At 63.9% G+C, this 57,671-nt stretch carries 43 protein-coding genes and 3 tRNA genes; 20 read left to right on the top strand and 26 right to left on the bottom strand.

What is annotated here, in order from left to right:
* The first annotated feature begins 83 nt into the window (after positions 1-83).
* Positions 84-168: transfer RNA gene (locus tag ACP7B7_RS06780), tRNA-Leu, on the top strand.
* Positions 169-235: 67 nt separating this feature from the next.
* Here the strand turns inward: ACP7B7_RS06780 and ACP7B7_RS06775 are convergent.
* On the bottom strand, positions 236-1,087 hold the full coding sequence (locus tag ACP7B7_RS06775) for an SDR family oxidoreductase (RefSeq protein WP_426076135.1): 852 nt from the start codon (positions 1,085-1,087) through the stop codon (positions 236-238).
* A 112-nt stretch (positions 1,088-1,199) separates the two neighbouring features.
* Between ACP7B7_RS06775 and ACP7B7_RS06770 the strand changes: the two genes are divergently transcribed.
* The 4 genes from ACP7B7_RS06770 (at position 1,200) to phaP (ending at position 4,869) form a co-directional block, all read left to right on the top strand.
* On the top strand, positions 1,200-1,613 hold the full coding sequence (locus tag ACP7B7_RS06770) for a winged helix-turn-helix transcriptional regulator (RefSeq protein ID WP_426076134.1): 414 nt from the start codon (positions 1,200-1,202) through the stop codon (positions 1,611-1,613).
* A gap of 113 nt (positions 1,614-1,726) precedes the next feature.
* On the top strand, positions 1,727-3,988 hold the full coding sequence (locus ACP7B7_RS06765) for an ATP-binding protein (protein ID WP_426076133.1): 2,262 nt from the start codon (positions 1,727-1,729) through the stop codon (positions 3,986-3,988).
* Entirely contained in the window at positions 3,966-4,160 is a 195-nt protein-coding gene (locus ACP7B7_RS06760; RefSeq protein ID WP_308922070.1) for a hypothetical protein, read from the top strand. Before ACP7B7_RS06765 ends, ACP7B7_RS06760 begins: the two co-directional genes overlap by 23 nt.
* A 106-nt stretch (positions 4,161-4,266) precedes the next feature.
* Entirely contained in the window at positions 4,267-4,869 is a 603-nt protein-coding gene (gene phaP / locus ACP7B7_RS06755) for a TIGR01841 family phasin (RefSeq protein ID WP_426076132.1), read from the top strand.
* Positions 4,870-4,950: 81 nt separating this feature from the next.
* On the opposite strand, the gene ACP7B7_RS06750 is transcribed toward phaP, so the two are convergent.
* Together ACP7B7_RS06750 and ACP7B7_RS06745 are read right to left on the bottom strand one after the other, a co-directional pair.
* The gene (locus ACP7B7_RS06750; RefSeq protein WP_426076131.1) at positions 4,951-5,601 is read right to left on the bottom strand and encodes a helix-turn-helix transcriptional regulator; all 651 of its coding nucleotides are present in this window, start codon (positions 5,599-5,601) and stop codon (positions 4,951-4,953) included.
* Positions 5,598-6,821, bottom strand: coding sequence for an MFS transporter (locus ACP7B7_RS06745; protein WP_426076130.1), 1,224 nt, complete (start codon positions 6,819-6,821; stop codon positions 5,598-5,600). The genes ACP7B7_RS06750 and ACP7B7_RS06745 overlap by 4 nt, the downstream gene beginning before the upstream one ends.
* Positions 6,822-7,002: 181 nt before the next feature.
* Here ACP7B7_RS06745 and ACP7B7_RS06740 point away from each other — a divergent pair, with 181 nt between their 5' ends.
* Together ACP7B7_RS06740 and ACP7B7_RS06735 are read left to right on the top strand one after the other, a co-directional pair.
* Positions 7,003-8,670 carry a VRR-NUC domain-containing protein gene (locus ACP7B7_RS06740; RefSeq protein ID WP_308922074.1) on the top strand — a complete coding sequence of 556 codons (1,668 nt, stop codon included), beginning with the start codon at positions 7,003-7,005 and terminating at the stop codon, positions 8,668-8,670.
* Positions 8,646-10,943, top strand: a complete 2,298-nt coding sequence (locus ACP7B7_RS06735) for a helicase C-terminal domain-containing protein (RefSeq protein WP_426076129.1) — start codon at positions 8,646-8,648, stop codon at positions 10,941-10,943. Before ACP7B7_RS06740 ends, ACP7B7_RS06735 begins: the two co-directional genes overlap by 25 nt.
* Here the strand turns inward: ACP7B7_RS06735 and ACP7B7_RS06730 are convergent.
* Genes ACP7B7_RS06730 through ACP7B7_RS06715 form a run of 4 tightly spaced genes read right to left on the bottom strand, consistent with a single transcriptional unit; the run spans position 10,924 to position 13,925 of the window.
* The gene (locus ACP7B7_RS06730) at positions 10,924-11,652 is read right to left on the bottom strand and encodes a LytR/AlgR family response regulator transcription factor (RefSeq protein ID WP_426076216.1); all 729 of its coding nucleotides are present in this window, start codon (positions 11,650-11,652) and stop codon (positions 10,924-10,926) included. The genes ACP7B7_RS06735 and ACP7B7_RS06730 overlap by 20 nt on opposite strands.
* A 12-nt stretch (positions 11,653-11,664) precedes the next feature.
* A complete protein-coding gene (locus ACP7B7_RS06725; protein WP_426076128.1) occupies positions 11,665-12,741 on the bottom strand; it encodes a sensor histidine kinase in 1,077 nt (358 codons plus the stop codon).
* A gap of 13 nt (positions 12,742-12,754) precedes the next feature.
* A complete protein-coding gene (locus ACP7B7_RS06720; RefSeq protein ID WP_308922077.1) occupies positions 12,755-13,552 on the bottom strand; it encodes a LiaI-LiaF-like domain-containing protein in 798 nt (265 codons plus the stop codon).
* Positions 13,542-13,925: a LiaI-LiaF-like domain-containing protein gene (locus ACP7B7_RS06715; protein ID WP_426076127.1), complete on the bottom strand. Its 384-nt coding sequence runs from the start codon at positions 13,923-13,925 to the stop codon at positions 13,542-13,544. The genes ACP7B7_RS06720 and ACP7B7_RS06715 overlap by 11 nt, the downstream gene beginning before the upstream one ends.
* Before the next feature lie 699 nt (positions 13,926-14,624).
* On the opposite strand from ACP7B7_RS06715, the gene ACP7B7_RS06710 reads away from it, so the two are divergent.
* Positions 14,625-15,917 carry a hypothetical protein gene (locus ACP7B7_RS06710; protein ID WP_426076126.1) on the top strand — a complete coding sequence of 431 codons (1,293 nt, stop codon included), beginning with the start codon at positions 14,625-14,627 and terminating at the stop codon, positions 15,915-15,917.
* A 243-nt stretch (positions 15,918-16,160) separates the two neighbouring features.
* On the opposite strand, the gene ACP7B7_RS06705 is transcribed toward ACP7B7_RS06710, so the two are convergent.
* The 10 genes from ACP7B7_RS06705 to pstS all read right to left on the bottom strand — a co-directional run bounded on the left by ACP7B7_RS06705 (position 16,161) and on the right by pstS (position 27,414).
* Positions 16,161-17,060: an NAD-dependent epimerase/dehydratase family protein gene (locus ACP7B7_RS06705; RefSeq protein WP_426076125.1), complete on the bottom strand. Its 900-nt coding sequence runs from the start codon at positions 17,058-17,060 to the stop codon at positions 16,161-16,163.
* Between the two features lie 109 nt (positions 17,061-17,169).
* Positions 17,170-19,104 carry a UvrD-helicase domain-containing protein gene (locus ACP7B7_RS06700; RefSeq protein WP_426076124.1) on the bottom strand — a complete coding sequence of 645 codons (1,935 nt, stop codon included), beginning with the start codon at positions 19,102-19,104 and terminating at the stop codon, positions 17,170-17,172.
* A gap of 47 nt (positions 19,105-19,151) precedes the next feature.
* A complete protein-coding gene (senA, locus tag ACP7B7_RS06695) occupies positions 19,152-20,348 on the bottom strand; it encodes a selenoneine synthase SenA (protein ID WP_426076123.1) in 1,197 nt (398 codons plus the stop codon).
* A 32-nt stretch (positions 20,349-20,380) separates the two neighbouring features.
* Positions 20,381-21,694 carry a phosphate regulon sensor histidine kinase PhoR gene (phoR, locus tag ACP7B7_RS06690; RefSeq protein WP_426076122.1) on the bottom strand — a complete coding sequence of 438 codons (1,314 nt, stop codon included), beginning with the start codon at positions 21,692-21,694 and terminating at the stop codon, positions 20,381-20,383.
* A 296-nt stretch (positions 21,695-21,990) separates the two neighbouring features.
* Positions 21,991-22,680, bottom strand: coding sequence for a response regulator (locus ACP7B7_RS06685; protein ID WP_034755074.1), 690 nt, complete (start codon positions 22,678-22,680; stop codon positions 21,991-21,993).
* A gap of 5 nt (positions 22,681-22,685) precedes the next feature.
* Positions 22,686-23,396 carry a phosphate signaling complex protein PhoU gene (gene phoU, locus ACP7B7_RS06680; RefSeq protein WP_308922085.1) on the bottom strand — a complete coding sequence of 237 codons (711 nt, stop codon included), beginning with the start codon at positions 23,394-23,396 and terminating at the stop codon, positions 22,686-22,688.
* Between the two features lie 55 nt (positions 23,397-23,451).
* Positions 23,452-24,234, bottom strand: a complete 783-nt coding sequence (pstB, locus tag ACP7B7_RS06675) for a phosphate ABC transporter ATP-binding protein PstB (RefSeq protein WP_374694202.1) — start codon at positions 24,232-24,234, stop codon at positions 23,452-23,454.
* A gap of 60 nt (positions 24,235-24,294) precedes the next feature.
* Positions 24,295-25,182, bottom strand: coding sequence for a phosphate ABC transporter permease PstA (pstA, locus tag ACP7B7_RS06670; RefSeq protein ID WP_426076121.1), 888 nt, complete (start codon positions 25,180-25,182; stop codon positions 24,295-24,297).
* Entirely contained in the window at positions 25,179-26,150 is a 972-nt protein-coding gene (pstC, locus tag ACP7B7_RS06665) for a phosphate ABC transporter permease subunit PstC (protein WP_426076120.1), read from the bottom strand. The genes pstA and pstC overlap by 4 nt, the downstream gene beginning before the upstream one ends.
* Before the next feature lie 214 nt (positions 26,151-26,364).
* Entirely contained in the window at positions 26,365-27,414 is a 1,050-nt protein-coding gene (pstS, locus tag ACP7B7_RS06660; RefSeq protein WP_426076119.1) for a phosphate ABC transporter substrate-binding protein PstS, read from the bottom strand.
* Between the two features lie 290 nt (positions 27,415-27,704).
* On the opposite strand from pstS, the gene ppk1 reads away from it, so the two are divergent.
* The 3 genes from ppk1 to ACP7B7_RS06645 all read left to right on the top strand — a co-directional run bounded on the left by ppk1 (position 27,705) and on the right by ACP7B7_RS06645 (position 30,578).
* Positions 27,705-29,795: a polyphosphate kinase 1 gene (gene ppk1 / locus ACP7B7_RS06655; protein WP_426076118.1), complete on the top strand. Its 2,091-nt coding sequence runs from the start codon at positions 27,705-27,707 to the stop codon at positions 29,793-29,795.
* Positions 29,796-29,835: 40 nt separating this feature from the next.
* A complete protein-coding gene (gene sixA, locus ACP7B7_RS06650) occupies positions 29,836-30,294 on the top strand; it encodes a phosphohistidine phosphatase SixA (protein ID WP_308922091.1) in 459 nt (152 codons plus the stop codon).
* 158 nt (positions 30,295-30,452) lie between these two features.
* A complete protein-coding gene (locus tag ACP7B7_RS06645) occupies positions 30,453-30,578 on the top strand; it encodes a hypothetical protein (protein WP_308922092.1) in 126 nt (41 codons plus the stop codon).
* 65 nt (positions 30,579-30,643) lie between these two features.
* Here the strand turns inward: ACP7B7_RS06645 and ACP7B7_RS06640 are convergent, their stop codons facing one another.
* The 7 genes from ACP7B7_RS06640 to ACP7B7_RS06610 form a co-directional block, all read right to left on the bottom strand.
* Positions 30,644-31,717 (bottom strand): polyamine ABC transporter substrate-binding protein, encoded by a 1,074-nt coding sequence (locus ACP7B7_RS06640; protein WP_426076117.1) that lies wholly within the window; start codon positions 31,715-31,717, stop codon positions 30,644-30,646.
* Positions 31,718-31,860: 143 nt separating this feature from the next.
* Positions 31,861-34,467 carry an ATP-dependent chaperone ClpB gene (clpB, locus tag ACP7B7_RS06635; RefSeq protein WP_426076116.1) on the bottom strand — a complete coding sequence of 869 codons (2,607 nt, stop codon included), beginning with the start codon at positions 34,465-34,467 and terminating at the stop codon, positions 31,861-31,863.
* A gap of 107 nt (positions 34,468-34,574) precedes the next feature.
* Positions 34,575-35,042 (bottom strand): molybdenum cofactor biosynthesis protein MoaE, encoded by a 468-nt coding sequence (locus ACP7B7_RS06630; RefSeq protein WP_426076115.1) that lies wholly within the window; start codon positions 35,040-35,042, stop codon positions 34,575-34,577.
* A complete protein-coding gene (locus ACP7B7_RS06625; RefSeq protein ID WP_426076114.1) occupies positions 35,039-37,621 on the bottom strand; it encodes a DUF349 domain-containing protein in 2,583 nt (860 codons plus the stop codon). Before ACP7B7_RS06625 ends, ACP7B7_RS06630 begins: the two co-directional genes overlap by 4 nt.
* Positions 37,622-37,748: 127 nt before the next feature.
* On the bottom strand, positions 37,749-38,408 hold the full coding sequence (locus ACP7B7_RS06620) for a hypothetical protein (RefSeq protein ID WP_426076113.1): 660 nt from the start codon (positions 38,406-38,408) through the stop codon (positions 37,749-37,751).
* A gap of 128 nt (positions 38,409-38,536) precedes the next feature.
* Positions 38,537-41,206 carry a bifunctional acetate--CoA ligase family protein/GNAT family N-acetyltransferase gene (locus tag ACP7B7_RS06615; protein ID WP_426076112.1) on the bottom strand — a complete coding sequence of 890 codons (2,670 nt, stop codon included), beginning with the start codon at positions 41,204-41,206 and terminating at the stop codon, positions 38,537-38,539.
* Positions 41,207-41,335: 129 nt separating this feature from the next.
* Entirely contained in the window at positions 41,336-42,331 is a 996-nt protein-coding gene (locus ACP7B7_RS06610) for a DUF2804 domain-containing protein (protein ID WP_426076111.1), read from the bottom strand.
* 308 nt (positions 42,332-42,639) lie between these two features.
* Between ACP7B7_RS06610 and ACP7B7_RS06605 the strand changes: the two genes are divergently transcribed.
* The gene (locus tag ACP7B7_RS06605; RefSeq protein ID WP_426076110.1) at positions 42,640-45,819 is read left to right on the top strand and encodes a di-heme oxidoredictase family protein; all 3,180 of its coding nucleotides are present in this window, start codon (positions 42,640-42,642) and stop codon (positions 45,817-45,819) included.
* A 40-nt stretch (positions 45,820-45,859) separates the two neighbouring features.
* Here the strand turns inward: ACP7B7_RS06605 and ACP7B7_RS06600 are convergent, their stop codons facing one another.
* A complete protein-coding gene (locus ACP7B7_RS06600; protein ID WP_426076109.1) occupies positions 45,860-46,231 on the bottom strand; it encodes a YajD family HNH nuclease in 372 nt (123 codons plus the stop codon).
* 191 nt (positions 46,232-46,422) lie between these two features.
* Between ACP7B7_RS06600 and ACP7B7_RS06595 the strand changes: the two genes are divergently transcribed.
* From ACP7B7_RS06595 to ACP7B7_RS06585, 3 genes are read left to right on the top strand one after another with little or no spacing between them, the layout of a single operon-like run.
* A complete protein-coding gene (locus tag ACP7B7_RS06595) occupies positions 46,423-49,434 on the top strand; it encodes a PAS domain-containing protein (RefSeq protein WP_426076108.1) in 3,012 nt (1,003 codons plus the stop codon).
* A 43-nt stretch (positions 49,435-49,477) separates the two neighbouring features.
* On the top strand, positions 49,478-50,704 hold the full coding sequence (locus ACP7B7_RS06590) for an exonuclease SbcCD subunit D C-terminal domain-containing protein (protein ID WP_426076107.1): 1,227 nt from the start codon (positions 49,478-49,480) through the stop codon (positions 50,702-50,704).
* Positions 50,705-50,710: 6 nt separating this feature from the next.
* The gene (locus ACP7B7_RS06585; protein ID WP_426076106.1) at positions 50,711-54,466 is read left to right on the top strand and encodes an AAA family ATPase; all 3,756 of its coding nucleotides are present in this window, start codon (positions 50,711-50,713) and stop codon (positions 54,464-54,466) included.
* 15 nt (positions 54,467-54,481) lie between these two features.
* Here ACP7B7_RS06585 and ACP7B7_RS06580 read toward each other — a convergent pair whose 3' ends face one another.
* Positions 54,482-54,634, bottom strand: coding sequence for a hypothetical protein (locus ACP7B7_RS06580; RefSeq protein WP_308922105.1), 153 nt, complete (start codon positions 54,632-54,634; stop codon positions 54,482-54,484).
* A 177-nt stretch (positions 54,635-54,811) separates the two neighbouring features.
* Here ACP7B7_RS06580 and ACP7B7_RS06575 point away from each other — a divergent pair, with 177 nt between their 5' ends.
* From ACP7B7_RS06575 to ACP7B7_RS06555, 5 genes are all read left to right on the top strand, one after another.
* Positions 54,812-55,021, top strand: coding sequence for a hypothetical protein (locus ACP7B7_RS06575; RefSeq protein WP_065308902.1), 210 nt, complete (start codon positions 54,812-54,814; stop codon positions 55,019-55,021).
* A gap of 89 nt (positions 55,022-55,110) precedes the next feature.
* Complete coding sequence (locus tag ACP7B7_RS06570; protein WP_426076105.1) at positions 55,111-56,007, top strand: hypothetical protein; 897 nt, start codon at positions 55,111-55,113, stop codon at positions 56,005-56,007.
* A 75-nt stretch (positions 56,008-56,082) separates the two neighbouring features.
* On the top strand, positions 56,083-57,261 hold the full coding sequence (locus ACP7B7_RS06565; RefSeq protein WP_426076104.1) for a methyltransferase: 1,179 nt from the start codon (positions 56,083-56,085) through the stop codon (positions 57,259-57,261).
* A gap of 46 nt (positions 57,262-57,307) precedes the next feature.
* A tRNA-Met gene (locus ACP7B7_RS06560) sits at positions 57,308-57,384 on the top strand.
* Positions 57,385-57,592: 208 nt separating this feature from the next.
* Positions 57,593-57,669: transfer RNA gene (locus ACP7B7_RS06555), tRNA-Met, on the top strand.
* Positions 57,670-57,671: the final 2 nt, after the last annotated feature.

The following is a 57,671-nucleotide window of genomic DNA, read 5'->3' as shown; positions in this document are numbered from 1 at the left end:
GCAACGAGTGGTTGTCGTTGTTATCCGCAGTAAAGTAGCAAGGCAAGAGCAGTCAAGTAATAAAGTAATACAGCAGCATCAGTGCCCACGTGGCGGAATTGGTAGACGCGCATGGTTCAGGTCCATGTGCCTTCGGGTGTAGGGGTTCGAGTCCCTTCGTGGGCACCATTACCTAATTCGCAAAAAAGCCGCAGACTTTCATGAGTCTGCGGCTTTTTTCATTCTGCCGCCCCTTTTATTTCGCCAGCGCCGCCTTCACGGCATCGGCCAGGCTGGTGGTCGGACGCTGGATCAGGGTGCTCAGCTGCTTGCCATGCTCTTCCAGGCCGCCCTTGGCCGCGCCCGCGTCGGAATCGGCCAGCAGTTCGGCAAAGCCTTCCGGCACGCCCACGCTCACCAGCGCCGCCTTGAAATCCGCTTGCGGCAAGTCCTTGTACACGATGCTCTTGCCCGACTGGCGCGCCACTTCGGCCGCATAGTCGCTCAAGCTAAAACTGTCGTCGCCGGCCAGCTCGTAGATGGCTTGCGGCGCGGCGGCCGTCAGCACGGCGGCGGCCGCTTCAGCGTAATCACGGCGCGCGGCCGACGAGAAGCGGCCGTCCTGCGCCGCGCCCAGCACCACGCCGTGCTCCAGCACCGGGGCCAGGTGTTCCGTGTGATTTTCCAGGTACCAGCCATTGCGCAAAAAGCTGAACGGCAGGCCCGAGGCACGGATCGCCGCTTCGGTGATCACGTGTTCGGCCGCCAGGCCCAGCGGCGTGGTGTCGGCGCGCAAAACGCTGGTGTAGGCCAGCAATGCCACGCCGGCGCGCCTGGCCGCATCGATCACGTTCTGGTGCTGCTGGGCGCGCTGCCCCACTTCGCTCGACGAGATCAGCAGGATTTTGCGCGCGCCCTGGAACGCCGCGTCGAGGCTGGCGCCGTCGTTGTAGTCGGCCTGGCGTACCTGCACGCCTTGCGCGGCCAGGCCGGCGGCCTTGGCCGGATTGCGCACGGCGGCGATGATGGTGTTGGCGGGAACGGTTTTCAGCAGTGAGGCGATAACGTGCTGGCCCAGTTTGCCGGTGGCGCCGGTGATGACGATCATGATGAGTCCTTTGTTGTTGGGTGAGAACAATCTATAATAGCGCCACCACTTACGAAATGTAAGTACGTACCTTTTGGTAAGTATGAACATTTATTCTTTCAAGGTCACTACCATGTCCACAGACACTCCCGGCGCCAGCATGCGCGCCGCGCTCGCCAAACAGAACCAGGGCGCCCACCTGATGGCGGCCGCCTGCCCTTCGCGGGCCGTGCTCAGCCACCTGACCAGCCGCTGGGCGGTGCTGGTGCTGGTGCTGCTGCTGAGCGGCACCAGGCGCTTCAGCGAACTGCGCCGCGAAGTGGGCGGTGTCAGCGAAAAAATGCTGGCGCAAACCCTCGACGCCCTGTGCAGCGACGGCTTCGTGCTGCGCCAGGCCTATCTGGTGATACCGCCCAAGGTGGAATACAGCTTGACGCCGCTGGGACGCGAGGCGGCCGAACGGCTGGCCGTGCTGGTCGACTGGATCGAAGACAACTACCCGCGCATCGAACAGGCGCAGGCCGCGCCGGCGGACCTGGCCGCCTGACCTGCCGGATACCACTGCCGGATACTATTGCTTTTTGTTACCAGTCGAACATTTACAGTGAAGGGCCTTGATGTAATACTAGGCCCACGAACAGGCGTCATGATTGCGACACCATGAATCAGTTGATTTCCCCCACCGCCGACCGCGCCAGGGTCTTGCTGGTCAGCAGCGCCACCAGCGATATGCGCGAACTGCTGTATGTGCTGGACCGGCATAACCTGGGCACCGGCGTGGCCGGCGATATCGATGCCGGCGTGGAGCTGGCCGCCGGTGGCACCGACCTGATCCTGCTTGACGCGGCGCTGGCCGGCGCCAATATCGACGCCACCTGCCTGCGCCTGCGCAATGCCACCGAACGCCATGGCGTACCGCTGCTGCTGATGTCGTCCTCGCCCAGCGCCGAAGAACAGGGCCGCAGCGTGGGCGCCGGCGCCAGCGACTATATCAAGATGCCGTTCAATGCGCGCGACGTGGCCGAAAAAATCCTGATGGAACTGGCGCTGCACAAGACACATCAAAGTGACCCTGCCGCCGCGCCGCCGCGCCCCGTCCATCCGCAAACGCTGGAAGTCAATTACCACTCGATCCTGGCCGGCTCGCCCGATGCGGTGCTGCTGTTCGACATCGACAATGCCCTGCTGATCGACGCCAATCACCTGGCCGAAAAGCTGTTCGGCATGCCCCAAGCGACCCTGCTGCAAGGCGGCATCGAGCGCGTCTTTCCCGGCCGGCAGGCGGACGGCCGGGCCTCGACCCAGCTGCTGCAGGAAAAAATGCACGATACGCTGCAAGGCAAGATCGTGGTCTTCCGCGCCGAGTGCTGCCACCGCGACGGCCACGCCATCGCCTGCGAAATCCGGCTCATGCGCTTGTCGGTACCGGGCCGCCAGCTGGTGCACGCGCGCATCATCGACCTGACCGAGCGCAACCTGGCCGAAGCGCTGCGCGCCGGCCAGAACGCGCTGCTGGAAATGATCGCCAAGGGCGCGCCGCTGGTGCCCACCCTGGAGCGCCTGCTGCTGCTGATCGAAGGCCAGTCGCGCGGCGTGTATTGTTCCGTCATGCTGCTCGACGAAGATGGGCAGCACATGCACAGCGTGGCCGCCCCCAGCCTGCCGCGCGAGTACATGGACCTGCTCGAAGGCGTGCGGATCGGCGCCGGCGTCGGCTCCTGCGGCACCGCCATGTTCCTCGGCGAGGCGGTGGTCGTCAGCGATATCGAACACGATCCGCTGTGGGCGCCCTACCGCGGCATGGCCGCCGCGTTCGGCCTGCGCGCCTGCTGGTCGCAGCCGATCTTCGGCCAGGACGACACGGTACTCGGTTCGTTCGCCATGTATTACCGCGAAGTGCGCAGCCCGGTGCCGCAGGAACTGGTGCTGATCGACGTGGCGGCCGACCTGGCCGGCATCGCGATCGCCCGCATGCGCCACGAGCAGGAACTGCAGCGCCACCGCGCCCACCTGGAAGACCTGGTGGCCAAGCGCACGGCGGCGCTGACCCTGGCCAAGGAACAGTCGGAACAGGCCAACCGCGAACTGGCGGCGGCCCTCGAACACTTGTCGATTACCCGGGATGAACTGGTGCGGCGCGACAAGCTGGCGGCCCTCGGTGCGCTGGTGGCCGGCATCGCCCATGAACTCAATACGCCGATCGGCAACGGCCTGGTGGTGGCCACCACCATGGCCGAACGCACGCAGGCCCTGCAAGCCGGCCTGCAGGACGGCTTGCGCCGCTCGGAACTGGAAACCTATCTGGCGCAGGCCGGCGAAGCGGACGCCATCGTGCTGCGCAACCTGCAGCGCGCGGCCGACCTGGTGTCGAGCTTCAAGCAGATCGCCGTCGACCGCGCCAGCTCGCAGCGCCGCCACTTCCTGCTGCGCCAGTTCATCGCCGAACTGATGCTGCCGCTGTCGGCCACGTTGAAGGGCGCCGGCCATGTCCTGAGCCAGGACGTGGCGCCGGAGCTGGCGATGGACAGCTACCCCGGCCCGCTGGGCCAGGTGCTGAGCAACCTGGTGGAAAACTGCGTGCGCCACGCTTTCGAAGGGCGCAGCGGCGGCGCGATCGGCATCACGGCGCGCGCCAGCGCCGACGAGAAAACCATCAGCATCGCGATTGCCGACAATGGCGCGGGGATTGCCGCCGGCGACCTGGCGCGCATCTACGACCCTTTCTTTACCACCCGGCTCGGCTCGGGCGGCTCGGGCCTGGGCCTGCACGTGGCGCACAATATCGTCACCGGCGTGCTCGGTGGCCATATCGAGGCGGCCAGCAGCGAGGCCGGCACCACGTTTACCTTGCACCTGCCGGTCGTCGCGCCGCAGGCCGGCGCCTTCACTGGAGAACAAGATGAAGCAGCTGATCGCCGCTAGCCTGCTGGCCGCCTGCACCGCCGCATGGGCCGCACCGGCGCCCTGGTACAAATGGCGCAGCAAGGTCGATGGCACCCTGTCGTGCGCGCAATCGACCCTGGGCTTCGGCTGGGAACTGGCCTCGGGACCGTACAAAGATAGCCGTTGCGAAAAACCGGCGCTTGTTAAATAATGGGGCACAACAACACGGGGCAACCGGCTTGACAGCAAGCGATGGCAATGCAGTGCCGAAGAGTATTGGAAGATAAAAACGTATCTATTCAAACCGAGGAGACCACATGTTTACCAATCCCGAACAATTCGCATCGGCCACCAAGGCCCTGTTCGAATTCCAGCTGATGACCTTCAACACCCTCACCACCAAGGCGGTGCAGGGTGTGGAGCAAGTACTGGCCTTGAACATGGCCACCGCCAAATCCGGCATGGAAGACAGCATCGCGGCCGGCAAGGAAATCAGCCAGGCCAGGGATCCGAAAGCGGCCATGGCCGCCGCCGCCGCCCAGCTGCAGCCCGGCGTGGCCGGCGCCAAGGCCTACAAGCAGCAGCTCGATGAAATCATCAAGGACATCCACACCGAGTTCACCACCGCCGCCGAAGCCCATGTGGCCGAAGCCAAAAGCAACTTGAGCGCCCTGATCTACGACGTGACGAAAAACGTGCCGCCCGGTTCGGAAAACGCCGTCGCCATCGTCAAGGCCGCCATCGACAACGCCTTCCTCGGCTACGAGCAAGTGACCAAGGCCACCAGACAGGCCGTGAAAACCGTGGAAGAGCAGATCGCCAAGGCCTCGGCGCAGGTCGCGCAGGCGTCGGACAAGGCGACGGCGGGCGTGCAGGAAGCGGTGGACAAGGCGGCGCCCAAAGCCGCCAGGAAAAAGTAGGTCGGATCAGGCCGCAGGCCGTAATCCGACACCACCCCAGTCCTTGCCAACAATGTTGTCGGATTACGCGGCGTTCCGCCGCTAATCCGACCTCCCCACAATTACCGGCACGATCCGGTACACACACCGTCTCCCCCCTTCCAGCAGATACTCGCTGCGCTCCACCATACAATCGTCGCCCAGCACGCGCTGGAAGATCGCCAGTTCCGAACGGCAGAATTTCTGGCACGCCGTTGCCGCCGCGCAGATCGGGCAATGGTTTTCCACCAGCAGCACGCTGCCGTCCGGCTGTGCCTTGCTGTCGGCCATATAGCCTTCGCCATCGCGCGCCATGGCCAGGCTGGCCACGCGGTCCGACAGCTGCGCGCCGTCATCGATCAGCGCGCGGTAGGCCGCTACGCTGCCCGCCTCGCGCGCGGCGATCAGTTTATCCAGTCCCTCGTCGCCGAACAGCTGGCGCACCTGGCTGATCAGTTCCAGGGTCAGGTCGGCGTGGCGGTCGGGAAAGCGCGCATGGCCGGCGTCCGTCAGCGACCAGCGCCGTGACGGCCGCCCCACCTTGTCGGCCACGTCCTCGAAAGTCACCAGGCCTTTGCCACGCGCCGCTTCGAGCTGGCGCCGCGCGCCCATCGAGGTCACATCGAGCAAGACCGCCAGTTGCTGCGCCGTTTGCGAGCCGCGCATTTTCAGCAGGAACAGCGTCTGTTCCGAGGTGGCCACAGTGGCGCTCATGCCGCCGCCTTCAGCTCCGGCGCATCGGTGGCGTTCAAATGCCGGCGCCAGCCATGCATGCGCCAGGCCGACCAGGCCGCGCACAAGGCGCCCACCACCAGCACCAGCCGCGTGTCAATCAGGATCAGCAGCGAGCCACCCAGTGCGACGATGATATTGGCGATGCAAAAGGTGGTCGACAGCAAGCCCATCACGGCGCCCTGGCCGTGCGCGCTGAAACGCTCGGCGCACCAGCCTTGCAGCACCGTGTTGTACAGCGCGTTGGGAATGCCGAACAGCACGATGGCGGCAATGCCGACCCAGATATTGCCCATCGCCAGGATGGCGATCGCCAGCGCCACGGCGCAGGCATACCAGCCGGCGCGCAGCAGCGGCGCATGGCGGCTGGGGCCGCCCGCCAGCAAGGAGGTGATGGTCATGGTGCCGCACAGGCCCACGTTCACCCAGGCGATCGCCTGCGCATCGTAGTGGGCCGTTTCAACCAGCCACAGCGGATAAAACTCATAAAAACTGGCCACGCCGCAGGTCAGTGCCAGTTGCACGATGAACAGGGTGCGCAGCTCTTCGTGGCGCAGCAGATTGAGCGAATGGCGGTCGCGCGCCACCTGCCACCACGAAGTCGTGAGCAAGGATGGCGTTTCGCGCGGCAAGCCGACCGCCACCAGCACGGCCACCAGCATCAGCGCGCCGGCGGCGATCCAGAACGGCACCGTCACGCCCCACGCCAGGGTAGCGCCGGCCAGGATCGGCCCCACCAGCCAGCCCAGGTAAAAAGCGCCGTTCAGCCACGACATGGCGCGCAGGCGCAGCGGCCCCTGCAACTGGTCGGCCAGCATGGCGCGCGCCACGGCGCCATTGCCTTCGAGCAGGCCGGTGATAAAGCGCGCGACAATAAACAGCGGGTAGGACTGGATCACCAGGGCCCAGGCCGTGATCGCATGGCCGATGGCGGCGCCGACGGCGGTGCGCATCAGCAAAGGACGGCGGCCATAGCGGTCCGACAGCGGCCCCAGCAAGGCCGAGCCGATCAGCAGGCCCAGCGGATTGATGGTCAGCGCCAGGCCGAACAGCAACTTGGACGGCAGCCCCATGAAGTTATTGAAGGCATTCGGCGCCTCGGCCGCGAACAGCGGTGGCAAGATCGGATACGGCAAGGAGGCGCCGATGGTGGACAGCAGGGCCAGCAGGCAGGCGGCGGTGATCAGGATGACATTTTTCATATGCAGAATATACCGGGCGACTTGCAATAAGTAAACAAATTTGATTATTTATCAGTTCCCGCGCAACGCCTGGCGCACCCGCAGGGGAAATCGCTGGGCAAGCGGGCCGACACGGTTTAAACTGTATATAAACACAGTAAAACCATATCCAAGTAACATCAAAGAGCCTGCCTGCCCCATCATGTTGAGAGTCCTGGACAATCCCTTGTACTATCTGGAGAACTTCCAGGGCGTGCTGAACTGGATCAGCGAGCGCTATGCCGATCTGCTGAGCGTTGAAGAAACGCAGTTCATCGCGCAGTTCGCGCAACTGCCGCAAGCGTCGCGCGCGCTGTTCGTGCGCCTGGTGATGCGCAAGGGTTGTCTGTTTCGCGCCAGCAAACTCAACTACGCTGAAATCGGCGACACGCGCAGCGCCGCCCTGCCCCTGCTGGCCACCGGCTGGGTGGTGGCGGACCCGGCCATCGATATCGCCACCCTGTTCGAGCTGCTGCTGAAACCCGAACTGCAGCAGGTATTCCTGCTCGCCGGCCCCTTGAAAGCGGCGCGCAAGACGGAACAGCTGGACGCATTGCGCGAGCAACATCCGGGCGAACAGCCGTTTTCCGCCTGGTATCCGGCCTCGAACGACGTGCTGTACAGCATATGCAACCAGCCCCTGTGCGACCGGCTGCGCCTGATTTATTTCGGCAACTACCACCAGGACTGGTCGGAATTCGTGTTGTCCGACCTGGGCGTGTATCAATATGAAAAAGTGGAGTTTTCGCTGGCCTCGCGCGGCTTTCGCACGCGCCAGGATATCGCCCACTACGAAGTGCTGCATCAGTGCCGCGAGCGCTTCAACGACGAGGCCGCGCCCGCCGCCCCCGACGAGGTGCTGCGGGAACTGGCGGCGCTGGCGCCCGTGAGCGACAACGCCTGGCTGGCCAGCCGCCGCGACAAATTGCAATTCCAGATCGCCCAGCAGCTGGAAAAATCGCAGGACTGGCCCGCCGCCTACCGCGCCTACGCCGACTGCCGCTATCCGGGCGCGCGCGGCCGCGCCATTCGCGTACTGGAAAAGGATGAACAGCCGGGCGCCGCCTACGAGCGATTGTCGATCGCCCTGCAGGCGCCCGAAAGCGAGGCCGAGCGCCAGTTGCTGCTGCGCATGGCGCCCCGCTTGCGGCGCAAACTGGGCCACGCGAAACAGGCCGCCACGCCAGCCGCGCCGGTCGAGCGCCTCGATCTGCTGCTGCCCTTCCCGCAAGAAAGCTGCCACGTGGAAGGCGTGGTGCTGCAGCACTTGACGCAGCAGGACGCACCCGTCTATTACGTGGAAAACACCCTGATCAATTCCCTGTTTGGCCTGTTGTGCTGGCACACGATTTTCAAGGCGATCCCGGGCGCCTTTTTCCACCCGTTCCACCGCGGCCCGGCCGACCTGCACAGCGCCGACTTCCATGCGCGCCGCCTGGACGACTTTGCGGCCTGCCTGGCGCAGCTCGACAATGGCGACTACCGCGCCAGCATGCGCGCCACCCATGCCGCCAAGGCCGGCATCGTGTCGCCGTTTGTCAGCTGGCAGGTGCTCGACAGCGAATTGCTGGAGCTGGCCCTGGCCTGCATCCCGGCCACCCATCTGAAAAAGGCGTTTGAACGCATCTTGCTCGACATAAAAAGCAACCGCACGGGATTTCCCGACCTGATCCAGTTCTGGCCGGCCGAACAGCGTTATCGCATGATCGAAGTGAAAGGCCCGGGCGACCGCCTGCAGGACAACCAGCAGCGCTGGATCGCGTATTGCGCCCAGCACGCGATGCCGGTGACCGTGTGCTACCTGCAATGGTCGCAGGCGGTGGCGGCGTGAAGCGATACACCATTGCCGTGCGCGCCCTGTGCGAATTTACCGCGAAAGTCGGCGACCTGGACCTGCGCTTCACGCCCTCGCCCACGGCGCAGGAGGGCATCGCCGGCCACGCCACCGTGACCGGCCGGCGCGACGATGATTACCAGCGCGAAATCAGCCTGGCCGGCGACTTCGGCCCGCTGCATGTGCGCGGCCGCGCCGACGGCTACGATCCGGCCCGCCGCCAGCTGGAAGAAATCAAGACCTATCGGGGCGACCTGTCCACCATGCCGGCCAACCACCGCCAGCTGCACTGGGCGCAGGCGCGCATCTATGGCTATTTGCTGTGCCAGCAACTGAACCTGCCCATGCTGCGCGTGGCGCTGGTGTATTTCGATATCGCCAGCCAGAAGGAAACCATCCTGCACGAGGAATGCACGGCGGAAGCGCTGCGCATCTTTTTCGAACAGCACTGCACCCTGTTTATCGACTGGGCCGAGCAGGAACTGACCCACCGCGACAGCCGCGACCGGCAACTGGCGGCGATGGCGTTTCCCCATGCCGACTTTCGCCCGGGCCAGCGCCAGCTGGCCGTAGCCATGTACAAGGCCAGCAACCGCGGCTGCTGCCTGCTGGCGCAAGCGCCCACCGGCATCGGCAAGACGGTGGGCAGCCTGTTTCCCATGCTCAAAGCCACGGCAGCGCATGGCCTCGACAAATTGTTTTTCCTGGCAGCCAAGGTACCGGGCCGGCAGATGGCGCTCGACGCCTGCGCCATCCTGAAAAACAGCGCGCCACTGCTGCCGCTGCGGGTGCTGGAACTGAGCGCGAAAAGCAGCGCCTGCGAGCACCCGGACAAAGCCTGCCATGGCGAATCGTGCCCGCTGGCGCGCGGCTTCTACGACCGCCTGCCGCTGGCGCGCGAAGTGGCGCTGGCAAGCGGCCTGATACTCGACAAGGAAGCCGTGCGCGCCATCGCCCTGCAGCAGGGCGTGTGTCCCTACTACCTGGGCATGGAACTGGCACGCTGGAGCGATGTCGTGATCGGCGACTACAATTATTATTTCGACCTCAGCGCCATGCTGTACGGCATGACCCTGGCGCATGACTGGAAGGTCAATGTGCTGGTCGACGAAGCGCACAATATGGTGTCGCGCGCGCGCGGCATGTACACGGCCGAGCTTGAACATATCCAGCTGAAGGGCTTGCGCAAGTTCGCGCCCGAACCGTTGAAAAAACCGCTGGACCGGCTCAACCGCCAGTGGAACGCGCTGCTCAAGGAACAAGGCGAAGACTACCTGGTGCATGCGGCCCTGCCCGACAAATTCTTCGGCGCCCTGCAGGGCGTGGCCACCGCCATCGGCGACTACATGGCGGAGCATGCGGCCTCACTCGATGAAGATTTGCAGCGTTTTTATTTCGACGTGCTGCTGATCAACCGCCTGGCGGAGAGTTTCGGCGACCATTCGCTGTTTGACGTCAGCAAGACGGCCAGCGGCTCGACCATCTGCATCCGCAATATCGTGCCGGCGCCGTTTTTGAAACCCCGCTTCGAGGCCAGCCACAGCACGGCCCTGTTCTCCGCCACCTTGAGCCCGTGGAATTACTACAACGACACACTCGGCATGCCGGCTGGTACGGCCTGGGTCGACGTCGACTCGCCTTTCCTGGCCGAGCAGCTGGCCGTGCGCGTGGCTGACAATATTTCCACGCGCTACCAGCACCGCGCCGCCTCCCTGCTGCCCATCGTCCAGCTGATGGCAAAACAGTATGCGGAAACGCCGGGCAACTACCTGGCGTTTTTCAGCAGCTTCGACTACATGGAAAAGACGGCCACCCTGTTTGCCCAGCATTTTCCGGACGTGCCCACCTGGCAGCAGCCGCGCCGCATGGACGATACGGCGCGCACGCAGTTCCTGGGGCGCTTCGGACTGGAAACGCGCGGCATTGGCTTTGCCGTGCTCGGTGGCGCCTTTGGCGAAGGCATCGACTTGCCGGGCGCGCGCCTGATCGGCGCCTTTATCGCCACCCTGGGCCTGCCGCAGATCAACCCGGTCAATGAACAGATACGCCAGCGCATGGGCGACATCTTTGGCGCCGGCTACGACTATACGTATCTGTACCCGGGCATGCAAAAAGTGGTGCAGGCGGCCGGCCGCGTGATCCGCACGCAGACCGACAAGGGCGTGGTCTACCTGATCGACGACCGCTTTGCGCGGCCCGAAGTACGCCAGTTGCTGCCCACCTGGTGGGAGGTGCGGATCGAGCCGCGAGCTAGCCTTCCAATATCTTGAGCTTTTGATAGCCTGACTTGCTGACCGGAATACGCGTGCCGTCGTTGAGGATGGCCACATGGCTGTCCCTGGTCGCCGGTTCGATGCGGCTGATGACCTCGATATTGAGCAGGTAGGACCGGTGCACGCGCAGGAACCTTGCGGGGTCGAGCTGGGCTTCCAGCTCGCTCAGGCGCTGGCTTTTCAGCCAGTGCTTGCCGTCGGCGCAGATGCTGACGTAGTCATCCTGCGCCTCGACATAGGCAATGCTGGCGGCCGGGATCACATGCACCGTGGCACCATCGCGCGTCAAGATGCGCGACAGGGGCGCGGCCCGTGTCGCGGCTTCGTGCACCACTGCTTGCAAGGCCGCCGCCGGCGCAAGGTGACTGCGCGCATGGGCCAGGGCCTGCTCGAAGCGCTGCTCGCTGTACGGTTTCAGCAAGTAATCGAGCGCATGGCATTCGAAGGCCTTGAGCGCATACTGGTCGTAGGCGGTGACAAAGATCAAACGGGTTTTCGCACCGATCAGCTCGGCGACTTCGAAACCGTCCAGGCGCGGCATCTGTATGTCGAGAAACACCAGCTCCGGCGCCAGCTCGGCGATGGCTTTCACCGCTTCAAATCCATTCGCGCATTCGGCCACGATCTCGATATCGTCATGGCGCGCCAGGTATTCGCGTAATACGGCACGCGCCAGCATTTCATCGTCGACGATGGCCACCCGCATCTTGCTTTGCATTTACGCTTCCTCCGTGGAACCGGTCTGTGCCGGCATTGATATATTTACTTCAAAACCGCCGTCCTGGCGCGCCCAGTGCACGCTGGCTTCATGGCCGTAGGCGCCCAGCAGGCGCTGGCGTACATTGTCCAGCCCGACGCCATTGCCGCGCGGCGACAGTTGCTCGTGGTCGACAGGGTTGCGCACCTGTATCCGCAGCAGGCTGCCCACGCGCCGCGCGTCAACCACGATCACGCCGCCCTCGGTCAGGCCGCAGATGCCATGCTTGACGGCATTTTCCACCAGCGGCTGTATCAGCATGGGCGGCAACAAACAGTCCAGCGCAGCGTCATCGATGGCCTCCTCCACTTGCAGGCGCTGGCCGAAGCGCACCTGCTCGATCGCCAGGAAATGACGGATCAGTACCAGTTCCTGCGCCACCGTGATGTGCTTGTGCGCTTCCAGGCTCAGGCTTTGCCGGAAGAAACTGGCCAGTTCCACCGTCATGGTGCGCGCGCCCGCCGGATTGATGGAGGTCAGCGCGCTGATCGAGTTCAGGCTGTTGAACAGAAAATGCGGATCGATCTGGGTGCGCAGCATGCGCAGCTGGGCTTGCTGCGCCATCAGCTGCGCTTCCAGCCCGCGCTGCTCGGCCGTCTTGGCGCGCACGAATTCGAGCAGCAGATAATGCACGGCGCCGGCCAGGCAATACAGCAATACGCCGAGACCAAAAAACAGCCACAGCAAAGCCGGGTTCAGGGACACGCCCAGCCACGGTACTTCCGGCAGCAGGCTGAGGCTGTTGATGAATTGCAGCAGGGTTGCCCACAACAAGCCGGCAAACAGGGCCGCCACCCCCATCACGCCCAGGATGGCGGCCGGATGGCGGCCATTGAGCGGATAGGCGCGGCACAGGTAAAAGGTGGAAAAGCCCGTGCCGATGGCGTACACCAGGGTGGCCGGCACCACCAGCAGCACGGCGTTGATCCAGCGCACCGGCGCCGCGCGCGACAGCACGAAGGCCAGCGCCAGGCCCAGCGCCAGGCATACCAGGAACGCCACCACGGCGGCGCGCCGTCTCGACAGGGCTGCGGTCATCCGGCGCCCTGGCCTAGTTGCGGATTTCCAGGCCGCCCATGATGGCGTAGCCGCTCACATACAGGCGCTTGTGCTGGTGTGGCGGCACGATGGTTTTTTCTTCGAAGCCGCCGAGGATGGGCGTGCCTTGCAGGATCACGCTCCAGTCGGGCGGCACCTTGATGGTGATGCCGCCACACAGGGCGAACACATTGAGCACGGCTTCGCCTTCGATCGAGGCCTGGCGCAGGTCGATCTCGCAGCCGGCCATGATCACATTGATGTCGCCGCCGCGGAAACGCTGCGACGACACGCGCCGCACGAAGCCGCCCAGGATGGCGGACACTTCGATGATGCTGTCGTCATCCGCTTGTCCGCTGGCATCGGGCGCCGCCTTGTCCAGCGATACGGCGCCATTGCGGGCCTGGCCGAACGAGTCAGGCTGTGCCGGGCTTTCCTGGCGTGCGGCAAATCGCCGGCGCTGCTGGCGCTGGCGTGTGCCGGGCAGCGACTTGGTCACCACGGCAATACCGATGCCGATGATCACGAGCGGCCACAGCATGTTCCAGCTGATATAGAACAGGCCCATGGCGCGGAAGGTCCAGGTCACGCCCAGCAAGACCATCACGCCGCCCAGCACATAGCCGGAGCGGGTACGGCTTTGCGAGATTTTCAGCAGGCCGAAGATGATCAGGATGGTGGGCCAGAAACGGAAGGTATAGCGCACGCTGATGAAGCCGAGGTTATCGAGCAGGAACACCAGGCCCAGGCCGATCACCAGCACGCCCAGGATGATCTGCGATGGCGAATCGAGTGGCGGTTTATTTTTCATGTTCGGACTCCCGGTAAGCCATGAAGTGTTTGTTCAGCAAGGGTTCGAGCACCATGCCCGCGCCCCAGGCGATCAGCAGGGCGGGCCAGCTGTTGTAGAAACTCAGGTTCCACAGTTCTTCGTACGACACATACCACCAGGCGGCGAAAAAAATCAGCCACAGGCCACTCAAGACCTGCTTGGCCGAGACCGGCGCCACCAGCTTGTTGATGCCGAAAAGCACCATGATCACCGGCCAATAGTGCCATAGCTGGCGATAGTCGCGCAGATAGATGATGTCGAGCCGGTCGAGCAGGAAGACGGCGCCGACCACGATCAGCAGCACGCCCCACAGCAGCTGGCTGCGGCGCCAATAAGCTTGTTCAGATTTCACGATGCCCCCTGGTTGTTGGTTGATCGTAAAGATACGCGGTGGCGCGAAAAAAGGAAACGCCTGTTCGGCGAATGGCGGACGGGGATCGGTGAATGGCGCAGAAGACAAAAAAAAGGCCGGCTGAGCCGGCCCTGAAGGGGTCATTCAAAACAGACGCCGGAGAAAGCGATATCAGGCGTGGCGTCTGATCACAACATCCACGCGCTGGAAACTGGTGCCGATCCTTGAGGCGACCGGCTGACCTGCTGGAAGATCGAACATGCCGCCAACCTCACGGCAGTGCGCCTCAACCAAAGCGTAGCCATCTTAACCGCCATCTCCGCCATTCACCGTTCGCCAGCGCACATAACGCACGCTTTCTGAGCTGTATCAATAAGATGGCTTGAGCCATATCGTTATACACATTTTTCCACCGATAAAATCAATGGCTTGACGCTTCCCTGCCTCTGCTTTCAAGGCGTGCGCTGATAACTGCACGGCAAACATTTCAAGTCAGGCCACCGGATTTTCGCCTAATTTTCAGGCAAAAACTGCGCAAAACTCCGATTCGCGGTAAATGAGCGGACATCAGAAAAAGATCTGTAAAACGCTCGGGTTCGAGCATGGCCGGAATCTCGCTCATCGCTACCGCCAACTCAGCATATTTTAGAGGCATCTCTGTTATTATCGCTCGTCATATTATTAGCTACCCGCGCGACCATGCCAAACTTCTCACATTATGTCAGCGAATTGATAAAATTCTGGAATGATCTGGGATGGCTTGCCAATTTTCTGGCATTCGCCGCGATCATGTTGCCAGCAAGAGGCAAAATCAAAGCAATGATGAGCCGGCGGCGCCAGAAGAGGAGGTATGCTGCCAATAATAAAATGAACAGTGCATCTTATCTGGAATGGATGCAACGCGCCATATCAAAAATCTATGCAGGCCGCGAGCTTGTTTCGCTGTATGGCAAAAAATATCCCGCAATTATTCTCAGGCCGAGTAAAAAATTTCTTTATCCATTCAGTGATCTGTGTCATTTAGCATCCACGGATATCAAGCCCTTGCGCTTGAGTCGATTACAAAAGGATTACCTGCGCTTCCTCGGCGATTCGGTCAAACGACCAAAGATGAAGGGATTCGCCACCAAGGAAATTTTGCTGGACGAACGCGGAAAGATCGTCGCCGTGCACGCACAGGCAACAAACTATCAGCAGAATCTTGTTACGGCGCACATTCTGGAATGGGAGCTTTTCAAGCGTTACAAAAAAAATGCAGAAATCACCGACGACATCCTGTCGGAATTGAAGTTACGTTCGGCATATCACGGAGGCCAACCACCACTTCAAGCCGTATTGAAGCCATGCGACGCTTTCCCGTTAATCAGCGTTCAAGCACTGGTGATCTACAAAGACTACAAGGATCCCAACAACGTAATGTGGAAGGCGATCGTTGCGCAACGCGGCGAGAATGTGGCGATCAAGCCGGAGCTGTGGCAAATCCAGCCAGCCGGCGGCTTCGAGGTCTATGGGCACGAGGATGATGATCTTGACATACAGCTCAGACAAGGCTTTGATGTCCGTGCCGCGCTATTCAGGGAGTATGCGGAGGAGCTATATAACGTCGAGGAACTCAGCTTTCGCAGTGACGGAAGAGATTCCGGCAGCATTCTGGCGGAACCCCATATCTCACAGCTCATCACACTTATAGGCGATAACAAAGCGAGCATGGATTTTCTAGGCATCATCACCGATTTGACCACATTGCGCCATGAGCTGTCGTTTTTGATTGTCATCGATGATCCAGATTACTGCCGTTATCCCATCATCGGCAGTTCCGAGGCAAAAAGAATGTTCAGTCTCAGCATGGCCGAGTTAAAAACGACATTTTCAAACCAGAATGTGAATTCAAGCAGTGCTGGCCTGCTGCAACTGGCGATCGAAAGCGACAGACTGAAATCGCTCGGCATTTCCTCGTTGCTCGAGACTGCCGACGCGGGGACGCCCGGATAAGGCCGCGTTGTTCTTCGATCCGGACGACATTGAAGCGGCCTATCTGCTGCGGGAAAAACAGCCTTCGCCAAAGGCAACGATCAAACAGGTGCTACGCCAAATCGCTTGCCTCGGAGCTACCTGACGCGCAAAGGCGAAGGCGAGCCTGGTGTAAAAACCATCCGGCTCGGGTTGAAGGATCTACGCGTGGCCGTCAAGATGATGCGCGCCATGCGAAGAGTGGGGCAAGGATAGCGTTGCGTATCACGTGGTGGGCTTGAGCATATCGTGGGCGATCCAATCGAGCACGGTCGGTCCCGCCGGCTTCCAGCCCAGTGCACGGGCCCGTTCGCCACGCACGCGGCTATTGGAACCGAGTCCATACGAGGCCATTTCATAACCCCATTCGGCAATCGCTTCCGGCAACGGCCAGTCCTGCGCCGGCCCCAGCTGCAGGGCCTCGGCGATGGCCGCCGTCATGTCGCGGAACGCGGCTTCGCCGGACTCGACAAAGTAAAAGGTGCCGGCCGGCGATTTTTCCAGCGCCAGAAGATACAAGGCCACGACGTCATCGATATGCACATTCGACCAGACATTGCGGCCCGGCCCCACATGGCGCACGATGCCGCTCTTGCGCGCCTGCTTGAGCAAGCGCGGCAATTGCACGCTGTCGCGCGGCAGGGCGCCGTGGCCGTAGATCAGGGTATTGCACAGCACGCTGGCGCGCACGCCTAGTGTGGCGCTGGCCAATACCAGGTCGTCGATGGCGACGCGGGCCGCCTTGTCGGCGGTCGGCTGCGGCAGTTTGTCTTCGTAGTAGAGTTGTTCGCTGTCCTCGCCACCCGACGCGTCGCCGACAATCGACGAGCCGCTGGTGTGCAGATAGGGTTTGTTGCTGCCGGCCAGCGCTTCGATGATCGCTTCCACGGCGCCGCGATGGTCGCTGCTGGCGGCATTGATGACGGCGTCGGCCGCCCTCGCCTGTTCGATGATCAACTCACGGTCGTTGAGGGTGCCGAGCACGCCCTGCACGCCGATGCCCGCCAGTTCGGCCAGTTGTTCCGGCTTGCGCACCAGGCCGGTCACACTATGGCCGGCGGCAACCAATCCCTTTGCGATGGAACTGCCGATAAAACCCGCCGCACCTGTCAGAAATACTTTCATGGCTTGCTCCTTGTTTGCTGTCTATCAGAGCAGGCAAGTATGCGCCGCATGCGCTGGCGCAAACAGCCTTGGCGCGGCAAATGATTTATGCATGCGCCGCAACAATGCCTCAGGTCTTGCCTTTCGCCAGCGGCAGCACGGCGATATAGCGGCTTTGATAGGTGGGGTCCTGCGGCGTCAAGATCGTCAGCCGGTCGCGCGCGCGGGTGGCGGCCACATAAAACCGGTTTTCTTCTTCCAGCGGATCGGTCTTGCTGCGCGGGAATTCGTCGACCGCCAGGTAGGGCAGGATCACGTGGTTGTATTCCAGGCCCTTGATCTGGTCGATGCAGGCGATCACCAGCCTGGCCTTGCCGGTCGATACCATCACGGCCTCTTCCATTTCCCCCAGCCAGCCGGCAAAACCGTCCAGCGCCACACCCGCTTCCGTACAGACGGCAATAAAACCGTGCAGCGAGCGCGCCACCACCCTTGCCTGGGCGGGATCGACATAGATGCGGCGCGCCGTCTGTTCCAGTTGCAGCATGGCAAACACATGCTGCAAGGCGGGGCCGGCAGGCGCATCGGCCGGCTGGGCGCGCAGGTACTCGACGGCGGCCAGGGTCAGGGCCGCCTTGTCCTGGTTGACCGACTTGGCCAGCTGGTTGGTCAGAAAGCCTTCCAGCAACTCCGGATAATTCGCCAAGTCGGCCTTGGCCTGCTGCAGTTCGGCGCGCGTAAACGGGATTTCCGCAAACGCCACCAGGGCTTCGAGGATCTCGCCGCGGCGCGGACCGCTCTTGATCGCATGCAAGTCAATGCGGGCGATGGCAACCATGCCGCGCAGCATCAGCACTTCCTGGTTCAACAGATAGCTGTTCATGTCGACCAGGCCATAGGCGATGCCGCTCTGGAACAGTGCCGTTTCCACGCGGATCGCCTGGTCGCGGTCGCGCAGCAAAATCGCCGTGGTGCCCGCATGCGCATGCTCGAGCGCGGCGATCAGCTGGGCGCTGCAGGCTTGCGGCTGGGTATGGTCATAGTGCAGCACCTCGACCGGCGTGCCGCGTGTCAGGGCCGACACGCTGGGCTTGTTCTTCAGCGCGCCGACGGCCTGCGCCAGCTGCGTGCCGTAGCGGTAGGACGCCGTCAGCGGCATGCGCTGCAAGGCGGGGAATTCCTGCTCGAAACGCTGGCGCAAGAAGCGGTGGTCGGCGCCCGACCAGGTATAGATCACCTGGTCCTTGTCGCCGGCGCCGCAGAAAAACGCGTTACCGCGCCGTATCAGCATGGTTAGCAGGCGGAACGACGCCTCGTTCAGGTCGTGCAGTTCATCGGCGACGATAATTTGATAGGCCGGCAACTGCTGGCGCAGCGGTTCGTCGCCGCCCAGCATGCGCACCAGGTCGTAGGTGGCGTCGAACGGCGCGCGGAACTGGATCTCGCCCGTATCGGCGCCGCGCAAGCCCTCGTATTCGCGCAGCCACAGATAATGCGTGCGCGACATGCCCAGCATCTCGAGATTGTCTTCCAGCGTATTGCTGTCGAAATCGGGCGCGTCAAAATCGAGCCGGGCCTTGGTGCGCAGCTGCAGCTTCAGGAACTCGGCGATCGCCGCATTGGTGGTGTTGATTTCGAGCGGATAGCGGTGGGCGTACTTTTCCGACACCACCTCCAGCGCTTCCCAGGCCATCGGCCGCAGTTCCTCGTTGCTGCGTATCGACGCCACCTGCATGCCTTCCATCTGCCGCAAGACGTTGGTTGCAAAGGTGTCGAAGGTATCGATCGTCAGGCGCTTGACCACGCCCAGCGGCACGCCGATCTCGAGCAGGCGCTGGCGCAGGGCCACCCGCGCCGCTTCCGTAAAGACCAGCGCCAGCATGCGCTCGGGCGGACGGCCGCGGTGCAGCGCTTCGGCCAGGCGCAGCGCCAGGGTGGTGGTTTTCGCGGCGCCGGCGTTGGCGTCGATCAGCACGACTTTTTTTTGCGCCGTCTGGATCGCCAGCTGTTCTGGCGTGGGCGTGATGCGCTTGGGAACAAATTGTGCGGCGTTATCTATACTCAAAAGAAATCCTGTGTGATGGTGTGCTGGCCGGCGTGAACGTGTGACCGTTACCAGGAACAGGTGCGCAGGCCGGTAAAACCCTCACCGCGTTCCGGCGCCTGGAAGGCGCGCATGCGCGGCGAGACAAGCCGGGGCGGCGTGGCAAACGAGGCGCCGCGCAGGACCTGGTGGTGCATGAAGTGTGGCGCCGAATATTCGCGCCAGGCAGCGGGCACGAAACCCGGATACGGTTCGAACGGCGTCGCCGTCCACTCCCACACCTGGCCCCACTGGAACAGCGGGTGGCCGGACGTCGCAGCATACTCCCATTCGGCCTCGGTCGCCAGGCGGCGCCCGATCCAGGCGCAATACGCCTGCGCCTCGTACAGATTGATGTGACGCACGGCTTCCTGCGGCGGCAAGATGGCCGGCTGGCCGAAACGCCGGGTACGCCACTGCAGCGCGTCGCGCTGCCAGTACAAGGGCGAGGACCGCTCCTGGCGCATCAGCCAGGCGCTGCCGGCCGCGCTCCAGAACTGGCGGTTCTGGTAGCCGCCATCCTGCACAAAGTCGGCAAACTGGGCGTTCGTGACGGGCGCGCTGTCGATGGCAAACGGCGGCACGTAACAGGCTTGCGGTGGAGATTCGTTGTCAAACGCAAAGCCGCCAGCGCGCTGCGACCCCAGCTCGATACTGGCGCCGGGAAAAGCGATCTGGCCGCCGCCGGTTGCCGCCGGACTGCTATCGAGCAGGCTGGCGGGCGCCTGCACGCCCAGCCACTGCAAGCCGGCCAGCATGGCTTCGCCGCACAGGTCTTCATGGGCCAGCGCCAGCCGGTATGGATACAGGGCGCTGTCGCGATTGGCCACGCGCGACAGCTTGTCGAGCACGCGGTCCAGCACCTCATGGGCATACATCCTGACCGCGCCGGTATTGGGCAGCTCCAGGTTCCAGCGCGCGCGGTGCGCCACCAGATTGGCGTCGAACAGGTCGTCGCCACGGCTCAAGAGGCCGTTGTAGACGGCATCAAACGGATGGCTGGTCGGCGCTTCGCGCAGGATGAACCATTCGGCAAACCAGGCGATATTGCCCAGTTGCCAGAGCGGTGGCAGCAGATGGGGTTCTTGCGGCAGGCGCGCGGCCACGTCGTAGCCCGCCTCCGCGTAGCGGTCGAACAGCGCCAGCGTATGCCGGCGCGCCGCGCTCAATGCCTGTGCAAGTTGCTGGGCGCTGGCGTGGCGAAAAGAAGCGTTGGGTAAAGTCATGGCTGATTGTAACGACTTTTGCCAGAACCTCCCTACTTGACCAGCAACTCGCCTTGCAAGGGACTGACCACCGATTTGGGCATGCTGACGATAAAGCTGCTGCCCTTGTCGGTGTCGGACTGGATCGCCAGGGTGCTGCCATGGCGGAGCAGCACGTGCTTGACGATGGCCAGGCCCAGGCCCGTGCCCTGGGTTTCGCGCGAGCGGCTCTTGTCGACGCGGTAGAAGCGCTCGGTCAGGCGCGAAATGTGCTCCTGGCTGATGCCGATGCCGGTATCTTGTGCGATGAACTGCGGACCGGCCGGGCCGTCCTGCCAGCGCAGGGTGATGGTGCCGCCGGCCGGCGTGTAGCGCACGGCGTTCGAGGCCAGGTTGCCGAAGGCGCTGTACAGCTCGTCGTAACTGCCCAGCACGTCCGGGCCCTTGTATTCCAGCTTGATGTCATGCTTGCCGCCTGACAAAGCTTTCGCATCGCGCGCCACCTGCTGCATCAGTTTCTTGACGTCCACCGGTTCGGGCCGCAGCGGGTAGTCGACCGACTCCAGGCGCGACAGGGTCAGCATGTCCTCGATCAGATGCTGCATGCGGTGGCCCTGCTCCGTCATCAGCTTGATGTGGGCCGCGCGCGTGGTGGCGTCCAGGTCGAGTTCGGTGGCAATTTCCAGGAAGCCCACGATCACCGTCAGCGGCGTGCGCAGCTCGTGCGAGGCGTTGGCGATAAAGTCGCGCCGCATGCGTTCCAGGCGCTCGGTTTCCGTCACGTCGTGGGTGACGAGGATCTGGCGGCGGTTTTCAAACGGGATGATCTGCACGATCAGCTTGCGGTTGCGGAAGGTGATCGTCAGCGGCTGGTCGTAGCGTCCCAGGATGATGTAATCCATGAACTCGGGGCTGCGGATCAGATTGGTCACGCGCATGCCCTTGTCGCGTTCATGCGTCAGGCCCAGGTGTTTCTCGGCGGCCGGGTTGCACCATTCGAGGAACAGCACGTCGTCCATGATGACCACGCCATCGGGCAACAGATGCATGGCCTGGCGGAAACGCGCCAGCCATTCGGTCAGTTCGGTCTGGTTTTTCTCGTCGTCGCGGCGCATGCGGTACAGGCGCGCGAAAATGCTGGTCCAGGCGCCCCAGCCGTCGGGCAGCTTGGCGCTTTCCGGATTGTCCAGCCAGTTACTGAGCTGGAACAGATACGACAGCTGTACGAATACCATCATCGCCATCAGCACAAAGGCGATGCCCAGCGCGTAAGTGGCGCCGAACAGATACCACACCACGGCCACGCCCACCAGCGCCAGCGCCATGCGCAGCGCGGCGGGTACCCAGAACAGCAATTTCGGATTCATATGAGACAGGCTTAAAAAAGGCTGTTAAAAGGCTAATGCCGTTTATTGAGTTAGCTTCCCGGCTGCGCCAGCACACCACAAAGCATGTTAAAACGCCAGTCCTCAGCACAGGCGTTCCGGGCCAAGCGAGCCTGAAAAACGTCGAGGGCAAGGCGCAGCGACGACGACAGTACGAATGTACGGCTAGGAGCTGCAACGCCGCCATCGGCGTTTTCTCAGGCTCGCGTCTGCGGCCCGCTGATATTATGTCTTGTTACGTGGAACAGCTTGATAACGGCATTACTATAAAAAACGCTTTATTTTTCAGACAACATGTAGCCAACGCTGCGCACGGTCTTGATCAGGCTTTCGGCCTCCTTCAAGGCTTTGCGCAAGCGCAATACGTGGACATCGACCGTGCGTTCCTCGATCACCACATGGTCGCCCCACACCTTGTCGAGCAGCTGGCTGCGCGAAAACACGCGCTCGGGGTGGGCCAGCAGGAATTTCAGCAGCTTGTATTCGGCATGGCCGATATCGATCTTCTGTTCATCCATCATGACGGTGCAGCTGACGGGGTCGAGCGCCACGTTGCCGGCGCGCATAGGCGCCTGCGCGTGTTCCGGACTCTTGCGGCGCAACAGCGCCTTGGCGCGCGCCAGCAGCTCGCGCGGCGAAAACGGCTTGGTGACGTAATCGTCGGCGCCGCTGTTGAGGCCAGCCAGCTTGTCTTCTTCCATGCTCTTGGCGGTGAGCATGATGACGGGAATGGCGGCGAAATTACGGTCGGCGCGGATGCGCGACAGCAAACGCAGCCCCGTCTGGTCCGGCAACATCCAGTCGAGCAGGATCAGGTGCGGGGTGCGGTGCTGGATGAATTCCCAAGCATCGGCGACATTTTGTACAGAACAGCAATTCCAGCCGGACTCGCGCAGCGAATAGGTCACCAGTTCAACGATGGCCGGCTCATCTTCTACAATCAATACCGTGGTTTTATCAGATGCCATAAATCTTACTCAGGGAGCTCCTCGGAAATGGCAGGGGCAGCCGATTTGGTGTGGCGGATGTCCTTGCCGTCCACCACGTAAATCACGTACTCGGCGATGTTTTTCGCATGGTCGCCGATCCGTTCGATGGCCTTGGCCACCCACAGGGTATCGAGCGCCGCCGAGATCGTGCGCGGGTCTTCCATCATAAACGTAATCAGGTTGCGCATGATAGAGCGAAATTCATGATCGATGATGGCGTCCTGTGCAATCAGGGCCAGCGCCTGCTGGCCATCGTTGCGCGCGAACGCGTCGAGCGCGTCATGCAACATGTCGGTGGCCGTATTGGCGACGCCGCGCACCATCTCGTAATGGTTGACGACGGCGTTGCCGCGCTTGTGCAAATTTTTTGCCACGCGGGCAATTTTGGTCGCTTCATCGCCCACGCGCTCGAGATCGGTAATGATCTTGATGGTGGCCATGATGGTGCGCAGGTCGTTGGCGGTCGGCTGACGGCGCACGATCAGGTGGCTGCAAGCGTCGTCGAGCGACACTTCGAGCTGGTTGACGACGTCGTCTTCGCGGATCACGCGGTCGGCGCGCTCCGGATTGCCGATGCGAAAGCAGGTCATCGCATCGAGGAACTGGGTTTCAACGATGCCGCCCATCAGGAGCACTTTCGAGCGGATCGCTTCGAGTTCGTTGTCGTATTGCTTGGATGAGTGTTCGCCTAACATGCTGTCTGTCTCCGTATTCAGTAATGGTATGCCGGTGTGCCGTTTGCGGGGCGAATCAGCCGAAGCGGCCGGTAATGTAATCCTGGGTTTCCTTGCGGGCCGGATTCATGAAGATCTGGTCCGTCTCGCCGAATTCCACCAGCTCGCCCAGGTACATATAAGCCGTGTAGTCCGAGCAGCGCGCCGCCTGCTGCATATTATGGGTCACGATGGCGATCGTGTAATCCTGTTTCAGTTCGCTGATCAGTTCTTCCACTTTCGAGGTCGAGATCGGATCCAGCGCCGAGGTCGGTTCATCGAGCAGCAGCACGTCCGGTTTCACCGCCACGCCGCGCGCGATGCACAGGCGCTGCTGCTGGCCGCCCGACAGCGACAGGCCGCTCTTGGTCAGCTTGTCCTTCACTTCGCCCCACAGCGCGGCCTTTTTCAGGGCCCATTCAACGCGCTCGTCCATCTCGCCTTTCGACAGGTCTTCATACAGGCGCACGCCGAAGGCGATATTGTCATAGACCGACATCGGGAACGGCGTCGGCTTCTGGAACACCATGCCGACCTTGGCGCGCAGCATGTTGACGTCCTGGTCGGCGTCGAGCACGTTGCGGCCGCGGTACAGGATAGTCCCTTCGGCGCGCTGGCCCGGATACAGGTCATACATGCGGTTCAGGGTGCGCAGCAGGGTCGACTTGCCGCAGCCCGACGGGCCGATAAAGGCCGTAACCTTCTTTTCATGGATGTCGAGATTGACGTTGTGCAGGCTCTGGGTCTTACCGTAGAAAAAGTTCAGGCCCGAAATCTCGATGGTTTTCTTTTTTGGCGCCAGTTCTTGGGCAGGATTCATTTGGGTATTCATGATTTCGCTTCGCTGTAATGAGCTGATAACGGCTGATAGTGATGATATTTAATTAGGAACTTTTTGGCTGAACACGGTACGCGACAGGATGTTCAGGGCCAGTACGCTGAAGGTGATCAGCAGTGCGCCACCCCAGGCCAGCGAGCGCCAGTTGTCGTACGGGCTCATGGCAAACGAGGCGATCACGGACGGCAGGTTGGCCATCGGCGCGTTCATGTTGAAGCTCTGGAACTGGTTGTTCAGGGCCGTGAACAGCAGCGGCGCGGTTTCGCCGGCGATACGGGCCAGGGCCAGCAGCACGCCGGTGATCACGCCGGCCTTCACCGCACGCAGACGCACCAGGGTGGCAACCTTCCAGCGCGGCGCACCGAGGGCAAACGCGGCTTCGAGCAGGCTGTTCGGCACCAGGCGCAGCATATTGTCGGTGGTCCGCACGACCACCGGCACGGCGATCAGCGACAGCGCGATGGCGCCGGCATAGCCCGAGAAATGTTTTACATGCGCCACGTACAGGGCATACACGAACAGGCCGATCACGATCGATGGCGCCGACAGCATGATGTCGGTGACGAAACGCGTCACTTGCGCCAGCTTGTTTTCTTCGCCGTATTCGGCCAGGTAGATGCCGGCAAAGATGCCGATCGGGGTGCTGACCAGGGTCGCCAGGCCGACCATCAGGCCGCTGCCGACGATGGCATTGATCAGGCCGCCACCTTCGCTGCCGGGGGCCGGCGTGGTGTTGGTGAACAGGTCGATCGACAGCGCGCCGAAGCCCTTGACGATCAGCGTGATCAGGATCCATACCAGCACGGCCAGACCCAGCACCATGGCGGCCACCGACAGGGCGATGCCGATGCGGTGCATCAGCAGGCGCTTGCGGTAGACAGGGTTCATGGCCGGCTTGGCCGGAACGTCGAGAGTGCTAACTTGGCTCATTTTGTGCCTTCTTTGCGGGACATGCCAGCCAGCATCAGCTTGGCGGCGGACAGGACGATAAAGGTGATGACAAACAGGATCAGTGCCAGCGAGAACAGCGAGGAGACGTGCAGTTGCGACTGCGCTTCGCCGAATTCATTGGCCAGCAGCGAGGTGATGCTGTTACCGGCGGCAAACAGCGACCACGACAGCTTGTTGGCGTTACCGATCACGAAGGTGACGGCCATGGTCTCGCCGAGGGCGCGGCCCAGGCCCAGCATGACGCCGCCGACCACGCCGGTCTTGGTGTACGGCAGCACGATCTTGCGCACCACTTCCCAGCGGGTGCAGCCCAGGCCGTAAGCCGATTCCTTCAGCACGGCCGGCACGATCTCGAACACGTCGCGCATCACCGAAGCGATGAAGGGGATGATCATGATGGCCAGCACCAGGCCGGCGGTCAGCAGGCCGATACCCATCATCGGGCCGCTGAACAGCGGGCCGATCAGGGGCACGTTGCCCAGCGTGGCTTTCAGCACCGGCTGCACGTAGTCGGCAAACAGGGGGGCGAACACGAACAGGCCCCAGATGCCGTAGATAATCGATGGCACGCCGGCCAGCAGTTCGACGGCCGTGCCCAGCGGGCGGCGCAGCCAGGCCGGGCAGATTTCGGTCAGGAACAGGGCGATGCCGAAGCTGACAGGAAAGGCGATCAGCAGGGCGATCACGGAGGTGACCAACGTACCGATGATGGGGATCAGGGCGCCATACTGGTCATTGACCGGGTCCCATTCGGCGGAAAAGATGAAGTGCAGGCCAAAGGTCTTGAAGGCCGGTATCGATTCGAGGATCAGCGAAATGATGATGCCGACCAGGACGACCAGCACCGACAGGGCGAACAGCATCGTCACCTTGTGGAACAGGAAGTCCTGCATGCGCTGCTTGCGCATGGTCGACAGCAATGCCGCCTGGCTGAGGGAATCGGTCATGGTGCCGCCTGGCATGGGGATCGTGGAGGAGTTGGATTGTGCGCTCATATTGGGCCATGTGTGGTGTTACTGACGGTACAGCTGAATGCCTGTTTTTTACTCGTTTAGCCGGGAGCGCCTGCCTTGCAATGCAGGGCGGGCGGTCCTGGCTAACTCCCTGCCCCGCCGCTGGCGCGGCGAAGCAAGGATGGGACGTTATGGTAACGCTGTCAGATTAGTAGATTGCCTTGCCCGATGCATCTTTCAGGTTGGCTTTCCACGATTCCTGCACCAGTTTCACGACCGATGCCGGCATTGGCACGTAGTCCAGTTCAACGGCGGCGGCGCCACCGTTTTTGTAGGCCCAGTCGAAGAATTTCAGGACTTCCTTGCCCTTGGCTGCGTCAGCCTGGGTCTTGTGCATCAGGATGAACGACACGCCGGTGATCGGCCAGCTGTTCTTGCCAGCCTGGTCGGTCAGTACCACGCCGAAGCCTGGGGTCTGGGTCCATGGTGCCGAAGCAGCAGCTGCCTTGAAGTTTTCGTCGTCAGGCTGCAGGAAGTTGCCGTCCTTGTTTTGCAGCTGGGTGTGCGACATATTGTTTTTCTTGGCGTAAGCCCACTCGACGTAGCCGATCGAACCCTTGATACGCTGCACGTTGGCGGCAACGCCTTCGTTACCCTTGCCGCCCACGCCCACGGCCCATTTCACAGCCGAACCGGCGCCGATTTTCGATTTGAATTCCGGGTTGGTTTTCGACAGGAAGTCGGTGAACAGGAACGACGTGCCCGAACCGTCGGCGCGGTGCACCACGGTGATTTCCGTGTCCGGCAGCTTGACGCCGGTGTTCAGCGCGGCGATTTCCGGCGCGCTCCATTTGGTGATCTTGCCCAGGTAGATGTCGGCAACAACCTTGCCGGTCATTTTCAGCTGGCCAGGTTTCACGCCGTCCAGGTTGACGATGGTGACCACGCCGCCCATGATGGCCGGGAATTGCATCAGACCGGCTTCTTCCAGCTCCGGTGCCGTCAGCGGCATGTCGGATGCGCCGAATTCAACGGTCTTGGCCTTGATTTGCTTGATGCCTGCGCCGGAACCCACGGATTGATAGTTCAGACCGTTGCCGGTGTTGGCTTTGTAGGTCTCGGCCCATTTGGCGTAGATTGGGTACGGGAAGGTTGCACCAGCACCTGTCATATCTGCCGCCATGACGGAAGCGGAAGAAAATGCCATCGCTGCCGAAGCACCCACGACGATAAATTTGAACATTTGCTTCATTTGCATATCAAGTCCTCAGGTTATTACAAGGTTGTTGGGGCCTCATGCCCCGGTGAATGCTGTGCAGTCTAGCAAGCGAATGTGACAGCTTTATGACATGCCTGGAATTTGTTGAAATATTTGCCTACGCCCCGCAAACCGCCTTTTTTGACGCGCTTCATGACATGCCCGAGAGCGCTTTATGACAGCCCATGTCACGGCCACGTCATATTTCATCATTACACTCTTGATACGTCATCATCATGTCAACGCGCCCGAATACGGCTAGAATTAACTATCTGTAAAGTTAGAAGAATATGAAACCTGAACTGCACACGGAAGTGACCAAATCGGGCATCCTGCTTGACCGGGAATTGTCGCAACTGACCTTCAACCGGCGCGTGATGGCGCAGGCCGAAGATCCGAATATTCCCTTGCTCGAACGCCTGCGCTATCTGTGCATCGTCAGCAGTAACATGGATGAGTTCTTCGAAGTGCGCGTGGCCAGCCTGCTGGCGGCCGGCAGCATCGGCGGCACCCTGGCCGGCCACCCCGCCCTGGCGGCCAATCTGCAGCGCATCGACAAGGAATGCCATGCGCTGGTGGAACAGCAATACGAGATCCTCAATAACGACGTGCTGCCAGCCCTGCGTGCGGCGGGCGTGCATTTGCTGCGCGACCAGGACCGCAACGAGGCGCAGCGCGCCTGGGTCAAGGATTATTTCGACCGCGAAGTGCGCCCGCTCCTGACGCCGATCGGCCTGGACCCGGCGCATCCGTTTCCACAAGTAATTAACAAGAGCCTCAATTTCATCGTCTCGCTGAGCGGAAAAGATGCATTTGGCCGCGGCACGGCGATCGCCATCGTCAAGGCGCCACGCGTGTTGCCGCGCGTGATCAAGCTGCCGGACGAGATTTCCGACGGCGTCTCCTTCTGCTTGCTGTCTTCCGTGATCCACGCGCATATCTCGGATCTGTTCGCCGGCCGTGAAGTGATCGCCTATTCGCAGTTCCGCGTCACGCGCGACAGCGACCTGTGGGTCGACGAGGACGAAGTCAAGAACCTGCGCCAGGCCCTGAAGGGCGAGCTGGTGGGCCGCCAGTTCGGCACCTCGGTACGCCTGGAAGTGGCGCGCAACTGCCCACAGGAATTGTCGCAATTCCTGCTCGACCAGTTCAACCTCGACCAGAGCCGCTTGTACCGGGTCAATGGTCCCGTCAACCTGGTGCGTTTGTCGGAAATGATCGACCACGTCAAGCAGCCGGCCCTGCGCTTCGCGCCGTTCATCCCGGGCCAGGCGCACAAAGCCATCGGCAACGACCTGTTCGCCACCCTGGCCAAGCACGACATCCTGCTGCACCACCCGTACCAGTCGTTCCAGACCGTGATCGACTTTATCCGCAGCGCCGCCTACGATCCGGCGGTGGTGGCCATCAAGCAGACGATTTACCGCACCGGCATGAATTCGGACCTGATGGAGTCCCTGATCACGGCCGCCAAGCTGGGCAAGGAAGTGACCGTCATCGTCGAACTGATGGCGCGTTTCGACGAAGAAGCCAATATCAACTGGGCCGACAAGCTGGAACAGGCCGGCGCGCAAGTCGTCTACGGCGTGGTCGGGTTGAAAACCCATGCCAAGGTGGCCCTGGTAATCCGCCGCGAAGAAGGCGCGCTGCGCTTCTACGCCCACCTGGGCACCGGCAACTACCACCCGACCACCACCAAGCTGTACACGGACTTCGGCTTGCTGACGGCCAAGCAGGACCTGGCGGTGGAAGTCAATGAAGTGTTTATCCACCTGACCAGCCTGACCAAGCCGCACAACCTGAACCACCTGTGGCTGGCGCCGTTCGGTTTGCAAAGCGAGATCATCAAGGCCATCCGCAACGAGGCCAAGATCGCCCGATCGGGCCGCCGCGGCCGCATCATCGTCAAGATCAATGCGCTGGTCGATGAATCGGTGATCCGCGCCCTGTATGCGGCCTCGACCGACGGCGTGAAGATCGACCTGATCGTGCGCGGCGCCTGCACCCTGAAGCCTGGCGTGCCTGGCCTGTCGGAAAACATCAAGGTGCGTTCGGTGATCGGCCGCTTCCTGGAACACAGCCGCATCTATTATTTCAGGAATGATCTGGCGCACGATGTCTACCTGGCCAGCGCCGACTGGATGAGCCGCAACCTGTTCCGCCGCGTGGAAGTGGCGTTCCCGATCCTGGACCGTGCCCTGAAACGCCGCGTGATTGCCGAAGGCCTGAACCCGTATTTGAAGGATAATACGAATGCCTGGGAACTGGAACCGACCGGCCAGTACACGCGCCGCAAACCGCGTGCCAAGCAGACGCCGTTCAGCGCCCAGCAATACCTGATGCACAACCTGGGCACGCCCGCCCCGGACGTGGGCGAGTAAGCCCGCCGACAGCCACAGTCACTACCAGGAGGAAACCATCATGGATCTTATCTTGTGGCGCCATGCCGAAGCCGAACCGGGCGTGCCCGACCTGGAACGCGCGCTGACCGTCAAGGGCCAGAAACAGGCGCGCCGCATGGCCGAATGGCTGGGTTCGCAATTGCCCGACAATTGCCGCATCCTGGTCAGCCCGGCCGTGCGCACCTTGCAAACGGCCGAGGCGCTGGGCCGCAAGTTCAAGCTGATGCCGGAACTGGCGCCCGGCGCCGAAGCGGAAGATATCTTGAAGGCGGCCAACTGGCCCGGCAACAAGGAAACCGTGCTGATCGTCGGCCACCAGCCGACCCTGGGCCAGGCGGCCGCGTTGCTGCTGACGGGTGAAGTGCAGGACTGGGACATGCGCAAGGCCGGCGCCTGGTGGTTTTCGCAGCGCGAACCGGGCGATGCCCTGAGCGTCTATCTGAAGGCGGTGATGGCGCACGACCTGGTGGTGAAATAAACGTCAAGCCGGCGCAAGGCGACTGCGCAGTTTGCTTGTAAAGCGCCGGCTATCTGCTAGAGTTTAATTGCATCAACACCGCGCCGTATCAGGGTGACACCTGGCGCTGGCGCATTGAGCAACCCAGCGGACAGCCGTCCAACGGCGGCTGAAACATCATGTTGACCTTTCTTGTCTTTCTCTTTATCGCCATCTTCGCCGCCATCATCGGCTTTGTCGCCTTTGAACTGTTCGAAGAAACGCGCGGCAGCCACCACAAACTGATGGACCGCTATCACGAGTAGCGTACCCCGGTTACTATCAATGGCGCCAGTGACGGCAATCCCCGTCCCTCGCGCCATCGCTTTTTTCAGACTCCCGTTTTGAACTTGGTATAAATGCGCGTCATCAGGCGGCGGATGTCGGCCGTGATCGCTTCCGGCGCGGCCATGCGCTGCTTGTCGGCGTCCGGCAGGAAGATCGCCTTGTTCTCGGCGATATCCTTGCGCACGTATTTCAGGCTCGGCGTATTCGGATTGGCGTAGAACACCTTGTTGGTCAGGCTGGCATGCACTTGCGGACGCAGGATGTAGTTGATGAAGGCGTGCGCATTGTTCGGATGCGGCGCGTCGGCGGGAATCGCCATCGTGTCGAACATCAGCGCCGCCGTCTTCGGCACCAGCACCTGGATCACATTACCGTTCTTGGCGTCGAGCGCACGCTGGCGCGCGATATTGATGTCGCCCGACCAGCCCAGCGCCACGCAGACGGAACCGTTGGCCATGTCATTGATATAGCCCGACGAGCTGAACAAGGTCACGTAGGGGCGGATCGCCTGCAGCACCTTGCCCGCTTCCTGGTAATCGGCCGCCATTTTCGAGTACGCGGGCTTGCCCAGGTATTGCAGCGCGGCCGGCAGCACTTCGGATGGCGAGTCGAGGAAGGAGACGCCGCACGATTTCAGCTTCGACACATATTTGGGGTCGAAGATCAGGTCCCAGGCGTTTTCCGGCATCGGCATGGTACCGAGCGCGGCCTTGACCTTGTTGACGTTGATGCCCACCGTGGTATAGCCCCACAGCCAGTCGACCAGGTAGTCATTGTTCGGATCGATCTTGGCCAGCTTGGCCTGCAGGCTGGCGTCCAGGTTGCCGATGTTGTTCAGCTTGCTCTTGTCGAGCTTGCGCAGCAGGCCCGCATCGATCTGCAGCTTCGCCCATTGCGCCGTCGGCACCACGATGTCATAGCCCGACTTGCCTGCCACCAGTTTCGCATTGAGGATTTCGTTATTGTCGAAAACGTCGTAGCGCACCTTGATGCCGGTTTCCTTCTCAAAATTCTTGATCGTCTCGTCGCCGATATAGTCCGACCAGTTGTAGATATTCAGGACCTTTTCTTCCTGCGCATGCGCGGGCAGCGCCAGCACGGCCGCCGCCAAACTCATTCCAAGTACGATGCGTCGTCCTGCCTGCCATTTGCTTGCCATGTCCCGATCTCCAGAGTCGTCAAAAATAGGGTTGATGATAGCAACAAGGGCGCGGTCAGGTCCAGCCTGATCGCGCCCTCGCCCCCTGCTACAGGAAAGATTTATACCTTGTCGAGACCCACTTGCGCACCCGTAAACACCAGGTTGCCGCCTTGCGCATCGATATGGATCTCGTCCTTCGGCCCGAACTTGCCCTCCAGGATCAGCTTCGACAGCGGATTTTCGATCTGCTGCTGGATCGCCCGTTTCAACGGCCGCGCGCCATACACCGGATCGTAGCCCGCCTCGGCGATCTTCTGCAGTGCGGCGTCGGTCAGCGCCAGGCCCATGTCCATGCGCGCCAGGCGTTCTTCGAGGATCTTCAGCTGGATCTTGGCGATCGCGCCGATATTTTTCTCGTCCAGGCCATGGAACACCACGATCTCGTCGATACGGTTGACGAACTCGGGACGGAAGTGCGAACGCACCTCGGCCATCACCGCCAGTTTCACCACGCCGGGATCATCGCTTTCCATCGCCTGGATCTTGTGCGAACCCAGGTTCGAGGTCATGATGATGACGGTGTTCTTGAAGTCCACCGTGCGGCCCTGGCCGTCCGTCATGCGGCCATCGTCGAGCACCTGCAGCAGCACGTTGAACACGTCGGCATGCGCCTTTTCCACCTCGTCGAGCAAAATCACGCTGTAGGGCTTGCGGCGCACGGCTTCCGTCAGGTAGCCACCCTCGTCGTAGCCCACATAGCCGGGTGGCGCACCGATCAGGCGGGCCACCGAGTGCTTCTCCATGAACTCGCTCATGTCGATGCGTATCATCGATTCTTCCGTATCGAACAGGAATGTCGCCAGCGCCTTGCTCAGTTCGGTCTTGCCGACACCGGTCGGCCCCAGGAACATGAAGGAGCCATACGGACGGTTCGGATCGGACAGGCCCGCGCGCGAACGGCGGATCGCATCGGCCACGGCCGTGATCGCCTCATCCTGGCCCACCACGCGCTCGTGCAGTTTCTCTTCGATATGCAGCAGCTTGTCGCGCTCGCCCTGCATCATGCGCGAGACGGGAATCCCGGTCGCGCGCGACACCACTTCGGCGATCTCTTCGGCGCCCACCTGCGTGCGCAGCAGTTTCGGCCGGTCCGACGGCACGCTGGCGGCGCCGCTGTCGGCCTGCTTGAGCTGGGCTTCCAGCTGCGGCAGCTTGCCGTACTGCAGTTCCGACACCCGCTGCCAGTTGCTCTCGCGCGTGGCCTGCTCCATCTGCAGCCTGACCTGTTCGATCTCTTCCTTGATATGCGTGCTGCCCTGCACCACGGCTTTTTCCGCCTTCAGGATTTCCTCGAAGTCGTTATATTCGCGCTGCAGCTTGACGATCTCTTCATCGATCAGGCCCAGCCGGCGCAGGGACGCCTCGTCCTTCTCTTTCTTGACGGCCTCTTTCTCGATTTTCAGCTGGATCAGCCGGCGTTCCAGGCGGTCCATCACTTCCGGCTTGGAATCGATCTCGATCTTGATCTTCGCCGCCGCCTCGTCGATCAGGTCGATGGCCTTGTCGGGCAAAAAGCGGTCGGTGATATAGCGGTGCGACAGTTCGGCAGCCGCGATAATGGCGGCGTCGGTGATCTCGACCTTGTGGTGCAGCGCGTATTTGTCCTGCAGGCCGCGCAGGATGGCGATCGTCGCCTCCACCGTCGGCTCGTCGACCAGCACCTTCTGGAAGCGGCGCTCAAGCGCGGCGTCCTTCTCGATATATTTGCGGTACTCGTCCAGAGTGGTGGCGCCCACGCAGTGCAGCTCGCCACGCGCCAGCGCCGGCTTGAGCATATTGCCGGCGTCCATCGCGCCTTCGGCCTTGCCGGCGCCGACCATGGTGTGCATCTCGTCGATAAAGACGATGCTCTGGCCTTCGTCCATCGCCAGCTCCTTCAGCACGGATTTCAGGCGTTCCTCGAATTCGCCGCGGTACTTGGCGCCGGCCAGCAGGGCCGCCATGTCGAGCGACAGCACGCGCTTGCCTTTCAGCGATTCGGGCACTTCGCCGTTGACGATGCGCTGCGCCAGGCCTTCGACAATCGCCGTCTTGCCGACACCGGGCTCGCCGATCAGCACCGGATTGTTCTTGGTGCGGCGCTGCAGGATCTGGATGGTGCGGCGGATCTCGTCGTCGCGGCCGATGACGGGGTCGAGTTTGCCCTTGCGCGCGCGCTCGGTCAGGTCCAGCGTGTATTTTTTCAGTGCCTCGCGCTGGCCTTCTGCCTCCTGCGAGTCGACTTTATTGCCGCCGCGCACGGCCTCGATGGCCGATTCGAGCGACTTGCGGCTCAAGCCGTTTTCGCGCGCCAGCTTGCCCGCGTCGGACTTGTCGTCGGCCATCGCCAGCAACACCATTTCGCTGGAAATGAACTGGTCGCCGGCCTTTTGCGCTTCCTTGTCGGCCAAGTTCAACAATGCCGCGAATTCGCGGCTGATCTGCACATTGCCGTCGGTGCCCGAGACTTTCGGCAGGCGTTCCAGCGAGGAAGTGAGCGCCTTGGACAGGCCGCCGACATTCGCGCCAGCACGCTGCAACAGCGAGCGCGCGCCGCCGTCGTCCTGGTTCAGCAGGGCGGTCAGCAGGTGCACCGGTTCGATATAGGGATTGTCGTTGCCCACGGCCAGGCTTTGCGCGTCGGCCAGGGCTTCCTGCAGTTTGGTGGTGAGTTTATCTTGTCGCATGATGAAAAGTGCTCCCGGTTAATTCGTTGTGAATCAAATTGGGGTGTGGCAGTACTTTTCAAGCATACACATTGCAACAAAATAATGCAGCGCGGCTGCGGGGAGAATCAAACCGGGCTGGCCGTCCATTTCGCCAGCGCGGCGTCATCGGTCACGCGGGCATCGACCCAGCGCGCGCCTTGCGGCGTGGCTTCTTTTTTCCAGAACGGCGCTTCCGTTTTCAGGTAGTCGATAATGAATTCGCAGGCGGCAAACGCCTCGCCGCGGTGGCCGGACGACACGGCCACGAGCACGATCTGCTCCTGCGGCCGCAATGGCCCGACGCGGTGGATCACCAGCGCGCCGGCCAGCGGCCAGCGTGCTTGTGCCTGCTCGACGATGGCCAGGATCGACTTTTCCGTCATGCCCGGATAGTGCTCCAGCTCCATCGAAGCCACGTCCAGCCCCTCGTTCATGTCGCGCACGGTGCCAACGAATCCCACCACCGCACCCACCTTCGGGTCATGCGCGCGCAATTGTGCGATCTCTTGACTCAAGTCAAAATCGGCTTCCTGGATGCGAACGCCGATGCTCATTGCGCGCCACCGATGCGGCGCAGCAGCGCCTCGATGCGGCTGGCCGTGCGGGCGTCGGTCAGCGCGGCGATGGCGCACAGCTGCATCAGCTGCGAGGCCTGCGTGAGCGGCTTCTGGCCCGATTTCAGCGACGACTGCAGCACTTCGACCTGCATTTTCAGGCGGTCGCGCGCGAACTCGGCGCCGCTGTCGACGCCGGCGACGATTTCCAGGCGCAGCACTTCTTCCAGCAGACGTGGCTGGTTGGCCTGCAGCCTGGCCACATAGGCGGCGCTGCCGTCACCGATGGCGGCCAGCGCGGCGGCAAAGCGCGTCTGCAGGCTGCGCTCATATTGCGCGTCCAGCGGCGGCAAGGCGCTCCAGCGTTCGGTCCAGGCCTGCGCATCGGCAGCGCCGGCGTCGGCCAGTTCCAGTTCCAGTGCCTGCACCAGGCGCAGCTTGTCGCGCATGGCATTCGCTTGCGCGGCGCCGGCGCGCTGGGCGATGGCGTCGGCCTGCGCCTGCAGCGAGGCGATGGCGTCCTGGTAGCGCTGCTCGATCTTCGCTTCGCTGGCGCGCGGCACGGGGCCGGTGCTGTTCCAGGCGGCGCGCGTGTCGCGCAGCAGGTGATTGATAAAGGCGGTGCGCTGCTTGTCGTCGCCTCCGGGCACGACGGCCGTTTCCAGTGCCGCGCACAGCGCTTCGCGCGCATGCAGGTGTTCGCGCCGTTCATGGTCGGCCGCATGCGCGGTTTCCTTGCGCCGGGCAAAGATATCGTCGCAGGCGGCGCGGAAACGCTGCCACAGGGCTTGTTCGGCGCGGCGTTCCAGCGGCAGGGCCTTGGCCAGTTCCTGCCATTTATCCTGCAGGGCTTTCAGCATGTCGACCGTATTGCGTTCGGACGGTTTCAACAGGCCCACTTCGACGATCAGCTGTTCGCGGCGCGCCGTTTCGATCTGGCGCTGGGTGTCCAGCGGCTTCGACAAGGCGTCCAGCGCCGCGCCGAATTCGCCGTCCAGGCGTTTCTTTTCCTTGCGGTCGATGGTGCCCAGGCGCGTCCAGGCCTGGCGCAGGCGCTGCGAGTTCGATGCCACCTGTTTCCAGTCGGTGCTCTCCTGCGATGCCAGGGCGGTCGCCTCAAGGATCAGTTCCTGGGCCTTGGCCGCGTTGCCGTGGCGCTCTTCGGCCAGCTGCTTGAAATGCAGTGCCGCCGGCGCATAAGCCACCGTGCAGGCGGCGTCGAAACGATCCCACAGCGATTTCGGCGCCGGGCCGGACAAGGTGTCGAGCGACTTCCAGCGCTCGCGCAGGCTGCCGACTTTTTTCGCCAGCTCGCTCATCGGCAGCGCTTGCGCCGGCAATTCCTCGCCGGCCTTGACCAATTCTTCGCGCGAGACGTTGCCGCCCCAGCGCGCCCAGTCGGCCAGTTGCTTGAACTGCGCGCGCACATGGGCCAGGCGGTCGGCCTGGGCCGGCGTCAGGCGGCCATGCTTGCTGTCGCGCAGGGTCTTGTCGTGCTCGGAGGCCACATGCAGCAGGCCTTCGGCCAGCGCCGCTTCCATGGCGTCGAGCGCCGTGAAGAACTGCTCGGTGCTTTCTTTCGATACCGGTGCGGACTCCTGGCGCGGCTTGCGCGGCGCTGCAGGTTCACTGGCGACCGGCGCCTCGGGAACCAGCGGTGCGGGCGCCGTGGCCAGCAAGGCCTGGAATTGTTCTTGAAGACTGTCCGACAGCACCGACTCGGGCAGGCGCGGCAAGGCCTGCCATGCGCGCTTGAGCGCTGCCGGGTCCAGCGTGGCGGCGTCCTGCGCCTGCCATTCGGCCAGCGCCGCCTGGCGCGCATCGAATACGGCCTGGTGCTGCTGCAGCGCCTGCAAGGCCGTTTGCGCCTGCTCGCGCGCCTGGGCAAAATCAGCACCGAGGTGTTTTGGCAGCGAGGCACATTCGGGCGACTGCACATGCTGCGCATGCTCGGCATCGAGCGTCGCCAGCGCTTGGGCCAGCTCCTGCGCCGACTGGCCGCCAGCGGCCAGCTTGCGCGCAGAAGCGACCGCGTCGATCACCGCGCGCTGCAGCGCCACTTGCGCTTCCAGGCGGGCGGCCAGGCCGGCGCGCACGCTCGTGAATTGTTCGGCCAGTTCCGGCGTGGCCTTGATCACCTGCCATTGACGGTCCAGCTCGGCGACCTGGTTGGGGCTCAGTTTTTCATCGTTCAGCAAACGCTGGGCGGTGGCGATGCCGGCCTGGGCGCGCTGCGCCTCGGCCGCCTGGTGGCGGATCAGATCGATGCGGCCCTGCACCAGCTTGGCGACGCGGCGGTCGGTATTGCGCATGGCCTGATGGACTTTTTCCAGCAGCGGCAACGCGTGCACATGTTCGGCCGCGATCAGGCGGGCTTCGGCAAATTCACTGGCGATAATGAAGTCAAAGGCGGCCGCTTCATCGCCGGCCACGGCATGGGCGCGCGCCAGCTGTTCGGCGCGGCGCGATGCGCTCTGCGCCGTGGCGGCGGCCTGCTCTGCCACCACAGGATCCGGTGCGGTGGTTTTGCCGGCCTTGCCGGCCTTGCTGGCAGTACGCTTGAAGAGAAATTCGAACATGACGGGTTTCGCGTGGATCAAAACCACCATCATAACAAAGCCAGGGGCATTGCATCAGACAGCAATGAAGTAATTATCAAACTATAAACTTAAAGATTTTTCCATCAAACCAGGCCTGCCACCAGCCCTATGCCACATGATGTTGCGGTGCCGCGGCGTTGGCGCCGGCCCCGGAGTTAGCGGCCACTGCGGGTGCATGCACCGGTGCGGCAGCCGGGGCAAGCGCGGCTGGCGGTACAAAGGGCAGCACGCGCGCCTTGCTGCGGCGGTTTTCTTGCACCCGCGCATCGTGGGCCAGGAACTGGTAAGCGATGGCAAACCAGGCCTCGCCGGCGATCACCCGGCGCGCCAGGGCGAACAGCTCGCGCTCTTCCATCTCCAGCCGCGCCATCAGGGCCGCGCAAAAACTGTCGATGGCCGCGCCCAGCTGCTCCACCTGCTGTTCCAGTTGCTGCTCCGAGTTGTTGACGGCCGCCATGGCGCGCCGCTGTACCAGGTTGACGCTTTCCAGCGCGGCGTGGTTGAGCCTGTTAAGTTCCGCCAGCAGGCCATCGGCATGCGGCGTGGCCTGGCGGATCGCGGGCACCAGGTACTGGTCGATCTTGCGCCAGTAACCGAACTGATACAGGCGGTTCAGCCAGTCGCCCGCGTAGTCGAGGTGCGCCAGGGTCAGCTGGCGCTGCTGGCGCAACTGCGCATGCATATATTGCTGAAACGACAGCAGGCTGACACGGATGCTGGCCTGCTCGACCGACAAGGACACCAAAGCATATGTTGCTGTTAGCATGCACTCACTCCCTTACTCCCGATATGCCTTCATTGACGCAGGCTGAAAGTGAAAGTGTAAGGATTGCCGACAGGGTCAAGCTTGATCCTGCACAAAACTGGTGCATGCCAAGCGAACCCGGCCAACCATTATTTTGGCGCGCGCAGGCTGATGTGCAAGTCCACCACACCAGGCTCTTCCGATGGCGTGACGGTGCCGCCAAAGCTTTTCACCAGCCTTTGCATGCCCTTGTTGCGCGCCATCGCCTCGCCCACCAGTTCCTCGGTGCCGCGGCTGCGGAAATAGTCGACCAGCTTTTCAAACAGGATATGGCCCAGGCCCTGCGCTTTCAGTTTCGAGCGCACGGCAATCGCGAAATCGGCCGTGATATTGTCCGGGTCGGCCACCGCGCGCACCACGCCCAGGGTTTCCTGCTCGCCGTCCGGCCGCACATGGGTGGCGATAAAGGCCATCGCGCGGTCGTAATCGATCTGCGTCAGGCGCGCCAGCTGCGACAGCGGCAGCTCGCGCATCGACGTGAAAAAACGCAGCCGCACGTCGTCCGGGTCGAGCGCATTGAACAGGTCGATATGATGCAGCGCGTCCTCGGGGCGGATCGGGCGCAGCACGATGGACTGGCCCATCCACGTCACCTCTTCTTCCAGCTCCTGCGGATACGGGCGGATCGCCAGGCGGTCGGCGCTTTGGCCCGGCTGCAGGCGGATGCGCGCGTCGAGCGCGATCACGCCGTCGGCGTCGGCCACCAGCGGGTTGATGTCGAGTTCGGCCAGCTCGCCGATATCGGCCACCAGTTCGGCCACCTGGATCAGCGCATGGCAGATGGCGTCGATATTGGCGGGGGGCTGGTTGCGGTAGCCGGCCAGCAGTTTCGACACCCGCGTGCGCGACAGCATGTCGCGCGCCAGCACCATGTTCAGCGGCGGCAGGCCGATCGCGTGGTCGGCCGTCACCTCCACCGAAATGCCGCCCTGCCCCACCAGGATCACGGGGCCGAAGGCGCTGTCGGTGGTGACGCCGACGATCAGTTCATGCGACTGCGGCCGGCGCGCCATCTGCTGCACCGTGAAGCCGTCGATCAGCGCATCGGGCCGCATCTTGCGCACGCGCTTTTCCATCGCGGCGGCCGCCGTGCGCAGGATGCCGGGATTGTCGAGGTCCAGCGCCACGCCGCCGACGTCCGATTTATGCGCGATATCGGGCGAGTGGATCTTCAGCGCCACCGGATAGCCGATGTCGGCCGCCACCGCCAGTGCCTCTTCCACGTCGGCCGCCATGCGGGTGGTGGCCACCGGGATGCCGTAGGCGGCCAGGATTTCTTTCGAGCGGCATTCGCCGAGCACCGTCTGGCCGGCGGCCAGCGCCTGCGCGACGATTTCGCGCACGCGCGCGCGGCGCGGCGTGCCGGAGAGCGGCAGCTGGGCCGGCACCTCCATCAAGGTGTCCTGGTTGCGCCGGTACTGCACGATCTGCATGAAACCATGCACGGCTTTTTCGGGCGTGTCGTAGGTGGGGATGCCGGCGCGGTTGAACACCTGGCGCGCCGGCGCCACCATGGTCCCGCCCAGCATGCACGACAGCACCGTGCGCGAGGTGGCCTTGATCAAGGGCGTGACGGCTTCCGCGATCTCGATCGAGGACACCATCGCGCTGGGCGCATGCAGCAGCAGCATGGCGTCCGCTTCCGGCTCCGACAGCAGGGGCTTGATGGCGTCGACATAGCGCTGCACCGGCGCGTCGCCGGCCAGGCCGACCGGGTTGTCGTGCGACCAGCCGGGCGGCAGCGCCTTTTCCAGCGCGATCACGGTTTCCGGCGACAGTTCGGCCAGCTTGCCGCCGCTGCCCACCAGCGCATCGGTGGCCATCACGCCCAGGCCGCCGCCATTGCACAGTATCGCCAGGCGCTCGCCGCGCTGGGCACGGATATGCGTCAGCGTTTCGACCGCGTCGAACAGCTCTTCGGCCGAATACACGCGCAGCATGCCGGCGCGGCGTATCGCCGCGTCATATACGGCATCGGACCCCGCCAGCGCGCCCGTATGCCAGGCCGCCATCGCCGCGCCTTCCGCCTCGCGCCCCGCTTTCAGCACGATCACGGGTTTGCTGCGGGCGGCGGCGCGCGCGGCCGACATGAATTTGCGCGCCGCCTGGATGTCTTCCATGTACAGCAGAATGGCGGCCGTATCGATGTCGCCGGCCAGATAGTCGAGCAGGTCGCCGAAATCGATATCGGCGCTGCCGCCCAGCGAGATGAATTTCGAAAAGCCCACGCCGTGGGCATGCGCCCAGTCCAGCACGCCCGACACCAGCGCCCCCGATTGCGACACGAAGGCGATCTTGCCGGCGCTGGCCCCCACATGGGTAAAACTGGCGTTCAGGCCGATTTTCGGCACCAGCAAGCCCATGCTGTTCGGCCCCAGGATGCGCAGCAGGTGCGGCTTGGCCGCTTTCAGCATCAGGTGGCGCTGCTTGCCGTGTTCAACATTGTCCAGGCCCGCCGTCATGACGATGGCCGCGCGCGTGCCCATCGCGCCCAGATCGCGTATCAGGCCCGGCAAGGTGGCCGGCGGGGTGCAGATGATGGCCAGGTCGGGCGCTTTCGGCAATTGCCCCAGCTTGTGGTAGCAGCGCAGGTCGTGCAATTGATCGTACTTGGGATTGACGGGATAGATGGCGCCCTGGAAGCCGCCTTGCAGCAGATTGCCGAGGGCGATGGCGCCCAGGCTGCGCTCGCGCCGGGAAGCGCCGATCAGGGCCACCGAGGCCGGCTTGAACAGCTTGTCGAGATTACGGATACTCATGCTCTGGCCTTATGGACTGTGCTTGCGATCTGCCTGCAGCGGCTGCGACAGTGTATAGGATGCGCCGGCAAAAAAACTTGACCTTGTGGTGTCTTTTGCAAAAAAGTGCCAGCGCTGCGAAGCGCGCCGCTACCAGCGCGAACGGTGGCTTTCCGTCACGCCCGCCAGCTGGGCCACGATGCGCTTGGGCGCCTGCGCGCTGGCGCGCACCCAGCCGCTGAAGGTGCCGATCGGCTGGATGTAGCGGCTGGACGCCAGCCACAGATTGCGCTCTTCGCGGCGCGCCCCTTCCGGCTTGAAATGCAGGTCCAGCAGGTCGTCGTCGGTCCAGACGTGCCAGGGCGCCATCGGATTGTCGGGATTGAAGTCGAAATGGGCGCGCGCCAGCGGATACAGCTGGCCATCGAGCCACAGCGCGTTTTCGTGGGCGCCGAAATACCCTGCCTGCAGATTGAAGCCCAGGTCCAGGCCATGCGCCGAGGCCCAGCGCCATTCCGTTTCGCGCGCCAGGAGGCCGTTCGAATAGTCGAAGCTGGCCACGCCGTCGTCGAGGCTGTAGCCGATGGCGCCGCAGCGCACCGTGCCCCACAGCGGCAGGCCGCCCGACTTTTGCGTGGCATGTACGCCGCCGCCGTCCACCGGGCCGACGGCCAGCAGGATCGGCGACACGGTCGGGCCGAATTCGGCGTCGATGCCGAAGTGGCCGCTATCCATCCGCAAGCGGTAGCGGTGCTGGGGCGCGGCCTCGATGGTGATCGTCTGCGACAGGAAACGAAAGCGGCTGCAGCTGTTGGCGGCCGCATGCGGCGCCACCCTGGCCGACAGGCCCGGCACGCCATCGCGCGAGAAAGACGCCACCAGCTTGCCCTTGCGCCGGTCGAAGGCGTAGGCAAAGGCGGTGCTGGTCCAGCCCAGGTCGACGATGGCGACGGCACAAAACAGTTCCGGCGTGGCCAGCGCCACGTAATGCCAGCGCTTGTGGTGGAACAGCCGCCACAGCGCGCCGCGCGCGTGCGGCGGCGCCAGCCGTGCCCAGTCAAAGGCGCGCGCCAGGCCGGCATGGCGGCCGAACGGCGGCGCGCCGCTGGCGTCGGGCAAGGTGGCTGGCGCTGGCGGCAGGGTCATGCGGCTGGCCTCCGGCATGAGGGGGACCGGCGATGCTGGCGATCGGGTTGGTTCATGCGATAAAGATACCGCATTTTGCCCGCGCGGTACGCATGTTTGACGCACCGGATTGCCGCGCCAGCGCGCCACTTCACGGCACGCTTGACAGGCCCGAAAGGCTGGGATAATGTGAGCAAATATTTCCATACGGAAATTAAATTCCCCGACACCAATGATCATTCTGTACACGTCTTGCGCGCGCGGGCGGCACCCTGGTGGCTGGAAAAACCTTCTCATCTCTCACTAAATAAAAATCAAGGAAGCGTGTCATGAATCAATTTCGGCATAGCCTGCGCGCAGTTCCACTGCTGTCGCTGGTATTGGCGCTGGCGGCCTGCGGCGGTGGTGGCAGCGAAACAACGACGGCGGCGTTGCCCACGGCCCAGCTGGGCGCGGTCGTGTCGTCGGAAACCGTGCTCACGCCGGTCGGCGCCACGGCCAGTTCCGCCGAACGGGGCGACCTGTCGGCGGCGGCGGCCATCGACCGCAACGACAGCACGCGCTGGGGCAGCGGCTTTACCGATGGCGAATACCTGACGCTCGATTTCGGCGTGTCGAAAGCGATCACCCGCGTGCGCATCTCGTGGGAAAACGCACACGCCAGCGCCTACCTGCTGCAGGTCTCGGACGACCTGAACAACTGGACCACCATCCGCAGCGTCGACAACAGCAGCGGCGGCGTCGAGGATCTCACGGGCCTGTCGGGCCACGGCCGCTACCTGCGCATGCAGGGCGTCAAGCGCGCCGGCCAGTACGGCTATTCCATCTTCGAGATCCAGGCGTTTACCGGCACGCCGGCCACCGTGCCGGCAGAACCGCCGGTGACGCCGCCCGTGATTCCCGCCGACCCGACCCAGCCAGGCGTATTCATCAAGCCGGTCGCCGCCACCTCGTCGCCGGTGGAAAACCCCGGCATGTCGGCCGCCATGGCGATCGACGGCAAGAGCGCCACGCGCTGGGCCAGCAGCTTTGAAGACGGCGCCTGGATCCAGTTCGACTTCGGCGCGCCGACCGCCATCGGTTATATGCAGCTGCAATGGGAAAACGCCTACGGCAAGGAGTATGCCTTGCAGACCTCGAACGACGGCCAGAACTGGACCCAGGTACGCTACGTCACGAACGGCAAGGGCGGCACCGAGGAATTCTTCAACCTGGGCGTCACCGCGCGCCATATCCGCCTGCAGGGCGTGGCGCGCGCCACCCAGTATGGTTATTCGCTGCTGGAAGCGGTGTTCAAGTCGCCCGGCAGCGACAATACCCTGCCCACCGCCGCCACCTCGGCACTGAAATTCCCGCTTGACGGCAGCGCTTTGGTGCCCCTGCCAGCTGCCAGGGAACCGCTTGAAACGCTGCAGTTCTCGCTGGCCGACGGCACCCTGGTGACGCGCTTCGGCGCGCGCGGCCTGGCCCGCCATGGCCGCGAACGGGGCGAGGAATGGAACGAAATCGGCTACGGCCCGAACGAGACGGTCGACCCGGTCACCGGCCTGGCCGTCGACAAGGGGCCGGGCAACTACCTCACCTTCGTGCCGCAATACTTCAAGAACCGCACCTGGGGCGTCGAGATCATCGACAACAGCAAGGTGGCGGGCGTGACCAAACCGACCCTGATCGTCAACCAGTACACCACGGTCGACTTCCTGTCCGGCGGCGTGGCCTTCTTCCGCGGCTTCGACCGCCCCGGCGTGACCGGCTACGGCTGGATGTCGCCCGGCGAACTGGTCGACCGCAATGTGCCGGTATGCAAACCGCTGGCCTACCCGGCCGCCGGCAAGCTCAATACCGCCAACGGCATCAATGGCGCCTGTACCCTGTTGATCAAGGAATATCCGGGCCATGGCAGCCTCGACGCCAGCGGCATGCCGAATGGCACGGACGTCAAGGCGCGCGCCCTGGCGTCGGGCGACATCATCGAAGTGTCGCCGTCGATGTTTTCCACCAAGGAGGCGATGGCGGCCCAGGGCGACGATGGCGGCATCCGCTACTACTCGTATGAATGGACGTATGTGGTGGGCGCCGGCCTGCGGCCGTGGTATGGCGTGCAGCCGCGCCTCAATTCCGTGCCGCTGCCGGCCGAGACGCTGTCGGGCGGCCTCGGTTCCGTGTCATATAACTACTCGGACAACGCGCTGTTCATGTTCCAGCAGCCGCACAACCATATCGGCATGCAGAACATGCAGCGCTTTGTCGAAGGCCGGCGCCTGGTGCACACCAATTTCCGCACCGGCGAGCACAACGAAGGCCGCAACGACCGCTACGCGCCGGCCGTCGGCCTGCAGGGCCAGCGCTACACCCAGTCGGCCTGTATCGCCTGCCACGTCAACAATGGCCGCAGCCCGGCGCCCGCCTCGATCAACCAGCGCCTCGACATGATGGCCGTGCGGGTCGCCGCGCTCGATGCAAACGGCCTGCAGGTGCCGCATCCGCAATACGGCACGGCGATCCAGATGAACGCCGTGTCCGGCAACGGCGTGGCGCAGAACTGGGGCAACAGCGTGGCCGTCGGCGGGTTCGAAACCAGCAAGGTCACCCTGGCCGATGGCACGCAAGTCGAATTGCGCAAGCCGACGCTGGCCTTCGACGGCGCCGTGCCGGCCATCGTCTCGCTGCGCGCCGCGCCGCCGATGATCGGCACCGGCCTCCTGGAAGCGGTGCCGGAAGCCGACATCCTGGCGCGCGTGCGTGCCACGCCCGACGCCGACGGCGTCAAGGGCCAGGCCAACTTCGTGTTCGATCCGGAATCGGGCGCAGTGCGCCTGGGCCGCTTCGGCTGGAAGGCCGCCAAGGCCACCTTGCGCCAGCAGGCGGCCGAGGCCCTGCTGCTGGACATGGCGGTGACGTCGCCGGTCTATCCGAACCGCGCCTGCATTGCGGGGCCAAGCGCCTGCGCGGCCGGCGGCAAGCAGGCCGGCATCTCGGAATCGGACCTGCAGTCGATCTCGCACTACCTGGCGCTCGTCGCCGTGCCGGCCCAGCGCAGCATCGCCAGCGGTTTCCCGAAAGGCGTGGCGCCGATCGACGAACTGAAGGTCGATGCGCAGCAAGTGGCAGCCGGATCGAAACTGTTCCAGGGCATGCGCTGCGCCGCCTGCCATACGGCGGAAATGAAGACCGGCGCCGGCCACCTGTTCGCCGAACTGCGCGACCAGACCATCCGCCCCTACACCGACCTGCTGCTGCATGACATGGGCCCGGGCCTGGCCGACAAGTTCGCCGAAGGCCAGGCGCAAGGCGGCATGTGGCGTACCGCTCCGCTGTGGGGCATCGGCTACACGGAAAAAGTGCTGGGCAAGGAAGGCAAGGCGGGTTACCTGCATGACGGCCGCGCACGCAGCCTGACGGAAGCCATCCTGTGGCACGGTGGCGAAGGCACGCGCGCAAGGCAGCGTTTCGAAGCGCTGTCGAAGGCGGAACGCGAGTCGCTGCTGGCGTTCCTGAAGTCGCTGTAACGTTGCAAAAGGGCCGGCGCCAGCGCGCCGGCCATCTTCCTCAGTCTTTTTTCTTGATCAGCCCCGCCAGCGCCGCGAACGGATTGTGCGTGGCCGGCGCCACCTCGGCCGACAGCAGGCCCGCGCCACGGTCCGCTTCCAGGTAGCGCGAGTGCTCGTTGTCGTGACAGTACAGGCACAGCAGCTCCCAGTTGCTGCCGTCGGGCGGGTTGTTGTCGTGATTGTGGTCACGGTGATGCACGGTCAGCTGCTGCACGTTGGCGCGCGTGAACTCGCGCATGCAGCGTCCGCAGATCCACGGATACATTTTCAGCGAGCGTTCGCGGTAGCCGCTCTCGCGCCGGTCGGCGGCGCGGCGCGCTTCGGCGACGATTTTGTCCAGCCGGGCCGCGTCGGGCTTTTTGGTTTGCATGGCAAGCAACTTTCAAGATGGGAGGGAGAAGCCGCCATTTTAGCGCCAGCGCCGGCCAAACTGGCGGCAGCGGCAGCGCCTTGTCACGGCTGGACAACTTTTTTAGCTTAAATTGCGCCATGGGGCTTTGATTTAACGCAAAATAGACTGAGCGAACCACTCTTCCATGACTCTTGCGCGCAAGCATATCGATGACAAGAACCCTGCAACGCCTGGCCAGCCGTGTTTACAACATCAGCCTGCTTCCCCTGTTCGCGCTGCCGCTGCTGCTGGCGCTGTGGGGCGGCCTGGTCTATCAGGTGGGCCAGGAGCGCGCCGGCGCCAGGCGCGACGCGGTGGTGGCCAGCCAGTCGCTGGCGCGCACCCTGGCCGACCATACCGGCTATATCCTGCGCCAGACCGATCACGCCACCCAGCTGTTCAAGCTGCAATATGAAGCCACCGGCGCCCGCCTCTCGCTGGCGCAGTTCACGCGCACCCAGGGCATGATGGACAGCGTGCTGCCGTCCAAGCTGGAGCTGCCGATCGCCGTCACCGACGCGCTTGGCAATATCGTTGACAGCGCCAATGGCCATGCGGCCGGCAACCTGGCCGGCCAGCCCTTCTTTCGCACCCTGGCGGCCACGCCCGGCGATATCGCCCTGGTCGACACGCCGGTGCTCGATGCCGCCAGCAAGAAATGGATGATACGCTCGGCGCGCCGCCTGAACGATGGCGCAGGCCGCTTTGCCGGCGTGATCGTGATCCTGGTCGACCCCACCTATTTTGTCGACGACTACGACCGCCTGAACCTCGACGAACACGGCGCGCTGATGCTGGTCTCGCGCGACAGCGGCCACTCGGTGGGGCGCATCGGCGAACGGCTGATCACCAGCGACAGGATCGACTTTCGCATGCCGGGCCCACCCACCCATGCGCCTGACGAAGCGGAGATCACGCCGCCGCTGGACGCCACGCCGCGCATCTACAGCTACCGCGACCTGGGCCGCTATCCGCTGCTGGCGGTGGTCGGTGTGAGCAGCGCCACCGCGCTGGCCCATTTCGAACACCGGCGCCGCGTGTATATCGGCGTGCTGCTGGCCGCCAGCTTCCTGATCGTCGGTTTCACTGCCCTGCTGATGCGCCAGAGCGGCCGGCTGCGGCGCAGCATCCGCCAGGCCAAGGACGCCCAGGCGCTGCTGCGCGCGGCGCACCAGGGCAGCCTCGATTCGGTGATGCTGCTGAAAGCCTGGCGCCCGGCACCGGGCAAGCCGCCCAAGGATTTCATTTTCGCCGACGTCAACGAGCGCGCCGCCGAAGTGCTGGGCAAGCCGCGCGCCGAACTGCTGGGCCAGCGCGCGCTGCCGCTGGCGCCGGTGCTGCGCGACGAGCGCTTCTTCCAGCGCTTCGTGCTGGTGATGGAATCGGGCCAGCCGCTGGAAGACGAGTTCGAACTGGCCTTGCCACACGGCGGCACGCGCTGGCTGCGCCACCAGATCGTGCCGATCAGCGACGGCGTGGCCGTCACCTCGCGCGACATCAGCGCGCGCAAGCGCGACGAACTGGCGCTGCAGGACAACCGCAGCTTCCTGCAGTCCCTGATCGATCACCTGCCGGTCATGGTGTATGTAAAAAGCGCGCGGTTTGACAACTTCGGCCAGATGGAAGTGTGGAACCGGGCCGCCGAAGACATCACCGGCTACCTGGCCGGCGACGTGATCGGCAAGACCGACTGCGCCGCCTTCCCGGCGGACTTCGGCCTGCACGACGAAGCGGACGACCGCGCCATCCTGGCCGAACGGGGCGTGATCGACCATCCTGAAAAGCCGCTGCGCCTGCCGGACGGCAGCGTGTGCCACCTGCACGCGGTATCGGTGCCGGTGTTCGACGAGCGCGGCCAGGTCGAGCATATCCTCGGCATCGGCGAAGACATTTCGCAGCGCCGCCAGCAGGAACTGGCGCTGCGCCAGAACCAGGCCGAGCTGGCGGCCGTCAACGACGCCTCGCCACTGGGCCTGGTACGGCTGGACCGCGAAGGCCGCTGCACCTATGTCAACCGCACTTTCGAAGCGATCACCGGCCAGCCGCGCGCGTCGGCCCTGGGCGCCGGCTGGACCAGCGCCCTGCACCCCGACGATTTTGCGCTGATGCATGCGGCGCTGGCCCAGCTGCGGCGCAGCCACACGCCGTTCCAGTCGACCCTGCGCTGGCTGCACCGCGACGGCAAGCTGGTGTGGGTCTCGATGAAGATCGCGCCCATCCTGGTCGACGGCAGCATCGAGGGCTATGTCGGCAGCCTGGACGACATCACCATCCTGCGCGAATCGGAGGTGGCGCTGCTGGAAAGCGAAGCGCGCCTGCGCACCATCGCCAACGCGCTGCCGGCCATGATCGCCTATATCGACGCGGACGAGATCTACCGTTTCCTGAACCTGGCCTACGAGCGCGAGTTCGGCCTGACCGGCTTGCAGGCGCTGGGGCGCAGCGTGCGCGAAACCGTGGACGCCGTGCGCTACGGCACGGTGGCGCCGTATATCGCGCGCGTGCTGGCCGGCGAAACGCTGAGCTTTGAAGAGGACGACGTCAAGGAGGGCATAGCACGCTGCATGGAAGTGATCTATATCCCGCAGATCGGCGAAGACCATCCGCAAGTGGTGGGCTTTCACGTGATGCGCCAGGATATCACCGTGCAGAAGCGTGAAAAACAGCGCCTGCTGCAGCTGGCCCAGGTCGATGCGCTGACCGGTTTGTCGAACCGCGCCGGCTTCGTGCAAAAGCTCACCGACGCCATGCACGCCAGCCGCAAGCAGGGCCGGCTGATGGCCGTCATGTACATGGACATCGACCGCTTCAAGCCGGTCAACGACACCCACGGCCACGGCACCGGCGACGCCCTGCTGCGCGCCTTTGCCCAGCGCCTGACGCAAACCATGCGCGCCACCGACATCATCGCGCGCCTCGGCGGCGACGAATTCACCATCATTATGGAGAGCATCAGCCGGCCTGAAGACGCGGCCGTGCTGGCCGCCAATATCGTCTACGCCATGCGCCAGCCGTTCGAACTCGATGGCATCACCGTCGATATCTCGGCCAGCATCGGCGTGGCCTACTACCGCAACGAAGACATCTCGCCGGCCGCCCTGCTGCAGCAGGCCGACGTGCTGCTGTACCAGGCCAAGCAGGACGGCCGCAATACCTACCGGGCGGCGGCCATGATCAGCTAGGTGGGTGGTATATTGGCGCCTGTCTCTTCTCGCCGAACCCACCATGCGCCTGCTGCACACTTCCGACTGGCATCTGGGCCAGACCCTGCACAATTACGAGCGGGGCTACGAGCACCAGCACTTCCTCGACTGGCTGCTGGCCACCCTGGTGGCCGAACGCATCGACGTGCTGCTGGTGGCCGGCGATGTGTTCGACAACGCCAACCCCTCGGCCGCCTCGCAAAAGCAGCTGTATGTGTTCCTGCAGCAGGCGCGCGCCCGCCTGCCGGCCCTGCAGATGATCGTGATCGCCGGCAACCACGATTCGGCCGGCCGGCTGGAAGCGCCGGCGCCGCTGCTGGCGGACTACGGCACCCACATGCTGGGCCATATCTTGCGCGACGAGGCCGGCCAGATCGACCTGGAACGGCTGCTGCTGCCGTTGACGGGCCCAAACGGCCAGGTCGAAGCCTGGTGCCTGGCCGTGCCTTTCCTGCGCCCCGGCGACGTGCCGAAACTGCCGGCCGGCAGCGGCCAGGACGCCTACTTGGGCGGGATTGCCCTGCTGTACCGGCAACTGACGGAACTGGCGCTGGCGCGGCGCCAGCCCGGCCAGGCCATTATCGCCATGGGCCACTGCCATATGGTGGGCGGCGAGATGTCGAACGACTCGGAGCGGCGCATCGTCATCGGCGGCACCGAGATGCTGCCCTCGGGGATTTTCGATCCGGCGATCGCCTATGCGGCGCTGGGCCATCTGCACCTGGCGCAGGCGGTCGGCGGCCAGCCGCATATCCGCTACTGCGGCAGCCCGATCCCGCTGTCGTTCGCCGAAGTGCATTACCGCCACCAGGTGCTGTGCCTCGATATCGCCGGCGAACGATTGCAGGAAGTGCGCGCCATCGACATTCCACGCGCCGTGCCGCTGCTGCGCGTGCCCGACAAACCGGCGCCGGTGGCCGAGGTGCTGGCGCAGCTGGCCGCGCTCGACCTTCCCGACACCCCTCACGAAGCGCAACCCTTCCTGGAAGTGCGGGTGCGCCTGGACGCGCCCGAACCGGGCCTGCGCACGCGCATCGAAGCGGCGCTGGACGGCAAGCCGGTGCGCCTGGCCAAGATCGAGACCTCGAGCGCGGCCAGGTCCACCGCCATTGAATCGATGACCCTGGACCAGCTGGCCCAGCTGCAGCCCGACGAAATCTTCCGCCGCCTGTACCAGCAAAAATTCGGCAAGGAAGCGCCGCCCGAACAACTGTCGGCGCTGGCGGAACTGTTGCTCCCCCAATACTGAAGAATCATGAAAATCCTCAATATCAGCGGCAAGAACCTGGCCTCGCTGGCCGGCGAATTCATGGTCGACTTCGAGCAGGAACCGTTGGCCTCCGCCGGCCTGTTCGCCATCAGCGGCCCCACCGGCGCCGGCAAAAGCACCCTGCTCGACGCGCTGTGCCTGGCCCTGTACGACGCCACGCCGCGATTACTCAAGGTACAGGGCCGCAACGCCCTGCCCGACGTCGGCAAGGAAACCGTCAACGCCCAGGATACGCGCACCCTGCTGCGCCGCGGCACGCCGGACGGCTGGGCGCAGGTCGATTTCGTCGGCAACGACGGCCACAGCTACCGCGCGCGCTGGAGCGTGCGCCGCTCGCGCACCAAGGCCGAAGGCGCGCTGCAGGCCACCGCCATGCAGTTGCACCAGCTGCCCGCGCTGCAGGCCATCGGCGGCACCAAGACGGAAGTCAAGGAAGCGATCGAACAGCGCATCGGCCTGTCGTTCGACCAGTTTACGCGCGCCGTGCTGCTGGCGCAGAACGAGTTTTCCACCTTCCTGAAAACCGAGGACAACGAGCGCGGCGAACTGCTGGAAACCCTGACCGGCAGCACCATCTATTCCGATATCTCGATACGCGCTTTTGAACGCGCCAAGCAGGAAAAACAGGCGCTGGAACGCCTCGCCGACAAGCTGGCCGACCAGCGCCCCTTGCCCGCCGAAGAGCGCGCGCAGGTACAACAGCAAGGCGCGCAAGCGGAAGCGGCCTTGCAGCAGTTGGAATTACATAAAGCTGTGCTGGAATTGCAGCAGCGCTGGCACAGTGACGCGCAGCGCCTGCAGGAGCAAGCCAAAGAGGCCGGCCAGGCGCTGGCTGCGGCCGGCGCAGCGTTCGATGCCGCCAGTGCGCGCCGCGACGCGCTGGCGCAGTGGGACCTGCTGCAGCCGGCCCGCCCGCTGCTGGCCGACCTGGCGCGTTTGCAGGCCGACAGCGACGCCGCCGCGCTGGCGGTATCCACGGCGCGCCAGCAGGCGCACGATGCCTTGGCCGGCCAGGAACAACTGGCCGTGGCCGCCCTGCACGCCTCGACGCAGTTGCAGGCGCAGGAGGCGGCGCAGCGCGATGCGGCGCCGCTGCTCGACCAGGCCAAGGCGCTCGACGCCGGCATCGCCGCGCAATTGCCGGCCCACCGCCAGGCCAGGGATGCCGCGCAGGCGGCCGATGCCGCCAATGACGCGGCGCGCGCCCAGCTGCTGGCGGTGCAACAGCACCAGAAGGACTTGAATACGCAGCAGCAAACGGCGTCGCAATGGCTGGCCGGCCATCGTCACTGGCAGGCGCTGGCGAAAGACTGGACCTTATGGGACCAGCTCTTTGCCCAGGCCGGCCAGGCGGCCGCGCAGGCCGACACGATGGATGCCAGCCTTGCGCAGGCGGCGCAACTGGTACGCCAGGCCGCGCAGGATGCCGGCATTGCGCAGGATGCGCTGGCAACGGCCGTCAACAAGACGGCCACGCTGGAAGAGCAAAGGACGGAGGCGGCCGCCAAGGTGCAGGCCATCGATGGCGAACAGCTGCCGGCGCAGCGCCAGCAGCTGGAAAGCCACGCCAGGGTGCTGGCGGCGGCCGACAGGACCTGGGCCGAATTGTCGCGCCAGCAGCAGCAGCTGGCGCACTGGCAAGCCAGGACGGCGCAACTGGCGCAAGCTGCCGCTGCCGAAAACACGGCGCTGGCGCAGGAAGCGGCCAAGACGCCCATTATCGAGGCATCGCTGGCGCAGGCCGAAAAGGCGTTAAAAGGCGCGGAAGCGGCATGCGCGGCCAGCGTCGAGCAGCTGCGCGCCACCCTGGTCGATGACGCGCCCTGCCCCGTGTGCGGCGCGCTCGAGCACCCGTATCAACACGCCGACCATGCGCTGCAAGCGATGCTGGCCAGCCTGCGGGAAGGCGTGCGCGACTGCCGCGCCCAGGCGCAAGCCAATACCCGGCAGCTGGCGGCGCACCAGGCCGCCTTGCACGGCTACGCACGCGAACAGGCGGGGGCGGCGCAGGAGCTCGATGTACTGCCGCCAAAGATAGCCAGCCTCGCCGCCCAGTGGCAGGCGCACTCAGTCAGCCTGCAAGTACCCGAGGAGCGCTTGCGCGGCGCATGGTTCGGCGAACAGATCGCCGCCAATGAAGCGGGACTGCAGGCGCTGGCCGCACAGGAAAGCGCGCTGCGCCAGGCCATCGCCAGACGCGAACAGGTGCAAGCCGCACATGAACAGGCGGCGCAGGAACAGGCACGCCTGACGGCGCTGGTATCGCAAGCGCAGGCGCGGCTGGCGCAGTTGCAGGCGCAACAGGCGGCGGCCAGCGACAAGGGCCAGACGGCGCGCGCCCATCTCGACGCCTTGCTGGCGCAACTGGACAGCGCTTTTGGCGACGCCGATGGGGCGGAGGACTGGAAGGACACCTGGCGCCAGGGGCCGGCGGCTTTCCGCGCCGCGCGGCAGGCCGAAAGCCAGCAGTGGAACAAGCAGCAGGCGGCACAGGACGAACGCGGCCAGGCGCTGCTGACGGTGGCCGCGCAACTGGACGCGCTGGACACGGCCGCCGCCAGGGCGCGCCAGGCGGCGCAGGACGCCGATACGGCCTTCAAGGCGCTGGACACGAAACTGATCGCCACCCAGGCCGAACGCGCCGCGCTGTGGCAGGGCCAGCCGGTACTGGACGTGGAACGCGCATTGGTGGGCGCCGTCGAGACGGCCAGGACCACCCTGGCCACGCGGCAGGCGGCGGTGCAGCAAGCCAGCGAACAGCGCACGCGGTTTGATGAAGCGCGCGCGCAAGCCATGCGGCGCCTGGACAGCCTGCAGGCACAGGCAGCAGTCGCGGCAACGGCGCTGGAAGACTGGTTGCGCCAATTCCAGCATGATCATCCTGAACACGCACCGGAGGATACCGCCACCCTGCGCGAACGCCTGAACCTGGCGCCGGAAGCCATCCGTGCCGAACGCGAGGCCTTGCGGTTACTCGACAATCAACTTGCCGAAGCGCGCACGGTGCTGGCCGAGCGGCTGCGCCAGCAAGCACTGCACCAGGAGCAGCCTCCGGCCAACCTGGAAGCGGACCTGGCCGTGTTGCAGGCATCGCTGCACGCCCTGCAGGCCGAACGCCAGCAGGCCAGCCAGGCCGCCACGGCATTGCGCCTGGCGCTGGCCCAGGACGATGCGCGGCGCCACGGCGCGCAGGCCATGCTGGCGCAGATCGATGCACAGGCGATTGTCGAGCGGCGCTGGGCCAGCCTGAATGAATTGATCGGTTCGGCCGACGGCAAGAAATTTCGCAACTACGCCCAGCAGTTCACGCTGGAAGTGCTGCTGGGCTATGCCAATGCGCATTTGAACCATCTGGCGCGCCGCTATCAACTGGAGCGCATCAGCAACCCCAACAGCCCTTCGCTGGGCCTGATGGTGCGCGACCAGGACATGGGTGGCGAGCTGCGTTCGGTGCACTCGCTATCGGGCGGCGAATCGTTCCTGGTGTCGCTGGCGCTGGCGCTGGGCCTGGCTTCGCTGTCATCGAACCGGGTACGCGTCGAGTCGCTGTTCATCGACGAGGGCTTCGGCAGCCTGGACTCGGAAACCCTGCGCGCGGCCATGGATGCGCTCGACGGCCTGCAGGCCATGGGCCGCAAGGTGGGCGTCATCTCGCACGTGCAGGAAATGACGGAACGCATCGCCACCCGGATACTGGTGCAGCCTGGCGCCGGCGGCAAGAGCGTGGTCAGCGTGCGCTGAGCGCCGCTTGCCCCGTCAGCGCGGCACGCTGGCTTTTTTCAGCTGCAGCAGATGCCAGCCCAGTTCGCGGCGTATCTGTTCCGGCCCCGGCGGCGGGCGGCGCTGCGCCAGCTCCGCCTTCAACCACTGTCTCACAAGTTCCTTGTCTGCCAGTATGCGTTGTTGCATGATGCGACCTTTCGAAAGCCCTTGATGGCTTATAGTCCCATTGAACGCGCCATCGTTCCGGGCGTTGACACACACAAGCGGCGCGCGTGGCGCCTTTGCAACAGAATGTAAAGCCGGGCCGCTTGCGTTAAAATCCCGCCCTCGCCTGACCCTTCAAGCCATTCAACAAGGAATCCCATGAAAGCCGCCCGCAGCCTTACCTTCAAATGCGTCAAATGCCAGAAAGCCGTGCAGGTCTACCTGCAGAAAGTGTCGGCCTGCTCGCATATCCAGCCATACCAGGGCCTGTGCCAGTGCGGCGAACTGAAACGCCACGCCACCGGCCAGGCCGACGCCGTCAAGTCCTACCTGGAATCGGCCGACGGCAGCTGGTCGCATCACCACTGATCCATCACCACTGATTGTTACAAACCAACAGTTAAAGTATGCGCGCCGCCTGCCGTTAATTCCGATACAACGTTGATTTGGACAAGACCATGGCCACTACCCTGCCCCAGCTTCCCGCACTCGGCGCGCGCCAGACCGGCGCCAGCACGCTCACCGGCCAGCAGCCGGCCAAGACCGGCGGCAACGGCGGCAACGCCTCCAGCGCCGCCGACGCCCTGATGCAGCGCACTTCGCAAGACGTGGTGGCCCTGTCGAAAAAAGGCCTGGACCTGTCGGCGCAGGGCCTGGCGCAGCGCACCGATGCGCTGGGCAACGCCACCGTCGACGTGGCGCAGGATTTCGTCGGCAATATGGCGCGCCAACTCTTCGGCGACGGTGCCAGCATCAGCTTTGACTCGATCGATTTATCGGCGGCTTCCGGCTATGCCGCGCAAGCGTCCAGCATGTCCGGCGCCGGCGGCACGCGCAATGCGGCCGCCTTCAGCCTGGCGGAAAACGCCCACTTCATCGGCAAGGGCACGATTACCACCGCCGACGGCCAGACCTTCGATTTCGAACTGGAAGTGCAGTACGAATCGAAGATCAGCGCCAGCGCGGCATATGAAACCAGCAACGAAATACAGGATAGTCAGGACGCCGATACCGATGCCGGCGAAGACAGCGGCCTGCCGACGCTGCAACTGCCGTCGATGAATTTTGCCGGCAGCCTCGGCGACCTGTTCAAGATGCTGGGCCAGCAGTTGCAAAGCAGCATCTACAATGCCGGCCAGGACAGTGTCGACCAGACCCAGTCCAGGCCCGGTGACGAAGTCGGCAGCCTGAGGTTGCGCCTGCTCAATCTGCTGCAGCCGCCGAAGACCGTCGATGCAGCGGCAAAGCCTGCGGAAGTCCCCACCGATGCCGCGCCCGAGCTGACACCGGAAGCGCAGGCCCGCGCCCGCGTCGTGGCCGAAGCCTACGGCGGCAAGCCAACCGCATCGGAGTAAGCACAGGGACGTATAATGGAAGACGGCCTGCGCAGGCGACCATGCCGCGCGCCCACCTTCTTTCGATTGAATCCCATGCCTGACACCCCTACTTCCACCGTTCATCCGCAGATCCACTGGAGCGAAAACGGCGTCGAACAATCCGCCCGCTGGCGCTCGGAAAGCGGCATGCCGCCGCCCAAGCGCGTCGTCATCGCCGACGACCGCACGACGGCCGACCAGGCCTACCGCCTGGCCTGCGAAGGCACGGCCATGCTGTGGCGCGGCGACTTCCAGAATGCGCGCCAGCTGCTGCAGGCGCTGGCCCGCCGCGCCGACCACAAGAACGACAAGCCCAGCAAGAAAGCCCTGGCCGCCAAATTGGCAAAGCCAGAACCCACCGCCACCGAAGCATTCCACCTGCACCGCCAGGCCCAGTCGCAGCGCGCCCGCACCCTGGCCATGCTGCTGCTGCCGTTCGACGCCGACTACACGATCCCATTGCGCCGCGCGCCCGACGTGAAACTCGCCTGCAATGAAGCCTATGGCCGTGGCGAAACGCCGTTTGTCGCCTCGCTGCGCGAACTGCTGGGCCTGATCGGCGCCCACGAATGGCGCCGCACCGGCGTCGAGCTGCCGGCCCTGGGCCAGCGCATCCACCCGCACTACGGCGTGTTCGCGCCGATCCGCGGCGAATACGTGGGCCTGGTGGCCGACGCGCCGCTGCCGCCGCGCGCCAGCCTGGCCTTCGATATCGGCACCGGCACCGGCGTGCTGGCGGCCGTGCTGGCACAGCGCGGCGTCAAGCGCATCATCGCCACCGACCAGGACCCGCGCGCCCTGTCCTGCGCCCGCGAGAACCTGGCGCGCCTCGACCTGGCTGGCCAGGTGGAAGTGATCCAGGCCGACCTGTTCCCGGCAGGCCGCGCGCCGCTGGTGGTGTGTAACCCGCCGTGGCTGCCGGCCCGCCCCAGCTCGCCGATCGAATACGCCGTCTACGACCCCGACAGCCGCATGCTGCGCGGTTTCCTGGCCGGCCTGAAGGATCACCTGGAGCCGGCCGGCGAAGGCTGGCTGATCCTGTCCGACCTGGCCGAACACCTGGGCCTGCGCCCGCGCGCGCAGCTGCTCGAATGGATCGCCGCCGCCGGACTGAAAGTGGTCGACCGCCTGGACGTGGCCCCCACCCACCCGCGCGCGCAGGACGCCACCGACAGCCTGCACGCGGCCCGCTCGAAGGAAATCACCTCATTGTGGCGCCTGGCGGCGGCCTGATCCCGGCAGCCATTGCGCAATGCAGCAAACCCCGCTATAATTCGCCTGCGGGGTGGAGCAGTCTGGCAGCTCGTCGGGCTCATAACCCGAAGGTCACAGGTTCAAATCCTGTCCCCGCAACCAATACCTGAAAGCCGCTGAATCTTGTAGAGATCAGCGGCTTTTTCCATTGTTGATGCATGCGTAGGTCGGATTAGCGCTTGCGCGTAATCCGACACCACCACCGGCCTGCGCCAACAATGTTGTCGGATTACGCGGGGCGTCGCCCCGCTAATCCGACCTACGCGGCCATGGCCCTTTACGCCCCGCAACAATCCGTATATAATTCGCCTGCGGGGTGGAGCAGTCTGGCAGCTCGTCGGGCTCATAACCCGAAGGTCACAGGTTCAAATCCTGTCCCCGCAACCAAA

Source organism: Janthinobacterium sp. PSPC3-1 (genome assembly GCF_049896105.1).
In the GTDB taxonomy this organism is placed as follows: domain Bacteria; phylum Pseudomonadota; class Gammaproteobacteria; order Burkholderiales; family Burkholderiaceae_D; genus Janthinobacterium.
Note: the sequence above shows the minus strand (reverse complement) of the source record. Positions and strands in the feature narration are given on the sequence as shown.

Excerpts from the sequence above, each read along its gene's own strand:
- ACP7B7_RS06685 (WP_034755074.1), bottom strand. The coding sequence starts at position 22,680 with ATGGCATCTGATAAAACCACGGTATTGATTGTAGAAGATGAGCCGGCC.
- ACP7B7_RS06760 (WP_308922070.1), top strand. The coding sequence starts at position 3,966 with ATGAAGCAGCTGATCGCCGCTAGCCTGCTGGCCGCCTGCACCGCCGCA.
- ACP7B7_RS06615 (WP_426076112.1), bottom strand. The coding sequence starts at position 41,206 with ATGAGTATCCGTAATCTCGACAAGCTGTTCAAGCCGGCCTCGGTGGCC.
- ACP7B7_RS06745 (WP_426076130.1), bottom strand. The coding sequence starts at position 6,821 with ATGAAAAATGTCATCCTGATCACCGCCGCCTGCCTGCTGGCCCTGCTG.
- ACP7B7_RS06710 (WP_426076126.1), top strand. The coding sequence starts at position 14,625 with ATGCCAAACTTCTCACATTATGTCAGCGAATTGATAAAATTCTGGAAT.
- ACP7B7_RS06720 (WP_308922077.1), bottom strand. The coding sequence starts at position 13,552 with ATGAAAAATAAACCGCCACTCGATTCGCCATCGCAGATCATCCTGGGC.
- ACP7B7_RS06605 (WP_426076110.1), top strand. The coding sequence starts at position 42,640 with ATGAATCAATTTCGGCATAGCCTGCGCGCAGTTCCACTGCTGTCGCTG.
- ACP7B7_RS06630 (WP_426076115.1), bottom strand. The coding sequence starts at position 35,042 with ATGAGCATCGGCGTTCGCATCCAGGAAGCCGATTTTGACTTGAGTCAA.
- pstC (WP_426076120.1), bottom strand. The coding sequence starts at position 26,150 with ATGACCGATTCCCTCAGCCAGGCGGCATTGCTGTCGACCATGCGCAAG.
- ACP7B7_RS06595 (WP_426076108.1), top strand. The coding sequence starts at position 46,423 with ATGACAAGAACCCTGCAACGCCTGGCCAGCCGTGTTTACAACATCAGC.
- phoU (WP_308922085.1), bottom strand. The coding sequence starts at position 23,396 with ATGTTAGGCGAACACTCATCCAAGCAATACGACAACGAACTCGAAGCG.
- ACP7B7_RS06770 (WP_426076134.1), top strand. The coding sequence starts at position 1,200 with ATGTCCACAGACACTCCCGGCGCCAGCATGCGCGCCGCGCTCGCCAAA.
- ACP7B7_RS06625 (WP_426076114.1), bottom strand. The coding sequence starts at position 37,621 with ATGTTCGAATTTCTCTTCAAGCGTACTGCCAGCAAGGCCGGCAAGGCC.
- pstA (WP_426076121.1), bottom strand. The coding sequence starts at position 25,182 with ATGAGCCAAGTTAGCACTCTCGACGTTCCGGCCAAGCCGGCCATGAAC.
- phaP (WP_426076132.1), top strand. The coding sequence starts at position 4,267 with ATGTTTACCAATCCCGAACAATTCGCATCGGCCACCAAGGCCCTGTTC.
- ACP7B7_RS06610 (WP_426076111.1), bottom strand. The coding sequence starts at position 42,331 with ATGACCCTGCCGCCAGCGCCAGCCACCTTGCCCGACGCCAGCGGCGCG.
- ACP7B7_RS06705 (WP_426076125.1), bottom strand. The coding sequence starts at position 17,060 with ATGAAAGTATTTCTGACAGGTGCGGCGGGTTTTATCGGCAGTTCCATC.
- pstB (WP_374694202.1), bottom strand. The coding sequence starts at position 24,234 with ATGAATCCTGCCCAAGAACTGGCGCCAAAAAAGAAAACCATCGAGATT.
- phoR (WP_426076122.1), bottom strand. The coding sequence starts at position 21,694 with ATGAATCCGAAATTGCTGTTCTGGGTACCCGCCGCGCTGCGCATGGCG.
- ACP7B7_RS06570 (WP_426076105.1), top strand. The coding sequence starts at position 55,111 with ATGGCCACTACCCTGCCCCAGCTTCCCGCACTCGGCGCGCGCCAGACC.
- ACP7B7_RS06580 (WP_308922105.1), bottom strand. The coding sequence starts at position 54,634 with ATGCAACAACGCATACTGGCAGACAAGGAACTTGTGAGACAGTGGTTG.
- ACP7B7_RS06730 (WP_426076216.1), bottom strand. The coding sequence starts at position 11,652 with ATGCGGGTGGCCATCGTCGACGATGAAATGCTGGCGCGTGCCGTATTA.
- ACP7B7_RS06590 (WP_426076107.1), top strand. The coding sequence starts at position 49,478 with ATGCGCCTGCTGCACACTTCCGACTGGCATCTGGGCCAGACCCTGCAC.
- sixA (WP_308922091.1), top strand. The coding sequence starts at position 29,836 with ATGGATCTTATCTTGTGGCGCCATGCCGAAGCCGAACCGGGCGTGCCC.
- pstS (WP_426076119.1), bottom strand. The coding sequence starts at position 27,414 with ATGCAAATGAAGCAAATGTTCAAATTTATCGTCGTGGGTGCTTCGGCA.
- ACP7B7_RS06735 (WP_426076129.1), top strand. The coding sequence starts at position 8,646 with ATGGTCGCAGGCGGTGGCGGCGTGAAGCGATACACCATTGCCGTGCGC.
- ppk1 (WP_426076118.1), top strand. The coding sequence starts at position 27,705 with ATGAAACCTGAACTGCACACGGAAGTGACCAAATCGGGCATCCTGCTT.
- ACP7B7_RS06575 (WP_065308902.1), top strand. The coding sequence starts at position 54,812 with ATGAAAGCCGCCCGCAGCCTTACCTTCAAATGCGTCAAATGCCAGAAA.
- ACP7B7_RS06765 (WP_426076133.1), top strand. The coding sequence starts at position 1,727 with ATGAATCAGTTGATTTCCCCCACCGCCGACCGCGCCAGGGTCTTGCTG.
- ACP7B7_RS06775 (WP_426076135.1), bottom strand. The coding sequence starts at position 1,087 with ATGATCGTCATCACCGGCGCCACCGGCAAACTGGGCCAGCACGTTATC.
- ACP7B7_RS06565 (WP_426076104.1), top strand. The coding sequence starts at position 56,083 with ATGCCTGACACCCCTACTTCCACCGTTCATCCGCAGATCCACTGGAGC.
- ACP7B7_RS06750 (WP_426076131.1), bottom strand. The coding sequence starts at position 5,601 with ATGAGCGCCACTGTGGCCACCTCGGAACAGACGCTGTTCCTGCTGAAA.
- senA (WP_426076123.1), bottom strand. The coding sequence starts at position 20,348 with ATGACTTTACCCAACGCTTCTTTTCGCCACGCCAGCGCCCAGCAACTT.
- ACP7B7_RS06725 (WP_426076128.1), bottom strand. The coding sequence starts at position 12,741 with ATGACCGCAGCCCTGTCGAGACGGCGCGCCGCCGTGGTGGCGTTCCTG.
- clpB (WP_426076116.1), bottom strand. The coding sequence starts at position 34,467 with ATGCGACAAGATAAACTCACCACCAAACTGCAGGAAGCCCTGGCCGAC.
- ACP7B7_RS06585 (WP_426076106.1), top strand. The coding sequence starts at position 50,711 with ATGAAAATCCTCAATATCAGCGGCAAGAACCTGGCCTCGCTGGCCGGC.
- ACP7B7_RS06600 (WP_426076109.1), bottom strand. The coding sequence starts at position 46,231 with ATGCAAACCAAAAAGCCCGACGCGGCCCGGCTGGACAAAATCGTCGCC.
- ACP7B7_RS06645 (WP_308922092.1), top strand. The coding sequence starts at position 30,453 with ATGTTGACCTTTCTTGTCTTTCTCTTTATCGCCATCTTCGCCGCCATC.
- ACP7B7_RS06740 (WP_308922074.1), top strand. The coding sequence starts at position 7,003 with ATGTTGAGAGTCCTGGACAATCCCTTGTACTATCTGGAGAACTTCCAG.
- ACP7B7_RS06640 (WP_426076117.1), bottom strand. The coding sequence starts at position 31,717 with ATGAGTTTGGCGGCGGCCGTGCTGGCGCTGCCCGCGCATGCGCAGGAA.
- ACP7B7_RS06620 (WP_426076113.1), bottom strand. The coding sequence starts at position 38,408 with ATGCTAACAGCAACATATGCTTTGGTGTCCTTGTCGGTCGAGCAGGCC.